General features: G+C 73.1%; 45 protein-coding genes (1 of these 45 running past the window's edge). 19 read left to right on the forward strand and 26 right to left on the reverse strand.

Features of this window, described 5'->3' with window-relative positions:
- Positions 1-48: 48 nt before the first annotated feature.
- Genes ABFT23_RS01665 through ABFT23_RS01675 form a run of 3 tightly spaced genes read right to left on the reverse strand, consistent with a single transcriptional unit; the run spans position 49 to position 2,029 of the window.
- A complete protein-coding gene (locus ABFT23_RS01665; protein WP_347892104.1) occupies positions 49-294 on the reverse strand; it encodes an HPr family phosphocarrier protein in 246 nt (81 codons plus the stop codon).
- 32 nt (positions 295-326) lie between these two features.
- Positions 327-1,292, reverse strand: a complete 966-nt coding sequence (locus ABFT23_RS01670; RefSeq protein ID WP_347892105.1) for a 1-phosphofructokinase family hexose kinase — start codon at positions 1,290-1,292, stop codon at positions 327-329.
- On the reverse strand, positions 1,289-2,029 hold the full coding sequence (locus tag ABFT23_RS01675) for a DeoR/GlpR family DNA-binding transcription regulator (protein ID WP_347892106.1): 741 nt from the start codon (positions 2,027-2,029) through the stop codon (positions 1,289-1,291). The genes ABFT23_RS01670 and ABFT23_RS01675 overlap by 4 nt, the downstream gene beginning before the upstream one ends.
- A gap of 132 nt (positions 2,030-2,161) precedes the next feature.
- On the opposite strand from ABFT23_RS01675, the gene ptsP reads away from it, so the two are divergent.
- Positions 2,162-3,832 (forward strand): phosphoenolpyruvate--protein phosphotransferase, encoded by a 1,671-nt coding sequence (gene ptsP / locus ABFT23_RS01680; RefSeq protein WP_347892107.1) that lies wholly within the window; start codon positions 2,162-2,164, stop codon positions 3,830-3,832.
- 583 nt (positions 3,833-4,415) lie between these two features.
- Here the strand turns inward: ptsP and ABFT23_RS01685 are convergent.
- Positions 4,416-6,428 (reverse strand): PTS mannitol transporter subunit IICBA, encoded by a 2,013-nt coding sequence (locus ABFT23_RS01685; RefSeq protein ID WP_347892108.1) that lies wholly within the window; start codon positions 6,426-6,428, stop codon positions 4,416-4,418.
- A 228-nt stretch (positions 6,429-6,656) separates the two neighbouring features.
- On the opposite strand from ABFT23_RS01685, the gene ABFT23_RS01690 reads away from it, so the two are divergent.
- Positions 6,657-7,715, forward strand: coding sequence for a zinc-dependent dehydrogenase (locus tag ABFT23_RS01690; RefSeq protein WP_347892110.1), 1,059 nt, complete (start codon positions 6,657-6,659; stop codon positions 7,713-7,715).
- 16 nt (positions 7,716-7,731) lie between these two features.
- Here the strand turns inward: ABFT23_RS01690 and ABFT23_RS01695 are convergent, their stop codons facing one another.
- Positions 7,732-8,475: a MerR family transcriptional regulator gene (locus ABFT23_RS01695; protein ID WP_347892112.1), complete on the reverse strand. Its 744-nt coding sequence runs from the start codon at positions 8,473-8,475 to the stop codon at positions 7,732-7,734.
- 41 nt (positions 8,476-8,516) lie between these two features.
- Here ABFT23_RS01695 and ABFT23_RS01700 point away from each other — a divergent pair, with 41 nt between their 5' ends.
- Both ABFT23_RS01700 and ABFT23_RS01705 read left to right on the forward strand, forming a co-directional pair.
- Positions 8,517-9,812, forward strand: a complete 1,296-nt coding sequence (locus ABFT23_RS01700) for an aspartate aminotransferase family protein (RefSeq protein ID WP_347892113.1) — start codon at positions 8,517-8,519, stop codon at positions 9,810-9,812.
- Between the two features lie 21 nt (positions 9,813-9,833).
- Positions 9,834-10,754 carry a GntR family transcriptional regulator gene (locus ABFT23_RS01705; protein WP_347892115.1) on the forward strand — a complete coding sequence of 307 codons (921 nt, stop codon included), beginning with the start codon at positions 9,834-9,836 and terminating at the stop codon, positions 10,752-10,754.
- A gap of 4 nt (positions 10,755-10,758) precedes the next feature.
- On the opposite strand, the gene ABFT23_RS01710 is transcribed toward ABFT23_RS01705, so the two are convergent.
- Both ABFT23_RS01710 and ABFT23_RS01715 read right to left on the reverse strand, forming a co-directional pair.
- On the reverse strand, positions 10,759-13,272 hold the full coding sequence (locus tag ABFT23_RS01710; protein WP_347892117.1) for an ABC transporter permease: 2,514 nt from the start codon (positions 13,270-13,272) through the stop codon (positions 10,759-10,761).
- Between the two features lie 7 nt (positions 13,273-13,279).
- The gene (locus ABFT23_RS01715) at positions 13,280-14,035 is read right to left on the reverse strand and encodes an ABC transporter ATP-binding protein (protein WP_347892119.1); all 756 of its coding nucleotides are present in this window, start codon (positions 14,033-14,035) and stop codon (positions 13,280-13,282) included.
- Positions 14,036-14,212: 177 nt separating this feature from the next.
- Between ABFT23_RS01715 and ABFT23_RS01720 the strand changes: the two genes are divergently transcribed.
- Positions 14,213-14,929, forward strand: coding sequence for a FadR/GntR family transcriptional regulator (locus ABFT23_RS01720; RefSeq protein WP_347892120.1), 717 nt, complete (start codon positions 14,213-14,215; stop codon positions 14,927-14,929).
- 19 nt (positions 14,930-14,948) lie between these two features.
- Here the strand turns inward: ABFT23_RS01720 and ABFT23_RS01725 are convergent, their stop codons facing one another.
- The 3 genes from ABFT23_RS01725 to ABFT23_RS01735 all read right to left on the reverse strand — a co-directional run bounded on the left by ABFT23_RS01725 (position 14,949) and on the right by ABFT23_RS01735 (position 20,106).
- A complete protein-coding gene (locus ABFT23_RS01725) occupies positions 14,949-16,121 on the reverse strand; it encodes an amidase (protein WP_347892122.1) in 1,173 nt (390 codons plus the stop codon).
- Between the two features lie 86 nt (positions 16,122-16,207).
- Positions 16,208-18,028 carry a hydantoinase B/oxoprolinase family protein gene (locus ABFT23_RS01730; RefSeq protein WP_347892124.1) on the reverse strand — a complete coding sequence of 607 codons (1,821 nt, stop codon included), beginning with the start codon at positions 18,026-18,028 and terminating at the stop codon, positions 16,208-16,210.
- The gene (locus ABFT23_RS01735) at positions 18,028-20,106 is read right to left on the reverse strand and encodes a hydantoinase/oxoprolinase family protein (protein ID WP_347892125.1); all 2,079 of its coding nucleotides are present in this window, start codon (positions 20,104-20,106) and stop codon (positions 18,028-18,030) included. Before ABFT23_RS01735 ends, ABFT23_RS01730 begins: the two co-directional genes overlap by 1 nt.
- Before the next feature lie 190 nt (positions 20,107-20,296).
- On the opposite strand from ABFT23_RS01735, the gene ABFT23_RS01740 reads away from it, so the two are divergent.
- Genes ABFT23_RS01740 through ABFT23_RS01760 form a run of 5 tightly spaced genes read left to right on the forward strand, consistent with a single transcriptional unit; the run spans position 20,297 to position 25,418 of the window.
- Positions 20,297-20,860: a MaoC family dehydratase gene (locus ABFT23_RS01740; RefSeq protein WP_347892126.1), complete on the forward strand. Its 564-nt coding sequence runs from the start codon at positions 20,297-20,299 to the stop codon at positions 20,858-20,860.
- Positions 20,857-22,050, forward strand: coding sequence for a CaiB/BaiF CoA transferase family protein (locus tag ABFT23_RS01745; protein WP_347892127.1), 1,194 nt, complete (start codon positions 20,857-20,859; stop codon positions 22,048-22,050). The genes ABFT23_RS01740 and ABFT23_RS01745 overlap by 4 nt, the downstream gene beginning before the upstream one ends.
- The gene (locus ABFT23_RS01750; RefSeq protein WP_347892129.1) at positions 22,047-23,420 is read left to right on the forward strand and encodes an MmgE/PrpD family protein; all 1,374 of its coding nucleotides are present in this window, start codon (positions 22,047-22,049) and stop codon (positions 23,418-23,420) included. The genes ABFT23_RS01745 and ABFT23_RS01750 overlap by 4 nt, the downstream gene beginning before the upstream one ends.
- A 1-nt stretch (position 23,421) precedes the next feature.
- The gene (locus ABFT23_RS01755) at positions 23,422-24,582 is read left to right on the forward strand and encodes an acyl-CoA dehydrogenase family protein (protein WP_347892130.1); all 1,161 of its coding nucleotides are present in this window, start codon (positions 23,422-23,424) and stop codon (positions 24,580-24,582) included.
- Complete coding sequence (locus ABFT23_RS01760) at positions 24,582-25,418, forward strand: HpcH/HpaI aldolase/citrate lyase family protein (protein WP_347892131.1); 837 nt, start codon at positions 24,582-24,584, stop codon at positions 25,416-25,418. Before ABFT23_RS01755 ends, ABFT23_RS01760 begins: the two co-directional genes overlap by 1 nt.
- Positions 25,419-25,422: 4 nt before the next feature.
- Here ABFT23_RS01760 and ABFT23_RS01765 read toward each other — a convergent pair whose 3' ends face one another.
- Genes ABFT23_RS01765 through ABFT23_RS01775 form a run of 3 tightly spaced genes read right to left on the reverse strand, consistent with a single transcriptional unit; the run spans position 25,423 to position 29,948 of the window.
- Complete coding sequence (locus ABFT23_RS01765; RefSeq protein WP_347892133.1) at positions 25,423-28,101, reverse strand: hypothetical protein; 2,679 nt, start codon at positions 28,099-28,101, stop codon at positions 25,423-25,425.
- A 34-nt stretch (positions 28,102-28,135) separates the two neighbouring features.
- Entirely contained in the window at positions 28,136-28,921 is a 786-nt protein-coding gene (locus ABFT23_RS01770; protein ID WP_347892134.1) for a thioesterase family protein, read from the reverse strand.
- A gap of 1 nt (position 28,922) precedes the next feature.
- A complete protein-coding gene (locus ABFT23_RS01775) occupies positions 28,923-29,948 on the reverse strand; it encodes an NADP-dependent oxidoreductase (RefSeq protein ID WP_347892136.1) in 1,026 nt (341 codons plus the stop codon).
- Positions 29,949-30,025: 77 nt separating this feature from the next.
- On the opposite strand from ABFT23_RS01775, the gene ABFT23_RS01780 reads away from it, so the two are divergent.
- Together ABFT23_RS01780 and ABFT23_RS01785 are read left to right on the forward strand one after the other, a co-directional pair.
- A complete protein-coding gene (locus ABFT23_RS01780; protein ID WP_347892137.1) occupies positions 30,026-32,194 on the forward strand; it encodes an MMPL family transporter in 2,169 nt (722 codons plus the stop codon).
- Between the two features lie 88 nt (positions 32,195-32,282).
- Positions 32,283-32,459, forward strand: coding sequence for a hypothetical protein (locus ABFT23_RS01785; RefSeq protein WP_347892138.1), 177 nt, complete (start codon positions 32,283-32,285; stop codon positions 32,457-32,459).
- A 26-nt stretch (positions 32,460-32,485) separates the two neighbouring features.
- Here ABFT23_RS01785 and ABFT23_RS01790 read toward each other — a convergent pair whose 3' ends face one another.
- Both ABFT23_RS01790 and ABFT23_RS01795 read right to left on the reverse strand, forming a co-directional pair.
- On the reverse strand, positions 32,486-32,677 hold the full coding sequence (locus ABFT23_RS01790; protein ID WP_347892140.1) for a hypothetical protein: 192 nt from the start codon (positions 32,675-32,677) through the stop codon (positions 32,486-32,488).
- Between the two features lie 42 nt (positions 32,678-32,719).
- The gene (locus tag ABFT23_RS01795; protein ID WP_347892141.1) at positions 32,720-38,065 is read right to left on the reverse strand and encodes an alpha-L-rhamnosidase-related protein; all 5,346 of its coding nucleotides are present in this window, start codon (positions 38,063-38,065) and stop codon (positions 32,720-32,722) included.
- 364 nt (positions 38,066-38,429) lie between these two features.
- On the opposite strand from ABFT23_RS01795, the gene ABFT23_RS01800 reads away from it, so the two are divergent.
- Positions 38,430-38,633 (forward strand): cold-shock protein, encoded by a 204-nt coding sequence (locus ABFT23_RS01800; RefSeq protein WP_347892142.1) that lies wholly within the window; start codon positions 38,430-38,432, stop codon positions 38,631-38,633.
- 58 nt (positions 38,634-38,691) lie between these two features.
- Here ABFT23_RS01800 and ABFT23_RS01805 read toward each other — a convergent pair whose 3' ends face one another.
- Positions 38,692-40,170: a glutamine synthetase family protein gene (locus ABFT23_RS01805; RefSeq protein ID WP_347892143.1), complete on the reverse strand. Its 1,479-nt coding sequence runs from the start codon at positions 40,168-40,170 to the stop codon at positions 38,692-38,694.
- Positions 40,171-40,343: 173 nt separating this feature from the next.
- On the opposite strand from ABFT23_RS01805, the gene ABFT23_RS01810 reads away from it, so the two are divergent.
- Positions 40,344-40,586, forward strand: coding sequence for a DUF6458 family protein (locus ABFT23_RS01810; protein WP_347892144.1), 243 nt, complete (start codon positions 40,344-40,346; stop codon positions 40,584-40,586).
- 28 nt (positions 40,587-40,614) lie between these two features.
- On the opposite strand, the gene ABFT23_RS01815 is transcribed toward ABFT23_RS01810, so the two are convergent.
- The 3 genes from ABFT23_RS01815 to ABFT23_RS01825 all read right to left on the reverse strand — a co-directional run bounded on the left by ABFT23_RS01815 (position 40,615) and on the right by ABFT23_RS01825 (position 45,184).
- Entirely contained in the window at positions 40,615-42,792 is a 2,178-nt protein-coding gene (locus ABFT23_RS01815; RefSeq protein WP_347892146.1) for a glutamine synthetase III family protein, read from the reverse strand.
- Between the two features lie 152 nt (positions 42,793-42,944).
- Positions 42,945-43,280 carry a hypothetical protein gene (locus ABFT23_RS01820; RefSeq protein ID WP_347892147.1) on the reverse strand — a complete coding sequence of 112 codons (336 nt, stop codon included), beginning with the start codon at positions 43,278-43,280 and terminating at the stop codon, positions 42,945-42,947.
- 152 nt (positions 43,281-43,432) lie between these two features.
- Entirely contained in the window at positions 43,433-45,184 is a 1,752-nt protein-coding gene (locus ABFT23_RS01825) for a CapA family protein (protein ID WP_347892148.1), read from the reverse strand.
- Between the two features lie 63 nt (positions 45,185-45,247).
- Here ABFT23_RS01825 and ABFT23_RS01830 point away from each other — a divergent pair, with 63 nt between their 5' ends.
- The 4 genes from ABFT23_RS01830 (at position 45,248) to ABFT23_RS01845 (ending at position 50,427) form a co-directional block, all read left to right on the forward strand.
- Complete coding sequence (locus ABFT23_RS01830) at positions 45,248-46,627, forward strand: M14 family zinc carboxypeptidase (protein WP_347892150.1); 1,380 nt, start codon at positions 45,248-45,250, stop codon at positions 46,625-46,627.
- Between the two features lie 11 nt (positions 46,628-46,638).
- Positions 46,639-47,388, forward strand: a complete 750-nt coding sequence (locus tag ABFT23_RS01835) for a hypothetical protein (RefSeq protein WP_347892151.1) — start codon at positions 46,639-46,641, stop codon at positions 47,386-47,388.
- A 53-nt stretch (positions 47,389-47,441) separates the two neighbouring features.
- A complete protein-coding gene (locus ABFT23_RS01840) occupies positions 47,442-49,022 on the forward strand; it encodes a phospholipase D-like domain-containing protein (RefSeq protein WP_347892153.1) in 1,581 nt (526 codons plus the stop codon).
- Positions 49,023-49,122: 100 nt separating this feature from the next.
- Entirely contained in the window at positions 49,123-50,427 is a 1,305-nt protein-coding gene (locus ABFT23_RS01845; protein ID WP_347892154.1) for a serine/threonine-protein kinase, read from the forward strand.
- A gap of 23 nt (positions 50,428-50,450) precedes the next feature.
- Here the strand turns inward: ABFT23_RS01845 and ABFT23_RS01850 are convergent, their stop codons facing one another.
- Both ABFT23_RS01850 and ABFT23_RS01855 read right to left on the reverse strand, forming a co-directional pair.
- On the reverse strand, positions 50,451-51,074 hold the full coding sequence (locus ABFT23_RS01850) for an FMN reductase (protein WP_347892155.1): 624 nt from the start codon (positions 51,072-51,074) through the stop codon (positions 50,451-50,453).
- The gene (locus ABFT23_RS01855) at positions 51,071-52,213 is read right to left on the reverse strand and encodes an LLM class flavin-dependent oxidoreductase (protein ID WP_347892157.1); all 1,143 of its coding nucleotides are present in this window, start codon (positions 52,211-52,213) and stop codon (positions 51,071-51,073) included. Before ABFT23_RS01855 ends, ABFT23_RS01850 begins: the two co-directional genes overlap by 4 nt.
- Positions 52,214-52,508: 295 nt before the next feature.
- Here ABFT23_RS01855 and ABFT23_RS01860 point away from each other — a divergent pair, with 295 nt between their 5' ends.
- Positions 52,509-53,603 (forward strand): sugar phosphate isomerase/epimerase family protein, encoded by a 1,095-nt coding sequence (locus ABFT23_RS01860; RefSeq protein ID WP_347892159.1) that lies wholly within the window; start codon positions 52,509-52,511, stop codon positions 53,601-53,603.
- A gap of 77 nt (positions 53,604-53,680) precedes the next feature.
- Here the strand turns inward: ABFT23_RS01860 and ABFT23_RS01865 are convergent, their stop codons facing one another.
- The 5 genes from ABFT23_RS01865 to ABFT23_RS01885 all read right to left on the reverse strand — a co-directional run.
- A complete protein-coding gene (locus tag ABFT23_RS01865) occupies positions 53,681-53,977 on the reverse strand; it encodes a TraR/DksA family transcriptional regulator (RefSeq protein ID WP_347892160.1) in 297 nt (98 codons plus the stop codon).
- A gap of 92 nt (positions 53,978-54,069) precedes the next feature.
- A complete protein-coding gene (locus ABFT23_RS01870; RefSeq protein WP_347892162.1) occupies positions 54,070-54,243 on the reverse strand; it encodes a hypothetical protein in 174 nt (57 codons plus the stop codon).
- Positions 54,244-54,277: 34 nt separating this feature from the next.
- A complete protein-coding gene (gene heR / locus ABFT23_RS01875; RefSeq protein ID WP_347892163.1) occupies positions 54,278-55,072 on the reverse strand; it encodes a heliorhodopsin HeR in 795 nt (264 codons plus the stop codon).
- A gap of 238 nt (positions 55,073-55,310) precedes the next feature.
- Entirely contained in the window at positions 55,311-56,954 is a 1,644-nt protein-coding gene (locus tag ABFT23_RS01880) for a hypothetical protein (RefSeq protein ID WP_347892164.1), read from the reverse strand.
- Between the two features lie 68 nt (positions 56,955-57,022).
- Positions 57,023-57,671, reverse strand: the end of a protein-coding gene (locus tag ABFT23_RS01885; RefSeq protein WP_347892166.1) for an ATP-binding protein. It continues 1,355 nt past the right edge of the window; 649 of the gene's 2,004 nt are visible here — the last part of the coding sequence; the start codon falls outside the window, past its right edge; it ends in the stop codon at positions 57,023-57,025.

Consider the following 57,671-nt stretch of genomic DNA (forward strand, 5'->3'; position numbering starts at 1 on the left):
GACGGCCTCTTCAGGCGGCGCGCCACGCGTGAGGCGAAGCCAGCGCCGTCAACCAGCGTCCAGGTCGGAGGCGACCATCTCGGCGATCTTGGCGACGGCGGCGTCGTCGTCGCCGGCGACCTCGACGGTGTCGCCCTTGCCCGCACCCACGGTCATCAGCATCAGCGCGGAGGAGGCGTCGACGCCGTTGATGGTCACCTCGGAGCCGAGGCCCTCGGCCGCCTCGGCGATGAGCTGGGCGGGGCGGGCGTGGAGACCCTGGGCGGAGCCGACGACGACGGACTGGCTGGGCATGGTGTTCCTCTCGGTGGATGGGTGGTGCGTTCTCAGCCGCGACCGGTGGTCACGTCGAGGGCCTGGACGACGACGCGACCGGGGTCGACCTGGTCGGGCGTCGGGATGGTGGTGCCGGGCAGGCCGGCGGCGGCGCTGCCGTAGGCGACGGCGAGCGCGACGCGGTCGGCCGGCGGGAGGTCGCGCAGGTCGGCGAGCAGGTAGCCGAACAGGCTGGAGTCGCCGGCGCCGACGGTGCTGACGACCTCGGTGGGCGGCGGGGTGCCGTGCCAGGCGCCGTCGGCGGTGACGAGGACGGCGCCGTGGGCGCCGAGCGTGACGAGGACGGCGTCGACGCCGCGTCCGACGAGCTCGGCGGCGGCCCGGGCGGCGGCCGAGGGGTCGGCCTCGAGCGCGTCGCCGTCGTGGCCGGTGAACGAGGCGAGCTCGTGGCCGTTGGGCTTCATCAGCGAGGGCGCGGCGACCTCGAGGCGGTCGACGAGTGCCTGGAGGGGCCCGTCGCTGGTGTCGACGGCGATGCGGGCGCCGGTGTCGGCGAGGCCGGCGACGAGGGTGGCGTACCACTCGGTCGGTGCGCCGGGCGGCAGCGAGCCGGCGAGCACGACCCAGTCGGCCGAGCCGGTGCGGTCGTGCAGCGCGTCGGCGAGGCCGGCGAGCACGTCGGGGGTGGCGGTGGGGCCGGGCGAGTTGAGCTTGGTGGTGGTGCCGTCGGGCTCGGTGACGGTGATGTTGACCCGCAGGTCGCCGCCGTCGGTGGGCACGGGCAGGCAGTCGATGTGCGCCGCGCGCAGCTCGAGCACGAACGGGTCGTCGTCGGGCGCGGGCAGCACGGCGAGGGTCTCGATGCCGGCGGTGACGGCGGCGCGGGAGATGTTGACGCCCTTGCCGCCGGCCTGCGAGGTGACCGAGGTGGCCCGCTGGACGGCGCCGCGCTCGAGGTGGCCGGCCAGGGTGACGGTGCGGTCGTGGCTCGGGTTGGGGGTGAGCGTGACGATCATGCGAGCACCACCGTCACGCCGGCAGCCTCGAGGGCCTGGACGTCGGCCTCGCCGGCCTCGGCGTCGGTGACGAGCACGTCGACGTCGTCGAGCGATGCGAACTGCACGAGGGACTCCGCTCCGATCTTGCTGGCGTCGGAGACGACGACGACCTCGCGGGCCGCGCGCACCATGGCCCGCTTGGTGGCCGCCTCGTCGGCGTCCGGGGTGGACAGGCCCTGCGCCACGGTGACGGCGTTGGTGCCGAGGAAGGCGACGTCGGCGTTGAGGCGCGAGAGCATCGCGACCGTGTCGGCGCCGACGGCGGCCTGGGTGGTGGACCGCACGCGGCCCGGCAGCAGGTGCAGCTCGATGTGCGGCAGCGCCGCGAGTCGGGCGGCGACCGGGACGCCGTGGGTGAACACGGTGAGCCGGTGGTCGCGGGGCAGCAGGGCGGCGAGGCGCGACGTCGTGGAGCCGGCGTCGAGCAGGACGCTGCCACCGGCCGGCGGGAGGAGGTCGAGGGCGGCGCGCGCGATGCGGTCCTTCTCGGCGGGGTGGGCCTGGTCGCGCTCGGTGAGCGCGGACTCGATGACGGCCAGCGCCCGGGCCGGCACGGCGCCGCCGTGCACCCGGCGCACGAGCCCCATCCGCTCGAGCGTGGACAGGTCGCGACGGACGGTCTCGGTGGTGACGTCGTATCGTTCGGCGAGGTCGCTCACGGAGAGCCGTCCGTGCTCGGCGACGAGCTCGGCCATAGCCTGTTGCCGTTCCTCGGCGTACATGGCACCTCGCTCTCGGGCGTCGTGACGGGGACTACATCTGCGTATATGTGGTTCTATGCCCGAATGTGTTGACTTGTCAAGGCTCTCGGCGTTGAATACGTGACCATGGTCACGGATCAGCACGACGCGCTCACCGGCACCCCCGTCGTCCCGGGCGTGGCCCACGGGCCCGTCCTCGTCGCCCGCACCGACCTCGACCCCGATGCCGTCGCGCGCTACCGCGCGCCGGACGACGCCGACGAGGCGCTGGCGGCCTACGACGACGCCGCCGCCGCGGTCTCCAAGGCCTTCACGGCACGCGCCGCCTCGGCGCACGGCTCGGCCGCCGGCGTGCTCACCGCCAGCGCCGGCCTCGCGAAGGACAAGGGCCTGCGCGGCGCCGTCAAGACCAACCTCGCCCAGCAGCCGCTGCTCGACGCCGTGCACGCCGCGATCGAGCAGTTCGTCGGCGTCTTCGAGTCGATGGGCGGCCTCATGGCCGAGCGCACCACCGACCTGCGCGACATCGAGCGCCGCGTCGTCGCGCGCCTCGTCGGCGAGCCCGAGCCCGGCGTCCCCGTGCCCGACGCGCCGTCCGTGCTCGTCGCCGAGGACCTCGCACCGGCCGACACCGCCGGGCTCGACCCGGCCGTCGTCCTCGCGCTCGTGACCGAGCGCGGCGGCCCGACCAGCCACACCGCGATCATCGCCCGCCAGCTCGGCATCCCGTGCGTCGTCGGCGTCGCCGGCGCCCTCGGCCTGAGCTCCGGCGAGCAGGTGCTCGTCGACGGCGCCGTCGGCACCATCGAGCGTGGCCCCGACCCCGACGACGCCGAGCAGCGCGTCGAGCGCGACCGGGTCGAGCGCGAGGCCGTCGCCTCCTGGACCGGCCCCGGCCGCCTGTCCGACGGCACCGCCGTCAAGGTGCTGGCCAACGTGGCCGACGGCCCGTCGTCGGAGAAGTCGGCCGACGGGCCCGTCGAGGGCGTCGGCCTGTTCCGCACCGAGCTGTGCTTCCTCGGCCGCACCGAGGAGCCGTCGGTCGAGGAGCAGACGGAGGTCTACGCGGCCGCGCTGCGCCCGTTCGCCGACCGCTACGTCGTCGTCCGCACCCTCGACGCCGGGTCCGACAAGCCGATCGCCTTCGCGACCCACGACGGCGAGGAGAACCCGGCTCTCGGCGTCCGCGGCCTGCGCCTGTCGTTCGACAACCCCGGCCTGCTCGACCGCCAGCTCGACGCGATCGCGGCCGCGGCGAAGGAGACCGGCACCGAGACGTGGGTGATGGCGCCGATGGTCGCCACCGTCCAGGAGGCCGCCGCGTTCGGCGAGGCCGTCCGCGAGCGCGGGCTGAAGGCCGGCGTCATGGTCGAGATCCCGTCGTCGGCGCTGCTCGCGCACCGGATGCTCGAGGCCGTCGACTTCCTCTCGATCGGCACCAACGACCTCACCCAGTACACGATGGCCGCCGACCGCATGGCCACCGACCTGGCCCACCTCACCGACCCGTGGCAGCCGGCGCTCCTGCAGCTCGTCGCGATCACCGCCGAGGCCGGCCGGACGGCGGGCAAGCCCGTCGGCGTGTGCGGCGAGGCCGCCGCCGACCCGTTGTTGGCCTGCGTGCTCGCCGGGCTCGGCATCACCTCGCTGTCCATGGCCGCGGCCGCCGTGAAGCCCGTCGGGGCCCGCCTGGCCACCGTGACGCACCAGCAGTGCGAGGACGCCGCCGAGGCCGCCCTCGCCGCCGCCGACCCGGCCGCCGCCCGCGCGGCCGCCGCCGAGGTGCTGCTGGGCTGAGCCGGCGCGGCACGGCTCGTCCGCCGCTCGGGTTCCGGTCTCCATCGCGGCACTCTCCGCGCGATCGCGCTCCTGGTACCGCAGACCGGGCCTTTCAGTGGCACTCTGCGCGCAATCGCGCTGCTAGTACCGCGAACCGGGCCCTCCCGCGGCACCCTGCGCGCAATCGCGCTGCTAGTACCGGCAACCGAGCCCACCGGCGGCACTCTCCGCGCAATCGCGCTGCTAGTACCGGCAACCGGGCCCTCCCGCGGCACCCTGCGCGCAATCGCGCTGCTAGTACCGGCAACCGAGCCCACCGGCGGCACTCTCCGCGCGATCGCGCTGTCAGTGCCACCGTCGAACCCGTCGCGCCCCTGCCCGTAGTCCTTTCCGCGCGATCGCTCGATCAGGACCACCGCGAGGCCCGGCCCGTGGTCCTTTCCGCGCGATCGCTCGGTCAGGACCACCACCCCACAGCCCCGGGGCACGCCGAAACGGGGCCCGACCCGAAGGTCGGACCCCGCTGCGCTCCCCCCTCGGAGGCCCTCCGCTGGCGCCGGTGGGCGCCCCGCGTGGGCGAGTCGGTGGGGTGACTCCTAGCTCAGGCGGGTTGCACCTGGCCCAGGACGTCGAGCACGTCCGCCGGCGTGCTGGCCGCCTCGAGGCGGGCGACCTGCTCGTTGTCGGCGAAGACCTTGGCGATGCGCCCGAGCAGGGCGAGGTGGTCGTTGCCGGCGCCGGCGATGCCGATCACGAAGCGCACCGGCTTGCCGTTCCAGTCGAGCGGCTCGTCGTAGCGCACGAACGACAGACCGGTGCGGCGCACCGCGGCCTTGGCGTCGTTGGTGCCGTGCGGGATGGCGAGGCCGTTGCCCATGGCGGTGGAGACCGACGTCTCGCGCTCGTGCATCGCCGCGACGTAGGACTCGTCGGCGGCACCCGCGGCGACCAGCAGCCGGCCGGCCTCGGAGATGGCGTCGTCCCGCGAGCGGGCGGTGCCGCCGAGCACGATCGACTCGGGGTCGAGGACGTCGTGCGCGGGCTCGACAGCGGGCTCGGCAGCGGGCTCGGTCTTGGCCAGCGGGTCGGCCGCGGGGGCCGCGGCGGCACCGTTCGTGCGGTCGATCATGGCGACGATCTCGTCGTACTGCGGGCTGTTCATGAAGTTGTCGACCGAGACGTGCACGGCAGACGGCGACTTCGACCGGGCCCGGTCGGTGAGGTCCTGGTGGGTCACGACGAGGTCGGGGTCGTCGTTGAGGTTGGAGATCGCCTTGTTGACGACGGTGACGCCTGAGTGGCCGGCGTCCTGGATCTTCTTGCGCAGCACCGAGGCGCCCATGGCGGAGGAGCCCATGCCGGCGTCGCAGGCGAAGACGATCGAGCGGATCGGGCCGGCGGTCGTGGCCGAGCCGAGGAGGGCGCCGGTGACCGACGACTTCTTGCCCTTGGTGGCCTCCATGCGGGCGGCGGCCTCGGCCAGGTCGCCCTCCTCGCTCTTGTCGATCTTGAGCAGGAAGGAGGCGATCAGGAACGTGACGGCCGCGGAGGCGATGACCGAGAGCGTGACGCCGACGAAGCTGCTGCCGGGCGAGGCGGCCCAGACGGCGATGATCGAGCCCGGCGAGGCCGGTGAGCGGAGCCCGGAGTCGAAGACGACGTTGACGGTGATGCCGGTCATGCCGCCGCCGATCATGGCGACGATGAGGATCGGCTTCATCAGCACGTAGGGGAAGTAGATCTCGTGGATGCCGCCGACGAACTGGATGAGCGCGGCGCCGGGGGCCGAGGCCTTGGCGACGCCCTTGCCGAAGAACGTGAAGGCGAGCAGGAGGCCGAGACCCGGGCCGGGGTTGGCCTCGAGGAGGAACAGCACCGACTTGCCCTGCTCGAGGGCCTCGGAGGTGCCGAGCGGGGTCAGGATGCCCTGGTTGACGGCGTTGTTGAGGAACAGGACCTTGGCCGGCTCGATGAAGATCGAGGTGAACGGCAGCAGGTTGTTGTTGACGAGCGTGTCGATGACGTTGGAGGCGCCCTTGCTGAACTGCTCGACGAACGGGCCGGCCACGAGGAAGCCGAGGACGGCGAGGATGCCGCCCCAGATGCCGGCGGAGAAGTTGTTGACCAGCATCTCGAAGCCGGGGCGGATCTTGTGCGCCCACAGCGCGTCGAGGCGCTTCATCGTGTAGCCGCCGAGCGGGCCCATGACCATCGCACCGAGGAACATCGGCACCGAGGCACCGGCGATGGCGCCCATGGTCGCGATCGCTCCGACGACGCCACCGCGGATGTTGTCGTCGTAGGTCATCCGGCCGCCCGTGTAGCCGATGAGCAGCGGCAGCAGGTAGGTGATCATCGGGCCGACGATGCCGCCGTCGGCCCCCTTGCCCCAGCCGCCGAGCTCCTCGACGAAGCCGTAGCCGCCGTTGTAGCCGAAGATGTCCTTGCCGATGGTGGTGATCCAGCCGGTCTCGATGAACAGAGCGGTGATCAGGCCCCAGGCGATGAAGGCGCCGATGTTGGGCAGCACCATGTTGGACAGGAACGTCCCGAAGCGCTGGACGCGTACGCGCGCGGACGGTGCCGATCGCTCCGCGTGGGTGGTGGTGGTCATGCGCAGTCCTCCCTGGCCGTCGTGTCCGACGGGGTGCTTCCGGGACCATCCCTGTGAGGGACGTCATACGGATCTTTGAACGCCTTTATATTCCTGAGAGACGCCGCAGGTCAAGGGGTCAATCCAACATATTCGGGCATGTTGCCAACCAGGGGGGTCTCCGCGTTACGGTGCGAGCACCGCCCGTACGACGCCGTACCGGCGCAGTACCCGATCCGAGGAGACACCATGAAGGCCCTGCGGTTCTACGCCCCCGAGGACGTTCGTCTGGAGGACGTGCCCGAGCCCACCTGCGGACCCGACGAGGTCAAGCTCAAGGTCAGGAACTGCTCGACCTGCGGCACCGACGTCAAGATCTACAACAACGGCCACCAGAACCTGACGCCGCCGCGCACCCTCGGTCACGAGATCGCCGGCGAGGTCGTCGAGGTGGGCGCCGACGTCAACGCCACCTACGGCAGCGACTTCTCGGTCGGCGACCGCGTGCAGGTCATCGCCGCCGTCCCGTGCGGTGAGTGCCACGAGTGCACCAAGGGCTGGATGGAGGTCTGCCAGAACCAGACCTCGGTCGGCTACCAGTACGACGGCGGCTTCGCCGAGTACATGATCGTGCCGAAGCAGGTGCTCAAGGTCGACGGGCTCAACAAGATCCCCGACAACGTCGGCTACGACGAGGCCTCGGCCGCCGAGCCGTTCGCCTGCGCGATCAACGCCCAGGAGCAGCTCGGCATCGAGGAGGGCGACTTCACCGTCGTCTTCGGCGCCGGCCCCATCGGCTGCATGCACATCCGCATCGCCCGCGGCGTGCACAAGGTCGGCACGGTCGTGCTGGTCGACATCAACGCCGAGCGCCTGAAGATGTCGGCCGACGCCGTGCAGCCCGACCACGTCATCAACTCGGCCGAGGAGGACGTCGTCGCGAAGGTCATGGAGCTCACCGGTGGCCGCGGCGCCGATGTCATCATCACCGCGACCCCGGCCAACGTCACCCAGGAGCAGGCCATCTCGATGGCCGCGCGCCAGGGCCGCATCTCGTTCTTCGGTGGCCTGCCCAAGAACGACCCCTTCATCAAGGCCGACTCCAACCTCATCCACTACCGCCAGCTGCACGTGCACGGCGCCAACGGCTCCTCCCCGGCCCACAACAAGCGGGCGCTGGAGTACATCTCGACCGGCCAGGTGCCGGTCAAGGACCTCATCACCGCCCACGTGAAGCTCGACGACGTCATGGACGCCTTCGCCCTGGTCAAGGCCGGCGAGGCCATCAAGGTCACCGTCGAGCCCTGAGCAACGACCGGCCCGGTCAGCGGGCCGCGACCTCGGCCCCTCCGGCGGCGAGCCGCGCCTCGAGCCGCCGCAGGACGTCGCGCTGGGCGGCGTTGTTCTGCTCGTCTAGCGCGGCCCGCATCAGCTTCAGGGCCCGCGCGGGGTTGGTCGAGCCACGCTCGGCCAGCTCCTCGAGGGTCGGGTACGCCGCCCGTACGCGCCGGGTCGGCTCGACCATCGCCTCGACGAGCGCGGAGCGGGTGCCCTCGTCGGCCTCGGCCGGGAGGGCGTCGAAGGCGACCAGGGCCGGCTCGGCGTAGGCCGCGCGCAGCAGGTCGACGAACGCGTCGAGGCTCGCGCGGTCGAGCAGGCAGCCGGCGAGCACCAAGAACGAGTGGTCGGCGGTGCTCAGCGCGTCGAGGTCGATGCCGTGCAGCCCCAGGGGGAGCGCCGCGCTGTGCACGCCGGCTCGTGCCAGGGTGGCCACCTCCGCGCGCAGCTCCTGCAGCCGTCGCAGCGACTCGTCGAGCTGCTCGTCGAGCCGGGCGAGCGCCGCGGTGAGCGAGCCGCCGTGCACGAGCTCGTCGATCTTGGCGATCGAGAGACCCAGCTCGCGCAGCCGCACGATCTCGCGCAGCCGGGCGAGGTGCTCGAGGCGATAGCGCTTCCAGCCGTTGGGGCCGCGTTCGGGGACGTCGAGCAGCCCGACCGCGTGGTAGTGGCGGACGGCGCGCAGGCTGGTGCCGGCCAGGTCGGCCAGCTCGGCGGTGCTCCATGCCATGCCTGGCATGCTAGGCCAATCTTGGCCTAGTGTCCTAGGCCATGAGCGCAGTCACCTCGCCCGGGTGGGCCCGACGCCTGGTCAGCTACGGCGGCGACTTCACGCCCCACCTCGTCGAGCGGGCCGCAGGCGCCTACGTCTACGACACCTCCGGCCGGGCGATCCTCGACTTCACCTCCGGCCAGATGAGCGCCGTGCTCGGCCACGCCCACCCCGACGTCGTCCGCGCGGTCGGAACCGGCATCGGCGAGCTGGCCCACCTCTACTCCGGCATGCTCAGCCCGCCCGTCGTCGAGCTGGCCGACCGGCTCACCGCCACCGTGCCCGACCCGCTCGACCGCATGCTGCTGCTCAGCACCGGCGCGGAGTCCAACGAGGCCGCGCTCAAGATGGCCAAGCTGGCCACCGGCGGCTGGGAGGTCGTCACCTTCGACCGGTCGTGGCACGGCATGACGGCGGGCGCCGCCGCGGCCACCTTCTCGGCCGGACGACGCGGCTACGGCCCGCCGACGCCGGGCACCTTCGTGCTGCCCACGCCGCACGCCTACCGCTCGCCGTTCCGGCACGACGATGGCAGCCACGACTGGCAGACCGAGCTCGACTTCGGCTTCGACCTCGTCGACCGCCAGTCCACCGGCAACCTCGCGGCGTGCCTCGTCGAGCCGATCCTGTCCTCCGGCGGGCTCATCGACCTGCCGCCCGGCTACCTCGCCCGGCTGAGCGAGCACTGCCGGTCGCGGGGCATGCTGCTCGTGCTCGACGAGGCGCAGACCGGCATCGGCCGCACCGGGCAGATGTACGCCTTCGAGCGCGACGGCGTCGTCCCCGACCTGCTCACGCTGTCGAAGACCCTCGGGGCCGGGCTGCCGGTCGCCGCCGTGCTCACCACCGCCGAGATCGAGCAGACCTGCCACGAGCGCGGCTTCCTCTTCTACACCACCCACGTCTCCGACCCGCTCGCCGCGACCGTCGCCCTCACCGTGCTCGACGTCGTCGCGCGCGACGACCTCGTCACCCGCGCGGCCGACCTCGGCACCGAGCTCGCCGACCGGCTCGCCGACCTGCAGGAGCGGCACGACGTCGTCGGCGACGTCCGCGGGCGCGGGCTGCTGCAGGGTCTCGAGCTCGACCCGCGCGGCGCCGGCGCGATGCCGGCCGACGAGCTCGGCCGCGCCGTCACCGCCGCCTGCCTCGAGCGCGGGCTGCACGTCAACATCCTGCAGCTGCCCGGCATGGGCGGTATCTTCCGACTCGCTCCTCCCCTCACCATCGAGAGCGACGAGCTGCACACGGGCCTCGACCTCCTCGAGGCGGCACTGGTCGACGTGACGGGCTGAGCCCGTCGGGAGGGGCGGAGCATGAGCGCAGGCCTGCGGCTGAGCGGCTCGTCGTCCACGCCCGTCTACCAGCAGATCGTGCAGCAGGTGCGGTTCCTGGTCGAGGCCGGCGAGCTGCGCCAGGGCGAGCGGCTGCCGTCGGCGCGCCAGCTCGCCGACAACCTCGGCGTCAACCGCAACACCGTCGCCAAGGCCTACGCGCTGCTGCGCGACCGGGGCGTCATCGAGACCCGCGGCGCCGCCGGCACGGTGGTCACTGCCGCGGCCGACTTGTCGCTCGCCTCGGTGCGCGACCGGGCGAGCGAGCTGCTCGCCGAGCCCGTGCGCGCCGCCGTCGCCCTCGGCCTCAGCCCGGACGACGTCGGCCAGCTCGCCCTCCACCTCGCCGGTCAGCACCACGCCGGCCACCCCGCCGTCGTGTTCGCCGAGTGCAACGACGAGCGGGCGACCTCCTTCGCCAAGGACATCTCCGAACGCCTGCACCTCGACGTCGAACCGAGCCTGATCACCGAGCTCGACGACAAGGCCGCCGACTGCGACCTGCTCGTCACCACGTTCTTCCACCTGGCCGAGGTGCGCCGCTGGGCCCGCGGACGCTCGGTCGAGACCGTCGCCGTCGTCGTCACGCCGCACCTGCAGACGCTGATGACGATCGCCTCGCTGCCCGCCGGCGCGCGGGTCGGCGTCCGCTACACGACCGAGCACCAGAACGACCAGGTGCGCGACTGGCTCGCCGACGCCGGCTCGGCCGAGGTCGTCGTCGTACCGCGCGACGGCGCCGTGCCGGCCGACCTCGACCTGCTCGTCGTCCCGCACGAGCACCCCGAGCTCGGCGACGACGCCGCGCCCGCCACCCGCGTCGTCCCGTTCGGTGGCGAGCTCGACGACGCCTCGGTGCGCACCCTCGAGGAGGTGCTCGCCGACATCCGCCGGCGGGCCTGACACCTCAGCCGGCCGACACCGCGTCGAGCACCTCCATGCGCGTGGAGCGCCGGGCCGGAAGCAGGGCCGCGAGGACGCCGAGCACGACGCCGACGACGAGGATCGTCACCAGCTGCACGACCGGCACGCTCGGGGTGAGCGACAGGTCGCTGTGCAGGTTGATCGAGATGACCATCAGCAACGACACCGCCAGGCCGAGCACGAGGCCGGAGACCGTGCCCAGCATCGAGATCAGCACCGACTCGAGGCGCACCATCCGGCGCACCCGCTTGTCGGTCATGCCGATGATGCGCAGCAGGCCGAGCTCGCGGCGGCGCTCGAGGATCGAGAGCGACATCGTGTTGACGATGCCGATGAGGGCGATCACGACGCTCATCAGCAGCAGCCCGGTCACGGCCTGGATGAGGAAGTCCATGATCGTGCCGATCAGCTCGCCGAGCAGGTTGCCCGACATCGCGGTGAGGTCGGGGCGCTGGTCGGTGATCGCCTCGATGCCGTCCTCGATGTCGTCCTTGCGGCTGTCGCCGACGTCGTCCTGCAGGGCCAGGAAGGCGATGGTCGGCGGGGCGTCGCCGACGATCTCGGTGAAGGTCTCGGGGGCGATCAGCGCCCCGGTCTGCAGGGTGTCCTGGCCCTGCACGAGCACGGCGACCACCTCGAGGTCGACCGTCTCGCCCTCGGCGCTGCCCACGGGCACGGTGTCGCCCACGGACGGCGTGCCCTCGCCGTCGTCGAGGACGGCGATCGTGCCGGGGGCGAGGTCGTCGAGGCTGCCCTCGTCGATGTCGAAGCCGGACACCTCGCGCAACGCGGCCAGGTCGCCGGACGACGCGGTCGAGGCCGCCCCGTCGATGACGACGGGCTGGCGCTGGAACGCCACGACCTGCTCGACGCCGTCGACGTCGTCGAGCTGCGAGACGAGGTCATCGTCGACCACGCCGCCCGTCGTGCTGATCATGAAGTCGGCCGACTGGAGGTCGTTGACCTCGTCGACGACGTAGTCGCGCAGGCTGGCGCCGGCGACCGCGACGAAGGTGACCAGGAAGACGCCGACCAGGAGGGCGTTGGCCGTGGTCGCGGTGCGCCTGGGGTTGCGCACGGAGTTGTCGACGGCGAGCCGGCCCTCGATGCCGCGTCGTTGCAACAGCGGGCGGACGACGGCCGCCCCGATCAGCGCGAGGTAGGGCGCGCCGACGAACACCGACGCGATGACGGCCACCGCGGACGCCCCGACGACGGCGAGGCTGCCGCTGGTGAGCATGCCCGCGAGCCCCAGTCCGAGCAGGACGACGGCCAGCAGCGCCCGGACCTTCCTCGGCCGGGGCGGCTCGACCGCCGCCTCGCGCATGGCCTCCATCGGCTCGGTGCGCCCGGCCTTGCGGGCCGGCGACATGACCGACAGCAGCGTGATGATCGTGCCGAGCAGCACGCCGGAGACGATGTTGGTGGCACTGAACGACAGGCCCCCGGGCAGGCTGTTGCCCGTCGCCTGCAGGATCGCCTCGAGCAGCAGGGTCAGGCCGTAGCCGGCGGCGACGCCGAGCAGCGAGCCGAGGACGCCGAGCACGAGGCCCTCGGCCCGCAACGACCGCTTCAGCTGCTTCGGCGTGGCGCCGATCGCGGCGAGCACAGCGAGCTCGCGCAGCCGTTGAGCGACGATCACGCTGAAGGTGTTGTAGATGACGAACCCGCCCACGAGCAGGGCGAGGACCGCGAAGCCCTGCAGGCCGATCTTGAGGTTGTTCGCGAACCCGCCGGTCGCCGCGCGCTGGTCGTCGCGGAACTCGTCGCCCGACTGCACGTCGAAGCCGGCGGGGACGACGTCACTTCCGGCAGACACCACGTCGTCCGGACTACCGGAGACGCGCAGGTAGTAGGAGTCGTACTGCCGGGTGCCCGAGCTGAGCCAGTCGAAGGCGTCGTCGGGGCTGATCGAGATCGTGCCGCCGGGGTCGACGGCGTCGGAGTCGCCGAACTCGGTGATGCCGACGATCGTCACGTCCTGCGGTCCGGCGAGCGTGAGCAGCGGCAGCTCGTCGCCGACCGCGAGGTCCTCGTCGTCGGCGAGGCCGCGGTCGACGGCGACCTGGCCGGGCGCCAGCGGCGCCTCGCCCTCGGTGACGTCGATCGGGTTGAGCTCGTCGTCCTCGACCCACAGGCGGCCCGTGGTGCCGGTGGCGAAGGGCTTGCCGTCGTCGCCGGCGAAGGCGACGGGCGAGGTCAGGACGCCGGCGCCCGCCTCGACGCCGTCGAGGTCGAGCAGCTCGTCGACGGTCGCCTGGGGCACCTTGAGCGGGTTGGCTGCCACGTCGTTGGTGGCCGAGCCGCCGTCGTCGGCCACGACGGCGACGTCGACGTTGCCGTACTGGTCGTCGACGTTGCCCTCGAGGGAGTCGATGACGCCGTCGGAGACGACGCTGACGGCGGTGAAGAACCCGACGCCGGCGATGATCGCGACCAACGTCGCGAGGTAGCGGCCGAGACTGTGCCGGACGCTGCTGAGGGCGAGCCTGAACATCGCCGCCTCAGCCCTCGAACCGCTTCATGCGGTCGAGCACGCGGTCGGCGGTCGGGGCCTCCATCGTGTCGACGATCTGGCCGTCGGCCAGGAACAGCACGCGGTTGGCGTAGGACGCGGCGTGCGGGTCGTGGGTGACCATGACGATCGTCTGACCGGTGTCGTCGACCGCGCGGCGCATGAAGCCGAGGATCTCGATGCCGGTGCGCGAGTCGAGGGCCCCGGTGGGCTCGTCGGCGAAGACGATGTCGGGCCGCGGCACGAGGGCCCGGGCGACGGCGACGCGCTGCTGCTGGCCGCCGGAGAGCTGGCTCGGCAGGTTCTTCAGCCGGTCGCCGAGGCCGACGGTGTGCACCACCTGGTCGAACCAGGCGGGGTCGGGGTCGGTGCCGGCCAGGGTGAGCGGCAGCAGGATGTTCTCGCGGGCGCTCAGCGAGGGGATCAGGTTGTACTGCTGGAAGATGAAGCCGAGCCGGTCGCGCCGCAGCAGCGTGAGCTGGTTCTTGTCGAGCCGCGAGATGTCGACGTCGCCGATGAACGCCTGGCCCGACGTGAGCCGGTCGAGACCGGCCACGCACTGCATGAGCGTGCTCTTGCCGGAGCCCGAGGGTCCCATGATCGCGGTGAACTCGTGGGCGGGGAAGGCGACCGAGACACCGGCGAGGGCGTGGACGGCGGCCTCGCCCTTGCCGTAGGTCTTGCGGGCCTCGACGGCACCGGCGGCCGCGGCGCGGATCGGGGTGGGAGCACTGGGGGCGGACATGTCGCCCAGCCGACAACATGCCCCTACGGCACGAGCAAGGACGCGGACGAGGGTTCAGACCATCGTCGACAAGTCGTGTCCGAAGGTATGACCGGCCGCGTCCGCGGACGTGGTCCTCCCGGCCGCGCGGGGAACTGCTGCCCGCGCGCGACACTAGACTCGGGCCGTGATCGACCGATGACGAGCAGCGGCAAGCAACCGGCCTACGCGGTCGTCGCCGAGGGCATCCGGAGCCGGATCCTCTCGGGCGAGCTGTCGCCCGGCGAGCGCCTGCCGAGCGAGGCCGAGCTGATGGAGCAGCACGGGTTCAGCCGGAGCACGATCCGCGAGGCGACCCGCATCCTGGCCAGCGAGAACCTCGTCGTCACCACCCGCGGCACGACGGGCGGCACCTTCGTCGCCGTCCCCGACATCGGCCGGCTCACGGCCCACGTCGAGAACAGCGTGGCGCTCATGACGGTCGCCCGCACGGTCACCGTCGACCAGCTGATGGACGTGCGGCTCCTGACCGAGGTGCACGCGGCCGGCGTCGCGGCACACCTGCGCACCGACGACCAGCTGGCCGGCATGCGGGCGGCGATCGAGGTGCCGGAGGCCTCGACGACCTACGAGGGCAACCAGGAGTTCCACATGCAGATCCTCCAGGCGACGGGCAACCCGATGCTCGAGCTGGTCTGCGCGCCGGTCTTCCGGGTGCTGCGCGGCCGCTTCGCCCGCGGACGCACCGGCGACGACTTCTGGACGGCTTCGCAGGCCGACCACCGACGCATCATGACCGCCATCGAGACAGGTGACTCGATGACGGCCATGAGCGAGATGCGGCGCCACCTCGACCTGCTCAGCGACGCCTACAAGGAGATGGACCTCTTCCCCGACGAGCCGGCTCCTCGCTGATCGAGCCGGCTCGACCACGTCAGGCCACGCAGATCGGCGGTCGACGCAGGTGCCAGTCGGTCGCGTCCTGGTAGGCACGACCGATCGCGAACAGGGCCGCCTCGTCGGCGTGCGCGGCGGTGAGCTGCGCCCCGATCGGCATGCCCGAGCCTGGGTGGAAGCCCACCGGGACGGCGAGGGTCGGCCCGCTGTGCAGCGACCACGGGTAGGAGAGCTGACCCAGTCTGGTCGACTGCTCCAGGACGCCGTGACGCTCGTCGACGAACGGGACGTCGACCGGCATCGTCGGCGTGACGACGACCTCGACCTCCTCGAAGACCCCGCGCAGACCGGCCCGGAAGTCGCTCCGCGCCGACATCGCGCGACGCCGGTCGTCGGCGTCGATGCCGAGGCCGACCCGGATCCGCTCGAGGGTGGCGGGCTGGAAGAGCCCGGGGTCGGTGCGCAGGCGTTCGCGGTGCACGTCGGCGAGGTCGGAGTAGAGCAGCGTGTAGACGTGGGCCTGCGCCTTCTCCGCCTGCGGGACGTCGACCGGGCGCACGTCGTAGCCGAGCGTGCGCAGCACCTCGACCATCGCCTCGACGGCGGCTCGGACGGCGGGGTCGACGTCGTCGGTGACGAAGCGGGTCGGCACCCCCACGACCGACGTCCGGGCCCGCGGCCGGCGCGGCAGGTCGGTGAGCACGTGGAAGGCGCGCTCGACCAGCTCGACGGTGCGCGCCATCGGGCCGACGGTGTCGAAGTCGGCGCTGACCGGGTAGACGCCCGTGGTGTCGACGAGGTCGGCGGTGGGGCGCAGCCCGGTGATGCCGCAGGCCGAGGCCGGGAGCCGGACCGAGCCGCCGCTGTCGGTGCCGAGGGCCAGGTCGACCAGCCCGGCGGCGACCGCCGCGCCCGATCCGCCGCTGGACCCGGCGGGCACCCGCCGCGGGTCCCACGGGTTGCGGGGCCCACCCGCGGCGGAGTTCTGGGAGGTGACGCCGACCGCGAACTCGGCCAGGTTGAGCGTGGCCACGACCTGGCCGCCGGCCTCGCGGAGCCGCCGGACGACCGGCGCGTCGTGCTCGGCGACGTGGTCGGCGAGGAAGGCCGACGCGCAGGTCGAGCGGACGCCGGCCACCTCGATGTTGTCCTTCACCCCGACGGTCACGCCGTCCAGCGGCCCGGTGCCGCTGGGCGGCGTCGGCGGCACCCACGTGATGACCGAGTTCAGCTCCGCGTCGACGCGGAGTGCGTCGGCGGAGGGAGCCCAGGCCGGGCTCCCCCCGCGGACGGCGCTCAGGCCGGCACCCGCGCGGAGCGCAGCCGCGCCGTGGCGTCGTCGTCCACGGTCCAGGTCGTGGTGTCGACGACGACGCCGTAGTCGCGTGCGGCCTCCTCGGCGGTGAGGTACTCGTCCCACACGTCGGAGAGGACGGCGAACGCGTCGCGCTCGAACGGGTCGCCGAAGCCACCGCCGGACGGCATCTGGATGGTGAGGGTGTCGCCCTCGCGGATCACCTCCTGGGTGACCTTCGAGAACAGCACCTCCTCGCGGTCGGTGCCCACGTTGCGCACGAAGGAGCCCGACACGCCGTCGTGGCCACCGAGCGCGCCCGCCGGGGCGTCGCTGCGGTTGTCGGCCTCGGAGCCCAGGAAGGTGTCGGTCTGCATCAGCCACGTGCGCACGCTGCCGATGCCGCCGCGCCACTGGCCCGGGGCCGGGGACTCGTCGCGCAGCTCGTAGCGCAGCGCCTGCATGGCGTGGTTGAGCTCGAGCTCCTCGATCGGGTTGTTGCGGGTGTTGGCCATCAGCGAGTCGACGGCGTCCATGCCGTCCTTGCCGTTGCGACCGCCGTAGGAGCCCTCGTTGATCTCGATGTAGACCCAGTACGACTGGCCGTCGTCGGCGAGGCCCGAGTAGGCGATGGCGCACAGGGCGGCCGACGAGCCGGCGATGGCGTGGTCGGGCAGCACCGGGGCGAGGGCCAGGTTGATCGAGTCGAAGACCCGGTTGACCTGGGAGAAGCGGGCGAAGCACGAGGCCGGGAAGTCCGGGTTGAAGATCGTGCCCTCGGGCGCGTAGGCCTTCACCGGACGGAAGCAGCCGTCGTTCTGCGGCACGTAGCCCTCGATGACGTCCTCGTCGAGCAGGATCGTCCGGATGGCGCTGACCGCCACCGGCAGCACGGATCCTTCGAATGGCACGTTGAACGCCGTGGGCACCTGGTCGTTGGACCCGGTCAGGTCGACGAGGACGTCGTCGCCCTCCACCTGCACACGCACGGCCACCTTGAGCGGGACGCCGCGGTTCTTGCCGTCGTCGTCGAGGTAGCCGAGGGGCGCCTCGTAGCTGCCGTCGGGGATGGCCCGGATCCGGGCGCGCAACATCTCCTCGGAGTAGTCCATCCAGCGCTCGCTGGCGCTCATCACGACGTCGAGGCCGTAGCGCTCGAGCAGCTCGACGAAGCGCTTCTCACCGATCCGGGAGGCGGCGATGAGGGCCTCGAGGTCGCCGCGGTTCTGCTCGGGGGTGCGCACGTTGTCGAGGATGTGCTGGATCAGCATGTCGTTGCGGACGCCGGCGTCGTAGATCTTCATCGAGTCCATCAGCTTGCCCTCGGCCCAGACGTCGACGACGTCCATGCACAGGCCGGGGAAGTTGCCGCCGATGTCGGAGACGTGGCCGGTGCAGCCGGCGAAGCCGACGTGCTCGCCCTCCCAGAAGATCGGGATGACGACGCCGTAGTCGGGCGAGTGGGCCGCGCCGTGGTACGGGTGGTTGTGCAGGACGACGTCGCCCGGCTGGTAGGTGCCGGCGAGACGACGGTTGATCCCGCGGATGTAGGCGGGGATCGAACCGCAGTGCATCGGCGTCGAGTCGGACTCGCACAGCTCGCGACCGTTGACGTCGAAGATGCCGGCGCCGAGGTCCTCGGCCTCGCGGATCAGGCTGGAGTAGGCCATCCGGTAGAGCACCTGGGCCATCTCCTTGGCCATGGAGTCGAGCGCGCCGCCGATGACGCGCAGCGTGATCGGGTCGACCTCGACGTCGTTCCAGGTGCGGGTGGCCTCGCCGGCGAGCGAGACGCCGGTGATGGGCATGGGTGCCTTGGACATCAGGAAGCCCTCTCGATGATGATGTGGCCGACGGCGTCGACGGTGGCCTGCTGGCCGACGCCGACGATCGTGGTGGAGTCGAACTGCTCGACGATGGCGGGACCGGCGAAGGTGTTGCCGGCGAGCAGCTCCTCGCGGCGGTAGACGGGGGTCTCGTGCCACGACGGCTCGGTGGAGCCGCGCTCCCAGAACAGGGCGCGGGTGGTGGTCTTGATCGCGTGGGAGGCGTCGGCGCCGCCCTGCTCGATCTCGGGGATGCGCACGTGCGGGACGGCGCCCACGCCGGTGACCCGGATGTTGATCAGCTGGACGGCCTTGTCGTCGAAGCGCTGGGAGTAGGTGCGCCCGTGCACCTCGTGGAACGCCTCGGCGGTGCGCTTGACCCACTCGGCGTCGATCTCGCCGTCGGGCGCGGCGACGCGCAGCTCGTAGCCCTGGCCGAGGTAGCGGCAGTCGACGCTGCGCTCGAGGCTGATGTCGTCGTCGGAGACACCGTCGGCGCGCAGCTGCTCGGTGGCCTCGGCGGCGAGCCGGTCCATCTCGGTGCGGATCAGGTCGACGTCGGCGTCGTCGGAGGAGGTCCACACGGTGGTGGGCACCTCGTAGCGGATGTCGGTGGTGAGCAGGCCCACCGCGGAGGTGATGCCGGGGTGGCCCGGCACGACGACCCGCGGGATGTCGAGCTGCTCGGCGATCTGCCAGGCGAAAAGCGGGCCCGCGCCGCCCTCGGCGACGAGGGAGAAGTCACGCGGGTCGTAGCCCTTGCGCACCGAGTGCAGGCTGATCGCCTCGGTCATCGAGTGGGCGAGGATGGTGAAGATGCCCATCGCGGCCTGCTCGAGACTGGTGCCGAGCTTGTCGGCCACCTGCTCGCGCACGGCGTCCTCGGCCAGCTGGGGCACCACCGTCATCGAGCCGGACAGGAAGCTGTCCTCGCGCAGCCAGCCCATGACCACCATCGCGTCGGTGGACGTCGGCTCGGTGCCGCCGCGGTCGTAGCAGGCGGGGCCGGGTGTGGCGCCGGCGCTGCGCGGGCCGACGCGGAACATCCCGCCCTCGTCGACCATGGCCACCGAGCCGCCGCCGGCGCCGATGGTGTCGACCTCGGCCATCGGCACCATGGCGTGGTAGTCGCCGATGCGGGTGTCGAGGAGGTGTTTCATGCGCAGCCTGCCGTCGGGGGCGACGCCGACGTCGGCCGAGGTGCCGCCGACGTCGAGGGTGATGACGCTCGGGAAGCCCGAGGCCTTGCCGATCGCGCAGCCGCCGAGCAGGCCGGCGATCACGCCGCTCGTGAGCAGCGAGACCGGGACGTCGGCGGCGCTGCGCGAGGTGACCAGGCCGCCGGCCGAGGTCATCAGGTGGACGTCCTCGCCGATTCGGGCACTCCTGGCCTTGCCCGCCAGGTTGTCGATGTAGCTCGAGGTCTTGGGGCCGATGAAGGCGTTGAGCGCGGTGGTCGAGAAGCGCTCGTACTCGCGGTACTGCGGCGCGACCTCGCTCGAGAGCGAGATGAACACGCCGGGATACTCCTCCTCGATGATGGCCTTGACCCGCTGCTCGTGGGTGGGGTTGCGGTAGGCGTGCAGGAAGGCGACCGCGATCGCCTCGACGCCGCGCTCGCGCAGCAGCCGCACCTCGCGGCGCACGGCGTCCTCGTCGAGCGGGGTGAGCACGGTGCCGGCGGCGTCGATGCGCTCGGGGACGACGCGGCGGTTGCGCCGCGGCACGAGCTGCCACTTCTGCCAGGGGAGGTCCTGGTAGTTGGAGTAGTTGAGGGGGCGCTTCTTGCGGGCGATGTGGAGGAGGTCCCGGAAACCCTCGGTCGTGATCATCCCGACGTCGCTGCCGTTGTGCTCGAGCACGATGTTCGTCGCCACGGTCGTGCCGTGGAAGAACATCTCGATCTCGCTGGGATCGATCCCGGCCTGCGCGGCCAGGACCGCGATCCCGTCCATGGTCCCGATCGAGGGGTCGTGGTTGGTCGAGGGCGTCTTGTGCACCGTCACGGTGCCGTCGTCGTCCCACAGCACGAGGTCGGTGAACGTGCCACCGACGTCGACTCCGATGCGCTTCATCTACAAGTCCGATCTGTCGTTCTTCCGGTGTCGGCCATCGTGGGCCAGGTCACGCCGCCTTGGCAATACCTCTGATTGATCTCCTACAAAGTTTCCTCACTCGGCGGGTTGTCTCGCCTGTGACGACCTCTTGCGCCATAAAAAGCAGAGGTATACGGTTTCTCGCATCCACCCAGCACCAGGAGGTTGCGTGACCGTCCACCCCGCCACGATCGGCCGGTTCTTCGAGGAGTACGCCGTCGGCGACGTCTACCAGCACCCGTTCGGGCGCACGGTGACGGAGACCGACAACGTCTGGATCACCAACCTGACGCTCAACACCAACCAGAACCACTTCAACACCCACCTCGCCGGCCAGAACCCGATCACCGGAGGCCGCGTGATCGTGAACTCCGGGCTCACCGTGGCCCTCGTGCTCGGCCTGTCGGTGATCGACATGAGCCAGAACGCGGTCGCCAACCTGGCGTTCACCGACATCAAGCTGAGCCACCCGCTCTACGTCGGCGACACGATGTACGCCGAGAGCCTGTGCACCGGGCTGCGCGAGTCGTCGTCGCGCCCGCAGCTGGGGATCGTCTCGATGATCACCCGCGGGCTCAACCAGGACGGCGAGGAGATCGTGACGTGGAAGCGCTCGGTGATGGTCGCCAAGCGCAGCAGCGGCATTGGCCAGGACTACTTCCCGACCGCCAGGACGGGCCCGCTGACGCTCCCCGAGACCGACGGCACCGCCGGTGAGGCGGCGAGCGCGTGAAGCCCCTTCAAGACGTCCGGATCATCTCGCTCGAGCAGTACGGCGCGGGGCCGTTCGGCAGCGTGCACCTCGCCGACCTCGGCGCCGACGTGATCAAGGTCGAGGACCCCAACGTCCGCGGCGACGTCGGGCGCTACGTGCCGCCGTACAACAACGGCGAGGATTCGCTGTTCTTCGAGACCTTCAACCGCAACAAGCGCAGCATCTCGCTCGACCTCTCCACACCGGAGGGCCGCGAGGTCTTCGAGGACCTCGTGCGCGGAGCCGACGCCGTCTACAGCAACCTGCGCGGCGACGTGCCCGCCAAGATGCGCATCACCTACGACGACCTGAAGCACCTCAACCCGGCCATCGTGTGCTGCAGCCTGACCGGCTTCGGCATGAGCGGGCCGCGCGCTTCCGAACCCGGCTACGACTACATCCTGCAGGGCCTGGCGGGGTGGATGAGCCTGACCGGCGACCCGGACGGTCCCCCGACGAAGTCCGGGCTGTCGCTCGTCGACTTCTCCGGCGGTTTCGTCGCCGCGATCAGCCTGCTCTCCGGGCTGCACGCCGCACGCCGCGACGGCGTCGGCGGAGACTGCGACGTCTCCCTCTACGACACGGCGATGTCACTGCTGACCTACCCGGCGACCTGGCAGCTCAACGCCGGCTTCGAGCCGTCGCGCACCCGCAACAGCGCCCACCCCTCGCTCGTGCCGTTCCAGGCGTTCGAGGCCGCCGACGGCTGGCTGATCGTGGGCTGCGCCAAGGAGAAGTTCTGGACCCGGCTCGTCGACGTGCTCGAGCTGCCCGAGCTGCACACCGACCCCCGGTTCGTCGACTTCACCGCCCGCGACCGCCACCGCGACGAGCTGCTCCCGATCCTGGAGAAGCGGCTCGCCGAGCACACCGTCGACCACTGGCTCGCCCTCCTCCGCCCGGCCGGCGTGCCGTCCGGGCCGATCAACGACGTCGAGCAGGCCCTCGCCGAGCCGCACACGATCGCCCGCGGACTCCTCGTCGACACCGAGCACCCGCGCTACGGCACGGTGCGCCAGGTGGCCTCCCCCGTCCGGTTCGGCGCCGACGCGCCGACGTACACCCGGGCACCGCATCGGGGCGAGCACCTCGGCGACGTGCTGGCCGAGCTCGGCTACGACGACGACCGGGTCGCCGCACTCACCGAGGCCGGGGCGTTCGGCCGGTGACCGCCGCCGGCGCGCTGGCCACCTGGGCGGGCGGGCTTCGATACGACGATCTGTCCGACGACGTCCGGCACGCCGTGTGCCGTCACCTGCTCGACTCCGTCGGGACGGCGGTCGGCGCCCGCCGCCTGGGCTTCGCCGGGCCGGCGCTGACGGTCGCCGAGGGGTTGGGCGGGCCGCCCGAGGCTCGGGTGCTCACCGGGTCCGCCGCGATCTCGGCGCCGGCCGCGGCGCTGGCGACCGGCGCGCTCGTGCACGCCCTCGACTTCGACGACACCCACAGCCAGGCCCTCGTGCACGCGACCGCCGTCGTGCTGCCGGCGGCGTTCGCCGTCGGCCAACAGGTCGGCGCCTCCGGCGCCGCGGTCGTCACGGCCGCGGCGGCCGGGCTCGAGACCGCCTGCCGTGTGGGGGCCGCCGTCCCCCACGGCTTCCACCAGCGCGGCCTGCACGCCACCGGCGCCGTCGGGCCGCTCGCCGCCGCCGTGACCACCGGGGTGATCCTCGGGCTGCCAGCCGCGAGGCTGCTCGACGCGGTCGGGGTGGCCGGGTCGTCGTCCGGCGGGCTGCTGGAGTTCCTCGACACCGGCGCCGACACCAAGGCGTTGCACCCGGGATCGGCCAGCCTGCAGGGGATCCTGGCTGCTCGGCTGGCCGCCGCCGGCGCCCGCGGGCCCGACTCGGTGCTCGAGGGGCGACGCGGGTTGTGGGCCACGATGACCGACGCGACGCCGTCGACCGGGGTCGTGACCGACGAGCTCGGCTCCCGCTGGGAGGCCACCCGCATCGGCATCAAGCCGTACCCGAGCTGCCAGCTCATGCACGTCTCGCTCGACGCCCTCCACGCAGCGATCGGGCAGGGCCCGGTGGGGGTCGACGACGTCGAGCGGCTCGAGGTGCACGTCCACCCCGACTCGCTCGCCATCGTGTGCGAGCCGCGCGACGGCGGCCTGCCCCGCTCGACCTACGACGCCAAGTTCGACCTCCCGTGGTCGATGGCGGCCCTGCTGGTCGACGGCGACGTCACCGTCGACACCTACACCGATGCCTCGATCGGCCGCCCCGACGTGGCCTCGTTGGTGCCCCGCGTCGCCGTGGTCGAGCGGCCCGCCGCGGTGCCGGCGTCCGACGCCGCCGGAGAGGTGGTGCTGACGCTGCGCGACGGCACCACCCGCACCGGTCGCGTCCGCGCGAGCCGCGGGACGACGGCGTCCCCGCTCACCGACGACCAGCTCGTCACGAAGCTCTCCGGCAACGCCGGCGGCCACCCACGCGTCGGCGAGCTCGCCGACGCCGTGCTCGGCCTGGGCTCGGCCCCCTCCCTCGACCACCTGCTCGACCTCGCGGCGCAGTGCGCCGCACGAAAGGACTGACATGGACTTCACGCTCACCGAGGACCAGCGCGAGTTCCGCGCCCTGCTCCGCTCGTTCGTCGACAAGGAGATCGTCCCGGTCGCCCGCGAGTGGGAGCAGACCGGCCGCTACCCGTCCGAGATCGTGCAGGGCATGGCCGACATGGGTCTGTTCGGCATCACCGTCCCCGAGCAGTACGGCGGGCTCGACCTCGACCCCGTGTCGTTCGCGCTCGTCTTCGAGGAGCTCGCCCGCGGCTGGATGGGCATCGCCGGCATCCTCGGCAGCCACTCGCTCGCGTGCCGCCTCATCGCCATGCACGGCACCGAGGAGCAGAAGCAGGCCTACCTGCCCGAGCTCGCGACCGGCGTCCGGCGCACGGGCATCGGCCTCACCGAGCCCGACGCCGGCACCGACCTGCAGGGCATCCGCACCACGGCCCGGCTCGACGGCGACCACTACGTCGTCAACGGGGCGAAGATGTGGATCACCAACGCCCGCTACGCCGATCCGCTGCCGGTGCTGGTCAAGACCGACCCGACCGCCGACCCGGCGCACCGCGGCATGAGCGTGCTCCTCGTCGACACCTCGCTGCCCGGCTTCGAGGTCACCAAGGACATCCCCAAGCTCGGCTACAAGGGCACCGAGTCGTGCGAGATCGTGCTCGACGACGTGCGGGTGCCGAAGGAGGCGCTGCTCGGCGGCGTCGAAGGCACCGGCATGAAGCAGTGCCTGTCGGCGCTCGAGTGGGGCCGGGTCAACATCGCCGCCCGCTCGGTCGGCATCGCCCAGCGCGCCCACGAGGAGGCGCTGGCCTACGCCGGCCAGCGCAAGGCGTTCGGCCAGACGATCGGGCAGTTCCAGGCCGTGCAGCTGCAGCTGGCGAGCATCGCCACCAACCTGCAGGCCGCACGGCTGATGGCCTACTGGTCGGCCGACGCCGTCCGCACCGGCCGGGCCGACGGCGCCACCGGCATGGCCAAGATCTTCTGCTCCGAGGTCGCCCTCGAGGCCGCCATCGAGTCGATGAAGGTGCACGGTGGCTACGGCTACTCCACCGAGTTCGAGGTCGAGCGCCTCTACCGCGACGCGATCTTGATGAGCATCGGCGAGGGCACCAACGACGTCCTCCGCACCGTCGTCGCGAAGTCGCTGCAGCGCGGCGAGACCGTGGTCGGCTGATGGTCCTGCCGCGCAGCTACCTCTACGTCCCGGGCAACGCGCCCGACAAGCTCGCCAAGGCCGCCGGCCGCGGCGCCGACGCGCTCATCGTCGACCTCGAGGACGCCGTCCCGGTGGCCGAGAAGGACGCTGCGCTGGCAGCGGTACTCGCCTGGCTCGCCACCGGCCCGGTCGGGGCCGGCGGGCCCGAGGTGTGGGTACGGGTCAACCCCGGCGCGCGCCGCCTCGACGAGGTGCGCGCGCTCGCGGGCTCCCCGTTCTTGACCGGGATCGTGCTTGCCAAGACCGAGGACGCCACCGAGGTCGACGCCGTCGCCGCGACCGCGGCCCCCGACCAGCTGCTGATGCCCATGGTCGAGACCCCCGGTGCCGTGCTCGACGCCCGGCTCCTCGCCGCCGGCCCGCGGGTCCGCTGCCTCCAGGTGGGCGAGGTCGACCTCGCTGGCGAGATCCGCCTCGACGTCTCGGCCGACGAGGGCGAGCTCGCGCCCTACCGCGCGCTCGTCGTCGCCGGCTCGGCCGCGGCCGGCGTCGCTCCCCCGCCCGGCCCGGTCTCGCGCGAGGTCCGCGACCTCGAGGTGTTCGCGGCGTCGACGAAGCGCCTGCTGCGCCAGGGCTTCCACGGTCGCGTCTGCATCCACCCGGCCCAGGTCGCCGTCGTCCACGAGCTGCTGGTGCCCTCCGCCGAGCGGGTGGCCGAGGCAGAGGCGACCCTCGCCCTGCTCGCCGCCGCAGAGGCGGCCGGCTCGGGCGTCGTGCTCGACGACGCCGGCCGCCTCGTCGACGCGGCCGTGCTGCACGAGGCGCGTCGCGTGCTGGAGCTCGCGGAGCGGTAGCGGCCTACTGCGTCGCCCAGTGCGCGTTCGTCCAGCGCTGGCCGGCGGTGTCGGCGACGTGCTGGGTCAGCACGGTCTGGCCGGCGAGCTGGCTCACCAGCTCCTCCCGACCGACGTAGTTGAACTCCTCGGGGTGCGGCGCGTAGGTGCGGCCGTCGGGGTAGCGCTGCTGCATGGCCGCGGCCGCGCGCAGGTGCAGCAACGCGTAGGTCCGGGCCGTCGTCGGGTCACCCACGCCGTAGGTCGCGGCCTGGACGTCGACGAGCACGTAGTGCATCTGCAGACCGGGGCCCCAGTCGATGCCCTCGGGGTAGTAGATCTCGGCGCTGTCGGGCCGGTAGATCGTGCCGCCGGGGGCGAGGTAGCGGTCGGCGGGGTAGTCGACCGTGGTGTAGGCGGCATACGTCGGGCCGACCAGGGCGCGGGCCGCCTCGGGCACCGGCCGTCCGGCCAGCGTCTGCACCCAGGCCTGGTCGAGGGTCTGGGCGACGGCGGCCATGTAGTCGGGTGCGACCCGGCTGTGGTTGCGCACCGTGCCGTCGGCCTCGACGTTGGACCCACCGAGCCACGAGCGCAGCGGCAGGCCGTTGACGACGTCGGCGCGGACGACGTCGGCCGGTCGGGCCCAGGCGCCGAGGGCGCTCCGGGTGGTGGCGTGCACCCACTGCGGCCGGTGGTCGTGGCCCGGCAGCATCGCGGTGGCGAGCTGGAGCACCATGGCCTGCCAGCTGCTCTCCTCGGCCTTGGAGTCGCCCGAGGCACCCAGGAGCCGGCCGGCCCGGTCGCGCAGGTAGAGCGGGCCGCGGCCCGCGATGTCGTCGGCCTCGGCGACGACCGCGCGGGCGACCGCCTGCTGGGTCGCCGGCGGCAGCAGGCCCCACACGAGCCAGGCGGCGCGCCCGAGGTTCGCCGCGACGAGCGAGCCCTGCCAGCCGCCACCCCACCCGTCGACCCGCTGGGAACGGTGCTCGGCAGCCAGCCGCGCGACGAGGAGCTGCAGCCGCTGGAGCCCGAGCGCAGCCGGGACGCCGATGCGGGCGTCGTCCCACCGCCCGCTGGCGAGGGTCGCCGCCACCCCGAACGCGACCATCGCGATCCGGCGGGCGGGGTCGGCGAGGGGGTCCTTCTTCACCGAGCGCTCCCAGACACGGCGGTCGGCGCGCTCGATCGGACCGGGTCGGGAGAACTGCACGAGCCGACGCGTCAGCAGCCCCGGGAGCACCGTCGTCCACCAGGTGCCCATGGCGTAGCGCGTCGAGCCGACCAGGATCGAGGACGCGAGTCGGCGTGGCTCGTCGGGCACGGCCGGCGCCGTCGGCACGAGGCGCGCGGGCGGGCGCACGACGGCGGCCGGCGGCACCGAGTAGGCGACGACGTCGACCACGACGTGCGCCGAGCCCGGACGCTTGATCGTCCAGGCGCCGCGAGGCCCGAGCGGCAGGGTGACGACGGTCGAGCGGTTGACGCGCGGTCGCGACGGGACCACGACCGGCGTGGCGTCGCGCACCGACACGTGCGGGGCGAGGGCGACGTCGCCCCGACGCCGACGCCCCCCGACCGTGGTGACGACCGCCGTGACCGCGGTGGCGGCGGCCGGCACCCCGGCCCGGCCGGAGAGTCGGACCGGGACGGCCTGGAAGGGGGTCAGCGCTCGGCTCCGCGAGTCGACGACGCGGCCGCGGCGTGGCAGCACGTGGAGCCCGCCGGCCGAGGGCGAGCGGCCCGAGCGCACCAGCGCGACGACGTCGACGTCGACGTCGGCCTTCCCGGCCGACGTCCGGACGGCGACCCGGCCGCGGGCGTCGAGCGGCACGACGACCTGCTGGACGACGTCGCGACCGCGGGTGAAGGTCACGGCCGGCGTCCGGTCGCGCCGCGGGCCCGTGGACGACATCGTGAGGAACCCGTCGCGGGTCGCCCGCGTGAGCGAGACCTGGACGACGGCGGCGGTCGTGGCGCGGGGCGCGCGGGCGCGCGCCCGCAGGTCGAGCACGGTGTCGCGACGGTGGGTCACCGGGCGTCGTCGCGGGGTGTCGAGCACCCGCCGCGGTGCGGCGAGCACCTGCAGGTCGGGGTCGGCGGTGGCGGAGTCGAGCCACCCGACGACGGTGAGGCCGACGGCGGCCGGCGCGCTCGACAGCACGTCGACCTGGCCGGAGGCGTCGAGGGGGACGACGACCTGGTTGGCCACGGTGTCGCCGGCACCGAAGGCGACGGTCGCCGGCGTGCGCCTCAGCATCGTCGGCGCGCCCACGCGCACCCGGCCGGGGCGCGGACCGCCGCGGACGGTCAGCTGCAGCGCGACGGCCGACACACCGACGGCCGGGACGCCGTGCCCGTCGACGACCCGCACCCGGCTCACCCGACCGGCGGCGAGCGCGCCCGGCAGCACCGCGCCGTTCGCCGCCCGCACCACGACCGGGGGCACCGGGTTGAGGCGGCCGAGCGTCGACGGGGCACCGCGGGTGACCCCGGTGTCGAGACCGGCGCGTCCCGACGACGGTGCCGACGGTGGTGCCGACGTCGGTGAGGACGGTGCGGCGGAGGACGGCGCCAGGGGCGGGACGGCCAGGACGGGGACCACGAGCGCGACGGCCAGACCGGTCACCCACGGCGAGCGCATCGAGGGGCTCCAGAGGTAGGGGTCCACGACCAGGGGGCCGCGGGCCTCGGAGTATGGCACCGATCGCCGCCGGGCACGGCCGGAACCGCGAGCGTCACCCCGACCGGTGACGAGACGGCCGGACGGTCAGGGTCTGCGCGACGGTGCCGAGCGGGCCCGCCTCGTCGTGGATCGTGCTGCTGGTCAGCCCGAGGCCGGCCGGCCCGAAGGTGACGGTGGTGTCGAAGCCGAGCCACCCCGGGCGGGGCGTGCGCACGAGGTGCGCGGTGAGGTCGAGGTTGGGGAACGCCACATCGGTCGGGTCGGCGCGCACGACCATCCCGTTGGCGATGTCGAGCAGGCCGGCGGCGCGGGCCAGCGGGCCGACGTCCTCGCCGTCGAGCAGCGGCTGGTCGGTGCGCACCCAGTAGGCCCCGCGTCCGGGCCGCACCTCGCCGCGGCGGATCTCGGCGGAGGCGATGAACCCGCCCGGCCAGAGCTCGGTGCCGGGCCACCGGGACATGGTGTCCGGTGGATCGATCGGGGTCAGGTCGGTGGCGGCGAGGTCGGTGGTGTCGAGCGCGGCCGCCGCCCAGGCCCGCAGGACGACGACCGGCCGGCCGGCGTGCGTGAGCTCGGCCTCGACCAGCTCGATCGTGCGACCCGGACGCCGCAGGCGCACCTCGACCGCGACCTCCTCGACCGGGACGACGCCGAGGATGTCGAACGAGAGCCGCGACAGCGTGAGGTCGTCGCCGCGCCGCCGGCGCAGGTCGGACTCGACCAGGTGCGTCATCAGGCCCAGCGAGGGCGCGACGTGCTGCTCGGCCTCGTTCCAGGCGCCGGTGGTGTGCTCGGTGGGGGCGAACGTGTGCCCGCCCGTGCGGTGGAAGTAGGGCACGTCAGGACGGGTCGGGGCCGACGCGCACGAGCGCCTTGCCCACGTTGCGCCCGTCGAGCAGGCCGCGGAACGCCTCGACGGCGTTCTCGAGGCCGTCGGTGACGTCCTCGAGGTAGCGCACCGAGCCGTCGGCCACCCAGGCCCCCATGTCGCGGGCGAAGGCCTCGCCGTGCGAGGCGGTGAACTCGTCCTGGATGAACCCGCGCACCGTGAGGCTCAGCGTGAGCACCCGGCGCATGAACCCGGGCAGCCGGTCGGGGCCCTCGGGGGTCGACGTCGCGTTGTAGTCGGCGATCAGCCCGCAGACGGGGACGCGGGCGTAGCGGTTGAGGCGCCGCGTGACCGCCTCGGTCACGTGGCCGCCGACGTTCTCGAAGTAGACGTCGATGCCGTCGGGCGTGGCGGCCGCGAGGTCGTCGACGAAGGTCTCGGAGCGGTGGTCGACCGCGGCGTCGAAGCCGAACTCCTCGACCAGCAGGCGGCACTTCTCCGCGCCGCCCGCGACGCCGACGGCGCGGGCGCCCTTCAGGCGCGCGACCTGCCCGACGGCCGAGCCGACCGGTCCGGCGGCGGCGGCGACGACCACCGTCTCGCCGGGCTCCGGACGGCCGATCTCGAGCAGCCCGGCGTAGGCGGTGAACCCCGGCATGCCGAGCACGCCGAGCGCCGTCGAGGTGGGGGCGGACGAGGTGTCGACGAGCTTGGTCTGCCGGGCGTCGACGACCGCGTGCGTCTGCCACCCGGTGAAGGCCAGGACGACGTCGCCCACCGAGCGTCGCTCGGAGCGCGACTCGACGACCTCGCAGACCGTGCCGCCGAGGACGACGTCGCCGATGGCCAGCGGCTCGGCGTACGACTTCGCCGTGCTCATCCGACCGCGCATGTAGGGGTCGAGCGAGGCGTGGATGGTGCGCAGCAGGACCTGGCCGTCGGCCGGCTCGGGCAGCGTGGTGGTGACGGTCTCGAAGTCGGAGTCGGCGGGCACGCCGACGGGGTACGCCGCCAGCCGGATCTGGGTGGTCTCCATGGCTCCTACTGTGCCCCCGGCCCCCACACGGGGCGCAACGGCACCCCCGGCCCCGCTCACGGCCGTAGAGTCCACGGGTGCTGGAGAGGTGGGGAGGCCTGGTCTACCGACGTCGGGTGGTCGTGCTGGCCGTCTGGGGCGTGCTCGTCGTCGCCGGGGCCGTGCTCGGCGGCTCGGTGTTCGACCGGGCCGAGGACGTCGGCCCGCGGCCCGGGACCGAGTCGACGCTGGTCGAGCAGCGCCTCGACGCGTTGGACTCCGAGGGCGAGCAGGTGACCGCGCTGCTCTCCGGCCTCGACCCCGTCGACCCCGTGGTCTTCGAGCAGGCGAGCGCGGTCGTCTTCCGGGTTCGCGACCTGTCCGGGGTCGCCGACGTGCGCGACCCGTGGACGACCAGCGCCTACGAGCTCGTGGCCGACGACCGCAGCAGTGCCGTCGTCGAGGTCGAGCTCGACCCGGCACTCGACGACGATGCCGCGATCGCCGTCGCCGACCAGGTCGCCGACCTGCTGCGCACCACGCCGTTCCCCGACGTCGCCGTCGGCGGCGTGCTGCTGGCCGAGCAGACCTTCACCGACCAGGCCGTGCAGGACGCCGCCCGCGGCGAGGGCGTGGCGCTCGTCGTCCTGCTCGTGCTGCTGGCCGTGGCCCTCGGCGGGCTCGCGGTCGGCGCCCTGCCGGTCGTGGCGTCGCTGGCCTCGGTCGCGGTCTCGCTGCTGGCGCTGACCGGGCTGGCCGGGTTCACCGGCGTGAGCGACTTCGCGGTCAACGTGGTCACCGTGCTCGGCCTCGGCCTGTGCGTCGACTACTGCCTGCTCGTGGTGGCCCGGTTCCGCGAGGAGCGCGCGGCGGCCGGCCGCAAGGCCGACCTGGCCGACGTGCTCGGGAGGACCGTCGCCACGGCCGGGCGCACGGTGCTCGTGTCCGGGCTCACCGTGGGCTCGTCGCTCGCGGCCCTGCTGCTGCTCGGCGACCCCTTCCTCACCGGCATGGCGGTGGGCGGGCTGGTCGCCGTCGGCGTCGTCACCGCGGCCGGCCTGAGCCTCGCGCCGGCCCTGCTCGCGGTCGGCCACCGCCGCGTGCCCCCGGCCGACCGCGGTGCCCTCGGTCGCCCGGCGCGCCCGCCCGAGCGGTCGCTGCTGGCGCGCTCGACCCGGCTCTCGCAGTCGCGGCCGTGGCCGGTGCTCCTCGGCTCGGCCGGGCTGCTCGTCGTCCTCGCGCTGCCGCTGCTCGGGCTGCAGCTCGGTGCCTCCGACGCCCGCTCGCTCCCGCCCGGCTCCGAGGCGCGCGAGGTCGTCGAGGTGGTCGAGGCCGACTACCCCGACGTCGCGACGGCACCGCTCGAGGTGCTCCTCGACGCCCCCGCCGACGACGAGCGGTTCGCCACGTTCGTCGAGGAGGTCACGGCCCTCGACGACGTCGAGGACGTCGTCGTGCGCGACGGGCTGCCCGACGGCTGGAGCCGGCTCTCGGTCACCCCCGAGGGGACGACGAGCGGCCCGGCGGCGCAACGGGCCGTCGCCGACGTCCGCGCGCTCGGGCCCGCCTTCGACGAGCCGGTCGACGTGCAGGTCGGCGGGCCGGCCGCCGAGCTGGTCGACGCCCGAACGGCCCTGGGTGACCGGCTGCCGTGGGCCGTCGGCGCCGTCGCGCTGGTCGCGGTGCTCCTGCTGCTGCGGCTGACGGCGTCGCCGGTGATCGCGATCAAGACCCTGGTGCTCAACCTCGCCTCGCTCGCGGCGACGCTCGGCGTGGTCACGCTCGTCTTCCAGCACGGGTGGGGCGGGCCGCTGCTCGGCGGCACCGCCACCGGCACCCTCGACCTCACCACCCCGCTGCTGCTGGCGATGTTCGTCTTCGGGCTCTCGATGGACTACCACGTCTTCCTGGTCGCGCGGATCAAGGAGGAGTGGGACTCCCCGCGCCCGGCGCGCCGGGGGGTGACCGCGCCGGAGCCGGGAAGCCGGGCCGCCAACGACCGGGCGGTGCTCGACGGCATCACCGCCTCCGGTCCGGTGGTGACCCTGGCCGCGCTCGCGATCGCGGTGGTGTTCATCGGCTTCGCCGCCGGCGAGCTGGTCGCCGTCAAGGAGGTCGGCGTCGGCATGACCGTCGCGATCCTGCTCGACGTCACCGTCGTCCGGGGGCTGCTGCTGCCGGCGGCCATGACGCTGCTGGGCGAGCGGAACTGGTGGCGCCCCCGGTGGGCGGGCGCCCGTCCGGAGCCGGCCCGCTCCCTGGGGTGAGGGCGAGCCCCTGCGCGGCTTGGTCTACTCGGGGTGCTCCCTCCGACCGCCCCCGACCCCGAGAACCCCACCGAGGACGCGACCGGACATGAGCCCTCTCCCCGACACCTGCCCGCAGTGCGGCGCCCCGCTGTTCCCCGTGCTCGAGACCCCGGGGGTCGCGAGCGCTTCGGGCACCGGGTCGACGGCCCCGGTACCCGCCGACCCGCCGTTCCGGCTCAGCTGCGGCACCTGTCCCCCACCCGTCGCACCGGCGCTGGGGTAGGCCTGCGACCGGGCGCCGCCCACGCGTCAGCTGCCGGCGGTGCGCGCCCTCTCGGCCGACTCGGCGAGCGCGACGATCTCGGCGACGAACGGCGGGAGCTCGTCGTCGGCGACCACGAAGCCCTCGGTGCCGAGCCGGTTGCCGATCGTGCCGGTCGCCTGTGAGATCACGTTGCCGTGGACGTCGATGGTGCCCTCGGGCGTGAGCTCGATCGTCATGGCGCCTGTCCTACCCGGACGACGACGACCCACTCCTGGCGGCTACCGCACCACCACCCGGAACGACCCGGCGGTGCCGCCGGCCCTCACCATGACGGTCACGACGCCCGGCCTGCGGGCGACCAGCCGGCCGGCGACGTCGATCGTGGCGACGCCGGGAGCCGACGAGCGGTAGGTCACCTTCACCCCGGTGGCGCGCGAGGGTGCGTAGCGGCCGGTCACGTAGACGGTCTGCCCGACGCGCATCGACCGCGGGACGGCGGCAGCGACGCGTCGGACCTTCACCGGCACGCGCTTCTTCACCACGGTGACCTTCGCCGTGGCGGCCGCCGTGCGGCCGCCGGCGCCCGGGCGGACGGCGGTCGCGGTGATGCGCACGGTGCCCGGCTTGCGGGCCCGCACGACGCCGGAGGCGTTGACGGTGGCGACCTTGGGGTTCGACGAGCGCCACACGACGCCGCCGGCGTAGGTGGCGCGGCCGTTGCTCAGGTAGACGCCGTCCTCCAGCCGGAGGCGGGTGCCACGGGCCAGGCGGGCCCGGTCCTGGTTGAGCTTGACCCTCACCACGACCGGCGCGGCCGGCGGCGTCGGCGGGTCCACGGGCGGGGCGGCGGGCAGCACCGTGTAGGTGAGCGACGCCCGCGCCCGGTGACCGGCGTTGTCGACGACGGTCTGGGTCAGCGTGTGCGTGCCGAGCGCCCGCGAGTACCCGGTCTGGGAGCACGTCGCCACGCCGGACGTCGCGTCGGTGGCGGCGCATTCAGGTTCGGCGGGCAGCCTGTCCAGCCGAATGTTACCGGCGGGGAAGGCGCCGAACGACGGCACAGGCTTGTTCGTGTCGAGCTTGACCGTGAGCGACTGCTCGGACGACGTGTTGCCCGCCGCGTCGGTCGCTGTGTACCGCAGCGTGTGCTCACCGTCGGTGGCCACCGCGACCGGGCCGGTGTAGTCGGCGAGCGGGGCGCCGTCCAGCCCGGCGCGCACCGTCGGGGTGGCGTCGACGTCGTCGACCGCGGTCACCTCGAGGGTGGTGGGCGCGGTGATCCAGCCGTTGTTGCCGTAGGTCGTGCCGTCGGCCGGCGCGGCCGAGACCGTGGGTGCGTTGCCGTCGGCCGGCGCAGCCTCGGGGCGCGAGACCCACACGTCGGTGAGCGACGGGTCGTAGAACTGGTCGTCGCCGCCGGAGTAGCGGAACTTCACGGTGACCGTGCCGTCGCCGTCGGGGTCGAGCACCGCCGGGTCGTCGACGAGCACCTGGTAGCTGGCCAGCGTGTTGCCGACGACGCCCTCGTTGGGCACCAGGTAGCGCACCTGTTTCACGGCCACGTCGTCGACAAGGATCGTGTAGGCCTTCGGCTTGGTCTGCACGACGGACAGCGAGCCGGGCGCCGCGGTGTCGGCCGTCTCGCGGAGGGTGAGCACGAACGGTTCGCCCTGCTCGGCGGCGACGTCGACCGAGAACCAGCTGCCGTCGCGTGACCACGGGAAGCGCCGGGTCAGACCGCCCTCGGTGTTGGTGCCGCCGACCGGGATGGTCGGGCGATAGCTCCACTGCAGGTCGTGGGCGAGCTCGGTCGGCCCCGGCCTCACGTTGGCGGGGGTGTTGCCGGTGGTGCCGGTGCCGCCGTCGCCGAGGTCGACGAAGTCGGTGGCTCCCGGGACCGCGCCGGCCCCGGTGGTGCTCCAGCCCTGGCCCTTGGGGCCGTACCACTTCACCCGGTCGGCGCTCGTCGCGCTCGCCAGCACCGAGCCGCGGTCGACGAAGTCGACCGAGACCGACTGCATGATCGGCAGGCCGTAGCGGCCGCCGCCGTGCACGGTCACCGGCACCTCGAGCGAGCCGCCGGCGGGCACCGTGACCAGCGCGGACGGCGCCCCGGCCTCGAGCACACCGGCGACCGAGCGCGCCCGCAACCGGCCGGTGACCGGCTGGGCACCGTTGTTGCGGACGGTCGCGGTGACCAGCCACTGTCCGGTGCGTGGGTAGTCGCCCTCGCGCGCGCCGACCGTCACGGTGTCGACCGCGACGTCGGCGGCGACGGTGACGAACGACGTCGTCGTGGCCGAGAACGCGCGGTCGGAGCCGGCGTTGGTCACGGTGACGTCGGCCGTGGCGTCGTACGCCGCGCCGCTGCGGGCGCCCTGCGGCACCTCGACCGGGAAGGTCAGCTCGGCGCTGGCGCCGACGGCGACGGGACCACCGGTGAGCGTCGTGGGCTCGACCAGGCCGGGCACCTCGACCTCGGCTGTGACCGCGTCGATCGCGGTGGTGCCGGTGTTCTGCACGGTCACGACGCCCGGACGCGTCTCGCCCGGCGCCACGGCGCCGAGCCGTGGCAGGACCACGGACGCCGGCGGCGAGGCGACGGCGAACGACCAGGCGCCCGCCGCGACCCGGACGACGGTCTCGCCGTCAACGACCTCGATGCCGAGCACGCCCGGCGTCGCCGTCGACAGCGCGTCGCCGTTCGCGACGACGTCGCCGATTTCGATGGTCGGCAGGTGGATCTCGGCGACCGTGCCGCTCGGCACGGTGGCGTCGAGCAGGTAGCTCGTCGCGTCGCGAGCGTCGATCGCGACGGCGATCTCGCCGTTCGCGCTGTGCACGTCGGCGTTCACGGTCTTCAGCGAGCCGAGCTGCGGCCGGACGGCGAACTCGGCGAAGCCGGGCGTGATCGGCTGGATGCCGGCGCCGTAGCGGCTCAGCATGGTCAGCGGCCCGCCCGTCCAGGCGTGGTTGAAGGTGCCGGCGGCGTCCTGCTCGGGCCCGGCGAAGAACTCCCAGAGCGTGGAGTGGTCGGGGTCGTTGACCATCGGTGCGTAGCGGTCCTTCATGCGGGCGATGGCGGCGTCGGGGTCGCCCATCAGGTAGAGCGCCTCGAGCACGTACTTGTCCATGTAGGGGCTGGACTTCTGGATGTTCACCAGGACGTCGCGGATCGTCTCGTAGTGCTCGGGCTTCGCGAGGCCCGCGTAGACGGCGAGGGCGTTGGCGCGGTCGTCGGCGCGGCCGTCGCCGGTGGACTCGTAGTAGCCCTTGCCCGGCACCCAGAGCTTCTCGATGTTGTCCTCGATGGACGTCGCCCGCTCCTGCAGGAACGCCACGGCCGGGTCATCGGCCGGGACGCCGAGGGTGGCGGCTGACTTCATCGTCGACTCGAGCGCGATGTAGTACCAGAGGGTGTCGATGAGGCGGCCGTCCTCGTTGTAGCCCCAGTCGTGCCAGTGCCAGGTGCCGCCGTGGTCGTGCTTCAGCAGCCCGTCGGCGTCCATGTCGTAGGTGCGCAGGTAGGCGACGCTGGGCTCGTAGGTCTCGTCGAGCGCGGTGGCGTCGCCGGAGTACTCGTAGTACATCCAGAAGCTCATCACGGCGGCGAGCGACTGCGCGGGCAGCTCGGAGAAGGTCGCGGCCGGAGCCTGGGTGGGGATGAGGTCGCCGTTGCGGAAGCCCATGAGGTTGGTGATGCCCTTGCGGGCCAGGGCCGTGGCGGCCGGGTCGAGGGCGTAGAACGCCTCCTCGAGCTCGTTGGTGGCGTCGCCCCACCACTGCGAGCGCTCGCGGTCGGGGCAGTCCATGTAGGAGTCGCGCATCGTCACGTAGAGGGTGTCGCGCGCCATGCGCCAGAGCTTGTCGAGGTAGGGGTCGTCGGAGGTGAAGCTGCCGTCGAACTCGCTGGCGTAGCCCGAGAGGCGGTAGCCGATCGCCTCGACCACGGCGCCCTGGGGCGCGACGACGAACAGCTTGTCGCCGTTCATCCAGATCAGCGACTCGTACTCCTGGGCGCCGGCCTTGGTGACGTACTCGGCCTGCACGGCCTGCTCGATGCCTCCTCCGCGCACGGTGGCGTGGTCGGTCTTGAGCCCGACGGTGACACCGGCCTGGGTGCCGGCACCGAGGCGGACGTACGGCGTGAGCTGGTGGTTGACCGGCATCCGGTACTCGTACGTCGTCACCCCGCCGCTCGTCGTCGTCTTCACCGCCGGGTCGGTGACCGGGACGGCGGTCGGCTCGGCGTCGTACTTCAGCAGGGGGATGGGGCGGTCGACGAGGAGGTTCCACGGTGCCGACCCCTCGTTGCCCGAGGTGATCGCGGCGGGCCAGTCGGTGTCGTCGAATCCGGGCGACGTCCAGTCCGCCCAACCGTCGGGCTCGGCACGCGCGTCGTAGCGGACGTTGGGCTCGGCCAGGCGGTAGTTCACGTCGACCGCCATGCGGCCGTAGGCGCCGACCTTGGTCGCCTTCCAGGTCTCGTTCGAGCGCAGGTCGACGTCGGGAGCCTCGAAGAACAGCCCGGCCCGGCCGGAGTAGGGCCCGGCGTAGCCGCCGCGGCCGTAGGAGACGGCCAGGATCGCGACGGTGTTGTCGCCGTCGACGAGGTGAGGGCGCAGGTCGACGTTGTCGACGTAGGAGTCCTGCCGGTTCGGTCCGCGCTTCACGCTGCCCTCGAAGACGACCAGCTCGTCGTTGACGTAGAGCCAGTACTTCGTCTCGGCGGCGATGCGGGCGTTGACGACGGCGGGCAGCGCGTCGACGTCGTCGACGGTGAAGGTCTTGCGGAACGCCGCCCAGGTGTTGAGCGACGTCGGGTCGGAGCCCCAGATCCAGTAGGCGTCGTCGGGCGAGTCGGGCACGGTGCACGTCTCGGCGACCGCGAGCCCGTCGTAGCCGGCGGCGCTCGCGCCGGCCGCGCCCGCGGCGCGGTCGTCGAAGTCGTCGCCGTAGAGGTAGGTGCCGTCGGCCTTGCGCACGACCAGGTTGTCGAGCGTGCCGGTCTCGGCGCCGGACACGCGGACGCCGATCGTGCCGGACGCCGGCAGCCAGGGACGCGTGTACTGGGCGACCTGGACGTCGTCGACGGTGACGGTGACCTGCTGGCCGACGACGGCGATCGCGAAGTGGAACGTCTGTCCCGGCGTCAGCGTGCCGGCCGGGAGGGCGATCGTGCCGTCGGCGGCCCAGCCGCCGTTGTTCAGGCGCAGCGGGCCGAGCGTGTTCTGCCCGGCCGCGAACTGGACGGACGGGCCGTTGTTGCCGCCCGACGGACCGGTCTGCCGGAACGAGACCGCGAGCGTGTTGGACGTCGTCGCGTCACCCTCGAGCGTGTAGTCGGTCCACTCCGAGGCCCGGGCCGGCGCGAGGTACCCGCCGTCGTACGACGACGCGCCCGCGCTCCCGGCCGGCGGGAGACCGAGCAGCACCACCTTGTCGGTGAGCGAGCTCAACGACGAGCCGCAGACGCGCGGCGGTGCCTTCTGCTCGGGCGACGCGTCGACGACCGGGGCCGCCGGGGCCGGCGACGCCTGGGCCGGCACGGCACCCAGGGCGCCGGTCAGTCCGACGAGCAGGGCCACGACGACGAGCGGCAAGGACAGGGGACGACGGACCACGGACTTCTCCTCGACGACGGGACGAGCCGGACCGCAGGACGACGCCTGATGAAACGTTCCAACGACTCGTCCCGGAAACGTAACGGCCGTCACACCGGACCCGCAAGGGTCGGCGCGTGGCCACATCCGGACACGCATCCGACGCGCGTCGAGGGCGGCCGTGGGCCACGGATGGCGGGTTCGCCCGCCGACGGGCTACCCTGGTCGTGTTGAAGGGACGACCCCGGTCGTCCTGGCCGTGCCACAGTCGCGGCTCGTGTCTCGTACTTCTGGTCTTCGGTTCGCTGGACATCAGCACAGGTGGTGGATGTCTTCAGCGGCTCCAGGGCACCGTGCCCGGAGCGAGAACGAAAAGGATCAGATCATGGCTCAGGGCACCGTCAAGTGGTTCAACGCCGACAAGGGCTTCGGCTTCATCGCCCAGGACGGCGGCGGCGCCGACGTCTTCGTGCACTTCTCCGCCATCCAGGGCAACGGCTACAAGTCGCTCGACGAGAACCAGAAGGTCGAGTTCGACGTCACGCAGGGCCCCAAGGGCCCGCAGGCCGAGAACGTGAACGTCATCTGACGTAGCACCACCCCTGACCGGGCCCCGACCGCGACGCGGTCGGGGCCCGGTTCGCGTCTCAGCCGACGTGCCAGTAGCGGCGCACCAGCTTCTCCCGCAGGTCCGGGTGCTTGGCCATCTTCTTCGGCGTCGCCGTGCGGTCGAGGGCGTGCAGCCGGGCAACGATCGCGTCGACGAGCTCGGGCGGGAACACGTCGTCCTCCTCGAACATCGCGCGGGCGACCTCGAAGGCGACGGCCGAGGCCCCGCACGACGACGGCAGCTCGTCGAAGTCGTCGTGGTGGTCGGCGTTCAGGCGCTCGGCGTCCTGCGGGCCGTCGACCGCCGACAACCCGCGGCGGGCGGCCACGGCCATGCCCGCGAGCAGGAGGTGGACGTCGGCCGAGCCGTCACCGAGGCGGAGCTCGACGGTCTGCGGGTGCGGGGCGAGCTCGGTCTGCGCCGGCGGGTGCTGGGGGTTGGCGTGCGCGAGCATCGCCGGCAGCACACCGCCGCCCCACGCGAGCGGGATCCGCACGAGGCCGGTCCGGTCGGTCTCGGCCCAGCAGATGCGCTCGGGCGACTCGTCGCCGTCGGAGAAGCGCAGGTAGGACGTCGGCACGGTGTTGGCCAGCGCTGTGAGGGCCGGCGCCGCGTTCAGGTAGCCGGCCACGAGACGGCGTCCGGTGTCGGTGAGCGCACCCTCGTCGTCGACGAGCACGTTCACGTCGTCGCGGACGAGCCGGCTGTGCACGTGCAGCCCGTTGCCCGCTCCGTCGCCGCTGACCGACGGCGCGAAGGTCGCCTCGAGACCGTGGGCGTGGGCGACCTCGCGCACGACCCACTTCGCGAGGACCAGCGCGTCGGCGGCCTCCTCGACCGGCACCGGCCAGAGCTCGATCTCGTGCTGCACGAGCTGACGCTCGGCCTCGCCGATGTTGCCGACCTCGCCGTGGCTGTACTTGAGCCGGATCCCCATCGAGGCCAGGTGGTGCAGCACCTGCTCGCGGACCGCCTGCCCCTTCGAGAACGGCGGCGACTCCTGGTAGCCGCGCTCGGGCTCCACCGGGAAGAGCGGGTCCGGGTCGCCGACCAGGTAGTACTCCAGCTCGCCGAACGCCTCGAGCACCAGGCCGGTGTGCCGCGTCAGCGACTCCGCCGCCCGCCGCACCAGCTGCTCGCGGGCGTAGGGCAGGGGCGAGCCGTCGGCGCGGTAGAAGCTGCAGAGCAGGTCGAGCGAGCCCTGCTCGCCGAACGGGTTGAGGAACGCGGTGCGGTAGCGGGGCACGACGTAGACGTCGCTGTCCTCGACCGCGGCGTCCGCGAACACGCTCGAGCCGTCGACCCGCTCACCGCGGGTAAGCACCTCGACGAGGTGCTCGCGCGACGCGGGCACGAAGGCCACGGTCTTGAGGCGGCCGTCACCGCCGACGTAGCGGAGGTTCACCTGGCGCAGACCCAGCCGCTCGATGGCGTCGACGAGGTCGTCGCAGCCGAAGTCGGCGGCGGGCTTGCCGAGCAGACGGACGAGGGCATGGGCGGTCAGCTCGGTGGACATCCCCCGTTGTAGCAACCGGGGACGGCGCGCCGGTCCACCCGCGAGGGTCGCGCGGGTGCCCGGATGCCGCCCGCAAGGGTGATCTACCCCCGCGTCCCGCGCGTCATGGTGACAGGAGGGACCAAGCCGTCCCGCGCCGCTCGGGAGCGCACCCCACCTTGAAGGAGCACATCATGGGATACGGATTCGGCGGCTTTCTCGTCGTCGTGGGCCTCGTCCTCGCGCTGGCCGTCACTGACACCGTCCAGGGGATCGACCTGACGATGGTCGGCTGGATCATGACGGCGGTCGGCGTCGTCCTCATCGCCATCACCGCGATCACCTGGAACAGCGGGCGCCGCGCCCGCAACGTCCAGACGGTCACCCACCCGGACGGCAGCCAGACCGTCCACGAGAACAAGACGACCAACTACTGAGCAGCACCGTCCGGGGCGCGTTGTCCGGTCAGAGGATGTAGAGCATCTCCTGATAGGTCGGCAGCGGCCACAGGTCGTCGGCGACGAGCCCCTCGAGCTCGTCGGCGGCGTCCCGGACGGCGGCCATCGCCGGCAGGACGACGTCGCGTGCGAAGGTCGCCGTCTCGAGCGGGTCCTCGGCGTGCTCGTGCCCGACGGCCTCCTTCAGGGTCGCCAGCGACGACGTCAGTGAGCCGACGAGCCCGGTGACGGCCTCGAGCATCGTCCGGTCGGCCGTGATGCCGGCGTCGGCGAGTGCCGTGACGTTGAGCGCGAGCTCCGTCTGGTAGCGGATGGCGGCCGGGAGCACCGTGGTGGTGCCCATCTCGAGCGCCGTGTTGGCCTCGACCGCGACCGAGAGCACGTACTGCTCGCAGCCGACCTCGAAGCGGCTGTGGGCCTCGCCCTCGCTGAAGACGCCGTACGTCGTGAAGAGCTCGATCGCCTCGGGCGTGATCAGCTCGGGCAGCGCGTCGACGGTGGTGCGCAGGTTCTTCAGGCCACGCTGCTCGGCCTCGACCGGCCACTCCTCGGAGTAGCCGTTGCCGTTGAAGATGACCGCGCCGTGCTCGGCGACGATGTCGCTCAGCAGCGTCTGCACGGCCTCGTCGAAGTCGGTGCCGCCCGCGAGAGCGGTCTCGAGGTAGGTGGCGCAGTGGTCGAGGGCCTCGGCCATGATCGTGTTGATCATGACCATGGGGCCGGCGACGGTCTGGTTCGAGCCGGGGGCGCGGAACTCGAACCGGTTGCCGGTGAAGGCGAACGGCGACGTCCGGTTGCGATCGCCCGGGTCCTTGGTCAGGTCGGGCAGCGTGTCGACGCCGATGAGCAGCGTGCCCTTCTCCTTCGAGCGCGTGGCGCCGCCCTTGGCGATCTGGTCGAAGACGTCGGCGAGCTGGTCGCCGAGGAAGATCGAGATGATCGCCGGCGGGGCCTCGTTCGCGCCGAGACGGTGGTCGTTGGACGCCGACGCGACCGAGACCCGCAGCAGGCCGCCGTACTTGTGCACGGCGCGGATGACCGCGGCGCAGAACACCAGGAACTGCGCGTTGTCGTGCGGGGTGTCGCCCGGCACGAGCAGCGAGCCGAGCTCGGCGTTGCCGAGCGAGAAGTTCACGTGCTTGCCCGAGCCGTTGACGCCGGCGAAGGGCTTCTCGTGGAACAGGCACTCCATGCCGTGCTTCTTGGCGACGGCCTTGAACGTGGTCATCAGCAGCTGCTGGTGGTCGGAGGCCTCGTTGGCCCGCTCGAACATCGGCGCCACCTCGAACTGGCCCGGCGCGACCTCGTTGTGCCGGGTCTTGGCCGGGATGCCGAGCTTGAACAGCTCGCGCTCGGTGTCCATCATGAAGCCGAGCACGCGCTCGGGGATGGCACCGAAGTAGTGGTCGTCGAACTCCTGGCCCTTCGGCGGCTTGGCGCCGAACAGCGTGCGGCCGGCGTTGAGCAGGTCGGGGCGGGCGAGGAAGAAGTGGCTGTCGACCAGGAAGTACTCCTGCTCGGGGCCGCAGTAGGCGACGACGTTGTCGGGCTCGGTGTGCCCGAACAGCTCGAGCACGCGCTTGGCATGCACCGACATCGCCTGCTGGCTGCGCAGCACCGGCGTCTTGTGGTCCAGCGCCTCGCCGGTCATCGAGATGAAGATCGTCGGGATGCACAGGGTGTTGCCGTTGGGGTTCTCGAGCACGTAGGCCGGCGACATGACGTCCCAGCCGGTGTAGCCGCGGGCCTCGAAGGTGTTGCGCAGCCCGCCGTTGGGGAACGACGACGCGTCGGGCTCGCCCTGCACGAGGGTCTTGCCCGAGAACGAGGCCAGGGCCGTGCCGTCACCGACCGGGTCGAGGAAGCTGTCGTGCTTCTCCGCGGTCAGGCCGGTGAGCGGGTAGAAGACGTGCGCGTAGTGGGTCGCGCCCTTCTCGAGCGCCCAGTCCTTCATCGCCGAGGCGACGGCGTCCGCGACGTCGGGGTCGAGCGGCGTCGACTTCTCGATCGTCTGGACCACGGAGCGGTAGACCGACTTCGGCAGGCGCTTCTGCATCGCCGTGAGGCTGAAGACGTTGCTGCCGAAGATCTCACCCGGCTCCTCGCCGGGGTCGAAGCTGATCGGCGGTGGCGTGTGGGCCTCGACGGCGGCGATGGCCTGCAGGCGGACGGGGTTGGCGGTCATGGGGTGCTCCTTGGCTCGTCCCGAGGCCGGCGGTGGCCTCGGACGCCCCCGCCTGGGCGCGAACCTAGGAGTTCCGTGTGTCGGGCTCGTTTCGGAGCCGTGTCAGGGGGCGCCGGCGCCCGGTGACGTCGGTCACAGGCACCCTCGGACGATCACCCGGCGCGGCGGGCGACCCAGGGCGTGACGGTCTCGGACGGCGCCACCTCGGGCTGGCCGTCGTGCACGAGGCGGGGCGTGGCGAGCTGCTCGACCAGCGCGGCGACGCGCGACGAGCGGGCGCGCAGCCGCAGCAGGTGGGTCGGGGTGCGGAACGAGACGGTGCTGGTGAACCGGCCGCGGGTGGTCTCGACCAGGGTGACGTCGCGCAGGTCGAGCGACATGCGCACCTCGAGGAGCGAGCGGCGCGGCCGGAACATCAGCTCGTGGCCGGCGTGGGTGAGCCGCCCGGGCACCCAGGAGCCGCAGCCGGTGAGGTGGAGCTCGAGCATCGTGGGCCGCGACGCAGCGGACCCGGTGCGCAGCGGCTCGGCGCGGAGTTGATCGACGACGTACGACACTGGTGCCCCCCGACAGGTTCCCGACAACCGCGAGGAGTGGGGGGCAGCACGGATGCCGAACCTCGCTGAACACCTCGAGCGTATCAGCGATCGGGCCGGCTGAAGTGTTGGAAGTCCGGCGACCGCCACGCCCCGCCCCACGTCCAGCCGAGCCGGTCGAAGGTGCGCGTGACGACGTCGTCCTCGCCGATCACGCCGCGCCCGAGCCGGGCGCCCGGGCTGCGGTCGACCGCCACGAACCGGCGACCGGACGGCGGCAGCACGTCGCCGCCCTCGAGCACGTAGGGGTTCTGCACGGGGTTGATGTCGACGGCGCGACCGTAGGCGTGGTCGGAGAACGTGCTCTGCCCGGCCACGGTGCGGCAGTTGTAGCCCGAGGTGTTGTTGGCCGCCATCGACCGGTCGTCGTCGCCCCCGTAGGCGTCGACGAGCCGCATGCGCTCGATCGGGAACCGCGCCCGGTGGAGCGCGGCGAACACCTCGACGACGTCGGCGGCGACGTCGGCGTGCACGATCATCCGGCCCTGGTACGAGCCGCCGTCGAAGCCGACGTGGGTGAGCGAGAGGTGGCGCAGGTCGGCCAGGGGCACCGGGCACGTCGCCGGGTCGTGGGTGGTCGCCATCCGGCGCGCCATCGCCGGTCCGATCCGGCTGACCGTCGAGGTGAAGGGCATCCGCCGGGGCTCCGGGTCGGGCGCGGGGGCGGCCGGGCCCGGGGGTGGCGCGAGGTCGGCGCAGGCCCGCAGCCGCGACCACTGCGCCTGCGCCGTCGCCCGGGCGGCGCCGGCCAGCGGTCGCGGCGCGCCGCCCTCGGCGGCGATCCGGGCCGGCACCCAGTCGTGGGCGACGGTGGTGCCGTCGGCGTCGACCGTCAGGCGCAGGACGCCGGTCTCGGACCGGGCTCCGTGATACCAGAAGAAGTTGCCGAGCCCGTAGGCCACCGATGTCTCGCCGAGCAGGCCGGCGCCCTGCAGCACGTGCGCGTGCGTGCCGACGACGACGTCGGCACCTGCGTCGGCGAGCGCCCGCGCGATCTGCCGCTGGCCGGTCGTGGGGCACGACTCCTGCTCCTCGCCCCAGTGCAGGTAGACCACGACGACGTCGCCCAGGGCGTCGGCAGCACGCACGGCGGCGACGACCGGGCGCAGGTCGCTCGTGCGGGCGGTGGCCAGCCCCGGGCCGGTGCCCGGCCCCACCGCCCAGACCGGGTCGGCGCTCTCGCGCGGCGAGGCGTCGGCGGCGAGCACCGAGACGCCGATGCCGCGCACCTCGGTGCGGTACGGCGTGAATGCCTCGGCGACGTCGCGGCCGGCGCCGACCACCGCGACCGGGCTGTCCTCGGCGATCCGCAACGACTCGCGGAGCCCGGCCACGCCGTAGTCGGCGCCGTGGTTGTTGGCGATCGAGACGACGTCGACCCCGGAGCGGTCGAGCAGGTCGAGCGCGGCGGGCGGGCTGCGGAACCAGTAGCGCGCCGACGCGTCCTCGTTCTCCTTGGCCGCCCGCCTGCCGCCCGTGCCGAGCGCGCTCTCGAGGTTGACCATCGCGACGTCGGCGCTGCGCAGCTCGGCCGACATCGGCCCGAGCGTCGTCCGCGGCCGGCCCGGCAGCGCGGCGAGCGCGCCCTCGAAGTGGACGTCGCCGGCGAACGCCAGGGTCACGCTGCCGGTCGGCGCCGGCGTCCGGTCGACCCCCGCGGACGACGCTCCCCCGGGCTCGACGTCGTCGGTGGCCTCGGTGCGCTCGACCTCGCCGTCGGGCTCGATCGGCGTGCTGCACCCGGCCGCGACCGCGGCGACCAGCAGCGCGGTGAGGAGTCCGGGGCGGGCGGGCACACGACGAGTGTGGCCGGCCAGGTGGAAAGCCGGTCGAAAGCCGCCGTGCGAGAGGCTGCTCCCATGAGCGACCTGCCGGCCTGGCTGACCGACGAGCTCGCCACCGTGCCGTCGTACGACGCCTTCCTCGGCGTCGACGCCCTCGTCGCCGGGCTCGAGCGCCTGGCGGCGGCGCACCCCGACGTCGCCACGCTGCGCCGGATCGGGACGTCGCGCCAGGGCGAGGCGCTGTGGTGCCTGACCATCGACGACGTTCCGGCGGACGCCCCGGCACCGGACGCGCTCGTGGTCGGGCTGCCGCACCCCAACGAGCCGATCGGCGGCCTGACCGCGCTGCACCTGGCCGCCCGCCTGACCACCGACGCCGACCTGCGGGCGCGGCTCGGCCACCGCTGGCACGTGGTGGCCTGCATCGACCCCGACGGCCTGCGGCTCAACGAGGGCTGGCTGGCCGGACCCTTCGAGCGGGCCTGCTACGCCCGCCACTTCTACCGCCCGGCCGGCGTCGAGCAGGTCGAGTGGACGTTCCCCGTCGCGATCGGCGACGTCGTCTTCGACGAGCCGATCGCCGAGACCCGGGCCCTCATGGGCCTCATCGACGAGCACCGCCCGGCGCTGCTCGCCTCGCTGCACAACAGCGAGGTCGGCGGCGCCTACTACTACCTCAGCCGCGCCGAGCCGGCCCTGCACCGGGTGCTGCAGGCCGTGCCGGGCACGGTCGGCATCCCGCTCGACCGCGGCGAGCCCGAGTCGCCGGTCGACGTCCGCCTCGACGACGCCGTGCACCACGCCCCCGACGCCCCGACCTTCCACGCCCGGCTGAGCGAGCACGGCCTGCCGTGGCCGCCGCACGGCGCGAGCACCTCGATGTACGCAGCGCGGCACGGCACGCTCACGATCCTCTCCGAGCTGCCCTACTGGGCCGACCCGAGCGTGGCCGACGACGCGCCGTCCGGCACCCACTACGCCGACGCCCTCACCGAGCTCGGCGACGGCCTCGTCGACCTCGGCGACCGACTGACCACCGCGATCGACGACGTGACCGGGGCGCTGCTGGCCCCCACCTCCCCGCTGTGGCTCGCCGGCTCGGCGTTCGGCCGGGCGATGCGCGGCTACGGCGAGCACGCCCTCGCCCGGGCCGGCGTGGCGTCGTCCGACCGCGAGGCGACGGTGGCCGAGGCCGCGTCGCTCGTCACCCAGCTGCACGCCTTCCGGCTGAGGTTCGGCGGCATGGTCGTCCGCGCCCTGCAGGGCGAGATCGCGCTGGGCAACGTGCGCGAGCCCGTCCGGCGCCACGCCGCCGACCTGGGCGCGACCTACGAGGCGTGGGTCGCCGACGACGCCGTCGCGGTGCAGCACGACCCGATCCCGATCGGCGACCTCGTCACGGTGCAGTACGCCGCCACGATCGCGGCCGCGGCCCACCTGGCCGGGCGGCTGTGACGCGCCTCGTCGTGGCGCGTGCCGGGGGTCGCGGCGCGCTCGTCGGCCTGCCTGTCGTGCTGGTCTCCCTGCTGGCCGTCGCCGGGCACGCCGAGGCCCACGACGTCGAGCTGCGGCTCCTGCCGGCCGCGCTGACCGCGACCGGCTGCGCCACCGTCGGTGCCGCGGTGCTGGTCGCGAGCCGGGCCGCGGGTGGTCGATCTTCCGACCCCGCGCCCCCGCAGCTGGGTCCCGAGCACGACGACCCGGCCGGCTCCGCCCTGCGCCGTCAGCAGTCCTGGCTGTCGACGGCCCTCGTCGTGGGTCTCCTCCCGCTCGTCGTCGCGCTGCTGATGCCGCGCCTCGAACCCGGGATCCGCCGCCCGCTCACCCCGGACGGGCAGTACACCGGGCGCCTGGTGCTGGCCGTCGTGCTGGCCGTGCTCGGCGTCGTGCTCGTGGTCGTCGCGCTCGCCGCCGCCCGTCGCGCCGAGCAGCAGGCGCTCGAGGCCGTGGTCGCCCACGGTGCGGCGCGTTCCGACGACGTGCGCGCCGCCGTGCTCGCCCTGCGCCCGGCGGCACTGGTCAGGGTCGGCATCGCCGCCTGCGGCGGCGCCCACCTGCTCGCCGTCGGCGCGCTGCTCGCCCCCGTGCTGGGTGCGGCCGCACCCGCCGTCGGCCTCGTCGGCGCCGTCGGCGTCCTGGCCCTGGGCGCCCGCGGGTCGGCCGCCGACCTGGGGGCGCTGGACGCCGTCCGGCGGGTGCTGACGGAGGAGCGGTAGGCGCCGCTGGACCCGCCACGCCCGGGGCATCGCGCGCCTGGGAGGGTGCGGGGGTGACCGAACCGGCCCAGTGGCTGCTCACGCGGGCCGAACGCGGCAACCCCGCGACCCGGATCGACGACACCTGCGCACCCGGCGAGGCGTGGTCGACCGGCAACCTGGCCGAGCCGCTCGTCGACGGCGAGGCCTACTTCGCCCGGCTGCTCGCGTGCATCGAGGCGACCGGCCCGGGCGACCTGGTGTGGTTCACCGACTGGCAGGGCGACGCCCGGCAGCGGCTGGGCGAGGCCGACGGCACCGACGTGCTGACCGTGCTGGTCGAGGCGCGTCGCCGCGGCGTCGACGTGCGCGGCCTGGTGTGGCGCTCGCACACCGACCTGATCGGCTTCTTCGCCGCCCAGAACCGCCGCCTGGGCGAGCAGCTCGGACGACGCGGGGTGCCGGTGCAGCTCGACATGCGGGTGCGCCCGAGCGGCTCGCACCACCAGAAGTTCGTCGTCGTCCGGCACCGTGACCGTCCGGCCGACGACGTCGCCTTCCTCGGCGGCATCGACCTCGCCCACAACCGCCGCGACTCCCCGGCCCACCACGGCGACCCGCAGGGCCGCCCGCTGACCCCCGAGTACGGCGAGCACGCGCCCTGGCACGACGTGCAGCTCGAGCTGCGCGGCCCCGTCGTGCACGGCGTCGAGACCGTCTTCCGCGAGCGGTGGGAGGACCCCACGCCGCTGACCCGGCTGCCGTGGCGCCGGGTGGCCGACGCGCTGCGCCCGGTCGAGACCGAGGACTCCCGGCTCCCGGACCAGCAGCCGCCACCGCCCACCGCCGGCTCGCACACCGTCCAGCTGCTGCGCACCTACCCCGCCCTCCGGGCCGGACGCGCGCACCCCTTCGCCCCCCAGGGCGAGCGGAGCGTGGGCCGCGGCTACCGCAAGGCGATTGCCCGCGCCGAGCGCTTCGTCTACGTCGAGGACCAGTACTTCTGGGGCGACGAGGTCGCCGACCTGTTCGCCGAGGAGCTCGCGGCCAAGCCCGAGCTGCGCCTGATGATCGTCTTGCCGCGCCACCCCGACAAGACCGGCCTCAACCGTGCCGCCCAGCTGCTGGCGCGGGGCCGCGCGATCGACTCGCTCCACCGCACCGCGCCCGGACGGGTCGCGGCCTTCACGCTCGAGAACACCGCCTCGGTGCCGGTCTACGTGCACGCCAAGGTCACCATCGTCGACGACGAGTGGGCCTCCACCGGCTCGGACAACTTCAACCGCCGGTCGTGGACCCACGACTCCGAGCTGACCGCCGCCGTCATCGACACCGCCTACGCGCGCCGCCTGCGCCTGCAGCTGGCGGCCGAGCACCTCGGCCGGCTCGACCCCTCGGCCGTGGACGCCGCGCCGTCGCTGGTCGCCGACTGCGACGACGGCGCCGACATGTTCACCACGTTCGGTGAGGCCGCCGACCGGCTCGACGCCTGGCACCGGGGCGGCCGTCACGGCTCCCGGCCGCCCGGCCACCTGCGGCGCCTGCCGCGCGACCCCCAGCACGACCTGCTCCGGCCCGCGGCCAGCCTGGTGCTCGAGCTCGTGCACAACCCCGACGGCCGGCCCCGCCGCATGCGGGGCACGAGGCAGCTGTGACCCCGTCGTCCCCGCCCGGCCGCGGTCGGACCACCCCGGCGAGCGAGGGCGGGGCCGGCACCACGGGCTAGCCTCGGGCGAGCCCTGACGGAGGTGCACGATGAGCGAGCCGACGACCCGCCTCGGCGACCGCTACGAGCTCGGCGAGGTGCTCGGGCGGGGCGGCATGGCCGAGGTGCGCCGCGCCCACGACACCGTGCTCGGCCGCGACGTGGCGATCAAGGTGCTGCGCACCACCGACGTCGTCGACCGCACGCGGTTCGAGGCCGAGGCGCGACTGCTCGCGCGCCTCTCGCACCCGCACGTCGTCACGGTGCTCGACGCCGGTGTCGAGCACCGCGACGACCACGAGGTCCCGTGGCTGGCGCTCGAGCTGGTCGAGGGCGAGACCCTGGCCGACCTGCTGGCCCGGGGCCCCGTCGTCCCGGCCCGGCTGGCCACCGTCGGCGCGCAGGTCGCCGACGCACTGGCCCACGCCCACGCCCACGGCATCGTGCACCGCGACGTCAAGCCCTCCAACGTGCTGCTCGACGCCACCGGACGCGCCCGGCTGAGCGACTTCGGCATCGCCCGGCTGCTCGACGACGAGGCGGCCCTCACGATGACCGGGCACGCCGTCGGCACCGCCGCCTACATCGCCCCGGAGCAGGTGGCGGGCGAGTCCGTGACCACGGCGAGCGACGTCTACGCCCTCGGACTCCTGCTCCTCGAGGGCCTGACCGGACGACGGGCCTTCCCCGGCCCGGCGGTCGAGGCGGCGCTGGCCCGTCTGCACCGCGGCCCCGACATCCCGGCGTCGCTCCCACCCGGCTGGGGTGCGCTGGTCGCGGCGTGCACCGCGCGCCCGGCCGGCGATCGTCCCTCGGCCGACGACGTCGCGACCCGCCTGCGCGCGCTGGCCGCACGCGACGCGGTGGCCACGGCCCCGCTCGCCGCGACCGGGACCGTGGCGATGCCGGCCCCGGCCGGGGTCGGCGCGACGTCGGCCACGGCCGTCCTGCCGGCGATGCCCGCGTTCGCGCCGCCGCCCGGGCGACGACGGCGTCGCGGCGTGGTCGCGCTGGCCGCCCTCGGCGTGCTCGCCGTCCTGGGCGCGGCGACCCTGCTCGGCACCCGTGCGGGCGACGAGCCCGCCGGAGGCGACGAGCCGAGCCCGGCCTCGACGTCCTCGTCACCCGCGCAGCCCGCGTCGCCGTCGTCGTCCCCGGCCGGTGACCGCACGGCCGAGCCGGCCGCCGAGGCCACCACCACCGCCCCGCCCGCTGCGCCGCAGACCACGGCGCCACCCGCTCCGGCGGGCCCGGGCAAGGGTCCGAAGGACAAGGGCGGACCGAAGGACAAGGGTGGCCCGCCGGGCGGGCCCGGCAAGGGCGGCCCGAAGGGCAAGGGCGGCAAGCGGCCCTAGGGCGTGGCCGGGGCTCGACCGGGTCAGACGCGCTGGGCGCGCGCCAGGAGCTCCTCGAACGGCGTCGGATCGATCAGCTCGTCGTCGACCGTGCGGCGCCGGGTGCCGGTGGCGTCGGGAGACGCGACCTTGCCGGCCAGGCGGGCCAGCTCGCCCGCGGCCCGCGCGATGCGCGCGTCGAGGTCGGTGCCGTCGGCGCCGAAGTCGTCGGTGGCGGCGAACACCCCGGTCGGCACGACGACGGCCCGCAGGTAGGTGAACAGCGGCCGGATCGCGTGGTCGAGCACGAGCGAGTGCCGGGCGGTGCCCGCGGTGGCCGCGACGAGCACGGGCGTGCCGTCGAGCGCGCCCGGCTCGAGCACGTCGAAGAACGTCTTGAACAGCCCCGAGTAGGAGGCGCTGAACACGGGGGTGACCGCGATCAGCCCGTCGGCCGCGCCCACCCGGGCCAGGACGTCGGCCAGGCGGGCCGAGGGGAAACCGGTCAGCAGGTGGTCGGTGAGGTCGTGGGCGAGGTCGCGCAGCTCGACCTGGACGATCTCGACCTCCTCGAGCGCCTCGACGGTGGCCGCGGTGAGCCGGTCGGCGAGGAGCCGGGTCGACGACGGGTTCGACAGTCCCGCCGAGACGACCGCGATGGTCGTCATGCCGACACCGCCTCGGCGGGGGCCCGGCCGGTGACGTCGTCGACGGCGTGCACGGCGTGGCCGACGGCGCCGCCCGCGGCCGCCACCAGGCTCTGGTGGGTCGGCGCGTCGGGCACGTGGGCCGGACGGCCCTCGGCGAACCCGGCGCGCATCGCCGGCAGGATCTCGCCGAGCAGGTCGAGCTGCTCGAGCACGGTCTTGAGCGGGAGGCCGGCGTGGTCGACCAGGAACAGCTGGCGCTGGTAGTGCCCGGCGTAGTCGCGGAACGACAGGGTGCGCTCGAGCACCTGCTGGGGCGAGCCGACGGTCAGCGGCGTCTGGGCGGTGAAGTCCTCCATCGACGGGCCGTGGCCGTAGACCGGCGCGTTGTCGAAGTAGGGCCGGAACTCAGCGATGGCGTCCTGGCTGTTGCGGCGCATGAAGAACTGCCCGCCGAGGCCGACGATGGCCGTGTCGGCCGGGCCGTGGCCGTGATGCTCCCACCGGCGGCGGTAGAGGTCGACCATCTGCCGGGTGTGCGAGGCCGGCCAGAAGATGTGGTTGTGGAAGAAGCCGTCGCCGTAGTAGGCCGCCTGCTCGGCGATCTCGGGGCTGCGGATCGAGCCGTGCCACACGAAGGGCGGGACGCCGTCGAGGGGCCGTGGCGTGGCGGTGTAGCCCTGCAGCGGGGTGCGGAACCGCCCGGACCAGTCGACGACGTCCTCGCGCCAGAGCCGGTGCAGCAGCGCGTAGTTCTCGACGGCCAGGTTGATGCCCTGGCGGATGTCCTTGCCGAACCACGGGTAGACGGGGCCGGTGTTGCCGCGGCCCATCATCAGGTCGACACGGCCGTCGGTGAGGTGCTGGATCTTGGCGTAGTCCTCGGCGATGAGCACCGGGTCGGTGGTGGTGATCAGCGTCGTGGCGGTCGAGAGCACGATGCGCCCGGTCTGGGCGCCGATGTAGGCCAGGGTCGCGGTCGGGTTGGAGGAGATGAAGGGCGGGTTGTGGTGCTCGCCCGTGGCGAACACGTCGAGCCCGACCTCCTCGGCCTTCCTCGCGATGGCGACCGTGGCCTTGATGCGCTCGTGCTCGCTCGGGGTGCGACCCGTCGTCGGGTCGGTGGTGACGTCGCCGACCGAGAAGATGCCGATCTGCATGGTGACCTCCGGGGTGCTGGATCGCCGTCCCGGCCGGGCGGCGCTGTCACCCGCCAGAACTTACGTGACACGTCAACTATTCCGGCGACCGGCTCCACCGGCATACCGCCGCCGCACTTTCGCCGTCAGGTTGCGAAAGATCGCCTGCCGATTGACCAACCGGGTGTGACGGACCTAACGTCGAGACATCTCGGAGGGCAGCACGGACCGCGCGACCGCGGTCGGGCGTGCCGCCCCACTCACCGCCATTGGAGTCATCTTGTCCATCCGGCCCACCTCCTCCCAGCCTGCCCCGATGTCCGACGACCAGGCCCGGTTCGGCCGCCGCCTCGGCCTCTCCCGCCGCCAGACCCTCGCCGCCTCGATGGGCCTGGCCACCGCGGGCGCCGTCGGCGCCGCGACCACGATCGCCTCCCCGGCGTCCGCCGTGCCCGACCGGGCACTCGTGCCGCCGCCGCGGCGCGGCATCATCCTCTACACGGTGCGCGACGTGATCACGCGCGACCCCGGCACCACCGACCAGCCGTCCGGCTTCCGCGAGGTGCTGAAGTACCTCAGCGAGGTCGGCTACCGCCAGGTCGAGTTCGCCGGCTACACCCAGCACGCCAACGCCCCCGGCGGGGCGAACCTCGGCACGGTGCAGGGCGCGCGGCAGCTCAAGCGCTGGCTCGACAACTTCGGCATCGTCGCGCAGGGCAACCACGGCTCGGTGCCGTCGGAGATCACCGCGGCCTCGCTGGCCGACTTCGACCGCACCTGCGAGATCGCCACGATCCTCGGCATGAAGCACGTCGGCACCGGCGGCGACCCGACCGGCGGCAGCACGAAGGCCGAGTGGGACACCGCCGCCGACCGCTGGAACGTCCTCGGCGAGCGCGCGATGCGCAACCACGGGCTGAAGCTCTACACGCACAACCACGACGGCGCCTACGGCTTCCTGCTCGACAGCCCCGACGGCGCCGGCGCGATGACCCGCTCGACCGGCGTCCGCAAGCTCGAGTACTTCCTCGGCGTCACCGACCCGAAGCACGTCTGGCTCGAGATGGACGTCTACTGGGCCCACGTCGCGCAGTTCAAGCACACCGACTACGTCGCACCCGACGGATCCGAGGCCCGCAACATCTTCGACCCCGCGCTCCTCGTCTCGCGCCACGCCCAGCGCTACCCGCTCTTCCACGCCAAGGACGGCAACAACGTGCCCACGGCCGACTCGGGCTACGACATGGTGCCGCTCGGCCAGGGCGACATCGACTACCAGTCGTTCTTCCGCCGCGTCGACAAGCGCAACTACGCCAACCCGATGTTCGAGATGGACAACGGCACCTACGGCAACGGCTCGCTCGACAACGCCCGGATCAGCATCGAGGCGATGGCGGCCCTGCGCGGCTGAGCCACGACGAACGGCCCCGGCCCTGCCTCGCGCAGGGTCGGGGCCGTTCGCGTTCGCGCCGGCTCAGGCTCTCCGGCTCATCGGGCGGGCGCGGCGCAGCGGACGCAGTGCGCCGCCCACACCCGCAGCTCGAGCCGCTCGACGGGGATCGGTCGGCCGCAGCCGGTGCAGCGGCCGTAGGTGCCGTCCTCCCACCGCGCGAGGGCGGCGGAGATCTCCTCGAGGATCCGGGCCACGCTGGCTCGATGGGCCTCGGCGACCAGGTCGCCCTCGAAGGGCGGGAGCGCCGCCAGCTGGTCGGTGCGCCGCCGGGCGGCGCGGACCAGCTCGTCGTGCAGGTGTGCGGGCAGGGCGGTGGAGCGGGTGTCGGTCATGGAATGTCCTCGGGTGAGCGCGATCGCCCCCGTGGGCACGGTGCCCACGACGGCGTGGAGACACGTCGAGGGCTCGACGCGCCGGCGTGACGTCAGGGACGTCGGTGCTCGGCCGGCGGCGCACGGTCGACGCTGCGGCGCAGCACGTCGAGACCGCGGATGCCGTGGGCCTCCTCGCTCAACCGGACCGCGAGCAGCACGGCGCCCGACGGCACGTGGACGGGCTCGCTCGACACGGCGCGCACCTCCACCTCCGCGTTGCTCACGGGGCCACCCTAGTGGCCCGGCGACCACCGGGGTTCAGACCAGCGAACCCGCGAAGATCTGCCAGGCCAGGGCCGACTTCGCGACCAGGCTCAGCACGAGGTAGGCCCGCTCCCCGAAGGCGTAGCTGCGCCACGGGCCGACCTGCCGGTACTGCAGCCACTGGTTGACCCCGAAGCTCATGAAGAACACGAAGAGCGACACGAAGATCCCGAACACGAAACCGGGCACGTCCTCCCGGGCCGCGACGAGGTTCCAGGTGATCGCCACCCACGGCGCCGCTCCCGCGACGCACCCGAACCAGAACGGGAGCATCGTGGTGGTGGCCCGGCCGGGCGGGTTCATCAGCTCCTGGAGCCACCCGAACAGGATCATCGCGACGTTCGCCCCGATGATCCCGAAGACCGCCGAGACCTCGACGATCCCGTTGTAGAAGGCGATGAGGACGATCATGATCGTCGCGCTGACGGAGTACTCGACCCAGCGGAACGCGTTCAGCCCACGCCGCAGGTCGGCCTCGTAACGGCGGCGTACCACCGTCGCGGTCGCCACGTGGTCGATCGCGGCGAGGAGCAGGAAGGCCGCGATGGCCCAGCCGATGCGCACGTCGACGACCGTCTCCGGCTCGGCGAGCTCGGTGCCCGGCGGGCCCTGCGCGTAGGAGGCGATGACGGAGATGGCGAAGTCGGTGGCGAGCACCAGCACGGCGACCGCCTGGACGGCGTGCAGGACCCCCAGACCCAGGTTCCACCGCCGCAGGCCGGTCAGGGCGGCGTCGTCGACGCCCGTGGCGGTCGTGGCGCTGTCGGACGATCCCGCTCGATGCTGCATGACGAGCACGCTAGGGCCTGCGCACCTCGGCGACGATCACCCGCCAGAGCGGAATCGGCGCCGTCTGCGGACGGCTGCAGTCGCCGGGTCGGCGTGGAGACGACGAGCGGACGGCGCTCGTCCTCCGAACCCGATGCTCCACGCCAGCGCCCTCGTGGCCTCCTCCCTGGTCGATGACGACCCTCTCGGAGGTGGTGGGCCTGCACCCGTTCGGCTTCGGCCGGGCGGGCTGACCCGGTCACATCGACGTCGGGGGAGCCACGACCGCCGGTACGACGGCCGCGGACTGCGGGTCGAGTTTGGTGCGGTACTCCTTCAGCTGCGCCGCCATCACCCGCACCTCGGCCTTGGCGATGTTGGCCGAGAAGTCCAGGACGTCGAACGTCGCCTTGCCCTTGAGCGGTTTCGCCGCGGTTCCGCCGGGCGGGGTCGGCCCCGGCTTGACCTCCCACTCGATCACGATCGCCTCGACCCGGTGCGGCAACGACCGAGCGTCGCTGCTCGCGACGAGCTTGAACGCCGCGTCGAGCTTCTTGTACTTCTTGCTCGCCCCGACCATGGCCGCCATCTGCGACAGGTGCGACTCGTAGACCATCATGTGGGTGTTGGCGTCGCGGGTGCCGAGGACCAGGTTCTTGGGAGAGGTCTCGCCGCCCAGCGAGGCCGCCATGACGTGCAGCCACTCCCACCGGGTCTGGTCGTGCCGGTCGATCCCCGCCAGCTCGGCGAAGTTGGCGGCGCTGCACTCCTGCATCGCCTTGAGCTGGCCGCCCTCACGATCCTTCGGTGTGGCTCGGGTGAACTTCTGCTCCTTGGGTGGCGTGGCGAGGGCAGCCTCGTACTGCTCGGCCGTCTTGCCGTTCCACTTCTTCGCCATGGCGGGCTTCTTCGCGGGCACGGCGTCGGGGGAGGTCGCGGCAGACTTGTTGAACTTCGTGTGCCAGTCGGTCGGCATGTCGTCGAACTCGGCACCCTTGAGGTAGCCCATCTCGTGACCCGTGCCGGAGTCCACGGCGTCGCCCAGGTCGTGCGCTCGGCCCACGGCGGAGAAGTTGGAGCAGATCGGGAAGAGTTCGGCGTAGAGGTCGGCGATCTTGTCGTCGTGCTCGATGAACGCCGTCCGCAGTGCCGCGACGGCCGCCACCTCGGCGGGTCGGGTCGCGTGATTCCGCTTGCGGCCGATGGCGGCGCGCAGCTCGAGGAGCTTGTTCGAGCGGGTGGCCAGGTCGGCGATCGCCTCCTGGAGGCCGGTGACGGCGGCGGCCACCTTCGAGTCGATCTTCCGGGCCTCGGCGAGCTCCTCCGCCTCGGCCGCGCCGGCATCGGGTCGCGCTGCGGTCGCCTCGGCGTCCCGCACGGCATCGGCGGCCGAGCCGGCGAGGCCGACGAACGCGGCACACGTGCCGTAGAACCTCACCGGCCAGCCCGGTCCCGTGGGCCGGCCGAGCACCGACTCGCCGTTGGGGAGCAGGAAGGGCTTGATCGGGGCACGCAGCGCCGTCACCCTCGACTTCTGTTCCGCGGTGAGGTCGGCGTCGACCAGGTCAGGGTCCACGGCGACGGCTGCCGCCGCATCCTCCTCGGGCGACGTCGTGTGCATCTCGACGTCGTCGGACACCGGGTCGCTCGTGGTCATCTCCACGTCGGTCGAGGTGTCCGAACCCGAGACCCCCGGCGCCTGGGCAGCCTGCGCGTCGGCGCCGCCGGACGCGCCGACCGATGAGGGCAGCGCCCGCTTCTTGGCCGTCGACTCCTCCCCCGATCCGCCCTGTCTGCGTCCCCGCTTCATCCGTCGGATCGGCGGTGGCTGGGGCGAGTCGTGGGCGAGACCGGGGACGACGAGCGCGGCGGTAGGGAGCCCGGACGGCTCGGCGGCGGTCATCGTCGGGGCCTCCAGGTCAGGCGCGGCAGACGTTGTCGGCCGGGTCTTGGCGGGGGCGCGCCCCGGCCTCATGACGCGTTCTCCCTCGTCCGCTCGGCGCCGGCCCCGGCAGCGGACGTCGGCAGCTGCGGTGGGCGACGGCCGAGCTTCTGGAACTCGCGAGCGACTGCTCGGACGACGTGCGCCATGCCCACCGGACCGGCATCGAGGCCGCTGATGTGCTCGCTGGCGAGGAAGGTGGCCGCCAGGACGATGCTGCGCACGTTGCCGCCAGGGAGCTCGACGTGGCGAGCGAGCCAGTCGACGTCGATGGGGTCGTTCGCATCGAGGACCGGGACCTCCTGGAGGTGGGCCAGCCACAGCAGCCGCCGGGTCGCCTCGTCGGGTTCGGCGAAGTCGACGACGTGGTGCAGACGACGGGTGAACGCGGCGTCGATGTTGCCGCGGAAGTTGGTGGCCATGAGGGCGAGACCCTGGAACCGCTCGATGCGCTGAAGCAGGTAGGAGACCTCCTGGTTGGCGTAGCGGTCCCGGGCGTCGCCGACCGCGGCGCGAGAGCCGAACAGGGCGTCGGCCTCGTCGAAGAAGAGGACGACGTTGAGGGTCTCGGCGGCGCTGATGACCTTCTCGAGGTTCTTCTCCGTCTCGCCGATGTACTTGTCGACCACGGCCGACAGGTCGACGGTGCAGAGCTCGAGCCCCAGCTCCCCGGCGATG

Source organism: Nocardioides secundeburneus (assembly GCF_039939255.1).
GTDB lineage: Bacteria > Actinomycetota > Actinomycetes > Propionibacteriales > Nocardioidaceae > Nocardioides.

Coding starts and splice junctions, on each gene's coding strand:
- ABFT23_RS01665 (WP_347892104.1), bottom strand. CDS start 294: ATGCCCAGCCAGTCCGTCGTCGTCGGCTCCGCCCAGGGTCTCCACGCC.
- ABFT23_RS01670 (WP_347892105.1), bottom strand. CDS start 1,292: ATGATCGTCACGCTCACCCCCAACCCGAGCCACGACCGCACCGTCACC.
- ABFT23_RS01675 (WP_347892106.1), bottom strand. CDS start 2,029: ATGGCCGAGCTCGTCGCCGAGCACGGACGGCTCTCCGTGAGCGACCTC.
- ptsP (WP_347892107.1), top strand. CDS start 2,162: ATGGTCACGGATCAGCACGACGCGCTCACCGGCACCCCCGTCGTCCCG.
- ABFT23_RS01685 (WP_347892108.1), bottom strand. CDS start 6,428: ATGACCACCACCACCCACGCGGAGCGATCGGCACCGTCCGCGCGCGTA.
- ABFT23_RS01690 (WP_347892110.1), top strand. CDS start 6,657: ATGAAGGCCCTGCGGTTCTACGCCCCCGAGGACGTTCGTCTGGAGGAC.
- ABFT23_RS01695 (WP_347892112.1), bottom strand. CDS start 8,475: ATGGCATGGAGCACCGCCGAGCTGGCCGACCTGGCCGGCACCAGCCTG.
- ABFT23_RS01700 (WP_347892113.1), top strand. CDS start 8,517: ATGAGCGCAGTCACCTCGCCCGGGTGGGCCCGACGCCTGGTCAGCTAC.
- ABFT23_RS01705 (WP_347892115.1), top strand. CDS start 9,834: ATGAGCGCAGGCCTGCGGCTGAGCGGCTCGTCGTCCACGCCCGTCTAC.
- ABFT23_RS01710 (WP_347892117.1), bottom strand. CDS start 13,272: ATGTTCAGGCTCGCCCTCAGCAGCGTCCGGCACAGTCTCGGCCGCTAC.
- ABFT23_RS01715 (WP_347892119.1), bottom strand. CDS start 14,035: ATGTCCGCCCCCAGTGCTCCCACCCCGATCCGCGCCGCGGCCGCCGGT.
- ABFT23_RS01720 (WP_347892120.1), top strand. CDS start 14,213: ATGACGAGCAGCGGCAAGCAACCGGCCTACGCGGTCGTCGCCGAGGGC.
- ABFT23_RS01730 (WP_347892124.1), bottom strand. CDS start 18,028: ATGTCCAAGGCACCCATGCCCATCACCGGCGTCTCGCTCGCCGGCGAG.
- ABFT23_RS01735 (WP_347892125.1), bottom strand. CDS start 20,106: ATGAAGCGCATCGGAGTCGACGTCGGTGGCACGTTCACCGACCTCGTG.
- ABFT23_RS01755 (WP_347892130.1), top strand. CDS start 23,422: ATGGACTTCACGCTCACCGAGGACCAGCGCGAGTTCCGCGCCCTGCTC.
- ABFT23_RS01760 (WP_347892131.1), top strand. CDS start 24,582: ATGGTCCTGCCGCGCAGCTACCTCTACGTCCCGGGCAACGCGCCCGAC.
- ABFT23_RS01775 (WP_347892136.1), bottom strand. CDS start 29,948: ATGGAGACCACCCAGATCCGGCTGGCGGCGTACCCCGTCGGCGTGCCC.
- ABFT23_RS01785 (WP_347892138.1), top strand. CDS start 32,283: ATGAGCCCTCTCCCCGACACCTGCCCGCAGTGCGGCGCCCCGCTGTTC.
- ABFT23_RS01790 (WP_347892140.1), bottom strand. CDS start 32,677: ATGACGATCGAGCTCACGCCCGAGGGCACCATCGACGTCCACGGCAAC.
- ABFT23_RS01800 (WP_347892142.1), top strand. CDS start 38,430: ATGGCTCAGGGCACCGTCAAGTGGTTCAACGCCGACAAGGGCTTCGGC.
- ABFT23_RS01805 (WP_347892143.1), bottom strand. CDS start 40,170: ATGTCCACCGAGCTGACCGCCCATGCCCTCGTCCGTCTGCTCGGCAAG.
- ABFT23_RS01810 (WP_347892144.1), top strand. CDS start 40,344: ATGGGATACGGATTCGGCGGCTTTCTCGTCGTCGTGGGCCTCGTCCTC.
- ABFT23_RS01815 (WP_347892146.1), bottom strand. CDS start 42,792: ATGACCGCCAACCCCGTCCGCCTGCAGGCCATCGCCGCCGTCGAGGCC.
- ABFT23_RS01820 (WP_347892147.1), bottom strand. CDS start 43,280: ATGCTCGAGCTCCACCTCACCGGCTGCGGCTCCTGGGTGCCCGGGCGG.
- ABFT23_RS01830 (WP_347892150.1), top strand. CDS start 45,248: ATGAGCGACCTGCCGGCCTGGCTGACCGACGAGCTCGCCACCGTGCCG.
- ABFT23_RS01845 (WP_347892154.1), top strand. CDS start 49,123: ATGAGCGAGCCGACGACCCGCCTCGGCGACCGCTACGAGCTCGGCGAG.
- ABFT23_RS01850 (WP_347892155.1), bottom strand. CDS start 51,074: ATGACGACCATCGCGGTCGTCTCGGCGGGACTGTCGAACCCGTCGTCG.
- ABFT23_RS01855 (WP_347892157.1), bottom strand. CDS start 52,213: ATGCAGATCGGCATCTTCTCGGTCGGCGACGTCACCACCGACCCGACG.
- ABFT23_RS01860 (WP_347892159.1), top strand. CDS start 52,509: ATGTCCGACGACCAGGCCCGGTTCGGCCGCCGCCTCGGCCTCTCCCGC.
- ABFT23_RS01865 (WP_347892160.1), bottom strand. CDS start 53,977: ATGACCGACACCCGCTCCACCGCCCTGCCCGCACACCTGCACGACGAG.
- heR (WP_347892163.1), bottom strand. CDS start 55,072: ATGCAGCATCGAGCGGGATCGTCCGACAGCGCCACGACCGCCACGGGC.
- ABFT23_RS01880 (WP_347892164.1), bottom strand. CDS start 56,954: ATGACCGCCGCCGAGCCGTCCGGGCTCCCTACCGCCGCGCTCGTCGTC.